Source organism: Bordetella trematum (assembly GCF_900078335.1).
Taxonomy (GTDB): Bacteria; Pseudomonadota; Gammaproteobacteria; order Burkholderiales; family Burkholderiaceae_B; genus Bordetella; species Bordetella trematum.
Window position 1 is genome coordinate 181802 of the sequence record NZ_FKBR01000009.1, and the last position, 55360, is coordinate 237161.

A 55360-nucleotide genomic window follows, 5' to 3' on the forward strand; every position below is an offset into this window, starting at 1 on the left:
GGCAATTTCAGCTTTGGCGACTATTTCAAGGAAGAGGCGATCCGCTACGCCTGGGAACTGCTGACCACGGTCTACAAGCTGCCGGTCGAAAAGCTGTGGGTCACGGTGTACCAGGAAGATGACGAGGCCTACGACATCTGGGCCAAGCAGATCGGCGTGCCGGCCGAGCGCATCATCCGCATCGGCGACAACAAGGGCGCCCGTTATGCTTCCGACAACTTCTGGCAGATGGGTGACACCGGCCCGTGCGGCCCGTGTACCGAGATCTTCTATGATCACGGCCCCGAGATCTGGGGCGGCCCTCCGGGCTCGCCCGAAGAGGACGGCGATCGCTATATCGAGATCTGGAACCTGGTGTTCATGCAGTTCGAGCGGGATGCCGCCGGCAACATGACTCGTCTGCCCAAGCCCTGTGTTGACACCGGTATGGGCCTGGAGCGCATTGCCGCCGTGCTGCAGCAGGTGCACTCGAACTACGAGATCGACCTGTTCCAGCACCTGATCGCCGCGGCTGCGCGCGAAACCGGGGTCAAGGACCTGCACGACAACTCGCTCAAGGTGATCGCCGATCATATCCGCGCCTGCGCGTTCCTGATCGTCGATGGCGTGATTCCGAGCAACGAGGGCCGTGGCTATGTGCTGCGCCGCATTGTGCGTCGTGCGCTGCGTCATGGCTACAAGCTGGGCCAGACCCAGCCGTTCTTCCATCGCCTGGTGCCGGATCTCGTGGCTGAAATGGGCGAGGCCTATCCCGAGCTTGCCAAGACCGCCGAGCGGGTGGGCCAGGTGCTCAAACAGGAAGAGGAGCGCTTTGGCGAAACGCTGGAGCACGGCATGAAGATTCTTGATGTGGCGCTGGCCGGCATCGAGAAGGGCAGCCTGCTCGACGGCACGACCCTGTTCACCTTGTATGACACCTACGGGTTCCCGGTAGATTTGACGGCCGACATCTGTCGCGAGCGCGGCGTCGAGATCGATATGCCGGGCTTCGAGGCCGCCATGGCGCGCCAGCGCGAACAGGCGCGTGCGGCCGGCAAGTTCAAGATGGCCGAAGGCTTGAGCTACGAGGGTGAGCAGACGCGCTTCGAGGGCTATGAGCAGCTCGAACTGAGCGACGTCAAGGTGACTGCCCTGTACGTCGACGGCACCCAGGTGGATGCCGTACAAGCCGGGCAACAGGCGGTGGTGGTGCTCGATGTCACCCCGTTCTATGCCGAGTCGGGTGGCCAGGTCGGTGATACCGGCCTGCTGCTGGGGGACGGTCAGCGTTTCGTCGTGGCGGACACGCTCAAGATTCAGGCCGGTGTATTTGGCCATCACGGGACCCTCGAAGCCGGGGCGCTCAAAGTGGGCGACACCCTGCTGGCCCGTGTGGATGCCGTGCGCCGCGCGCGCACCGTGCGCAACCACTCGGCTACCCACCTGATGCACAAGGCCCTGCGTGAAGTGCTGGGCGGCCATGTGCAGCAACGCGGCTCGCTGGTCGATCCCGACAAGACGCGTTTTGACTTCGCTCACGACGCGCCCATGACGGCCGAACAGATCGGCCGTGTCGAGGCGCTGGTCAATGCCGAAGTGCTGGCCAACCAGTCGACCCAGGCGCGCGTCATGGCCTATGACGACGCCGTCAAGGGTGGGGCCATGGCCCTGTTCGGAGAAAAATACGGCGACACCGTCCGTGTGCTGGACATCGGTTCCTCGCGCGAGCTCTGCGGCGGCACGCACGTCGGCCGCACGGGGGATATCGGCTTGTTCAAGATCGTGTCCGAAGGTGGCGTGGCGGCCGGCGTGCGCCGTGTCGAAGCAATCACCGGCGACAACGCCCTGGCGTGGGTGCAGGATCAGAATGCGCTGCTGCAGCGTGCTGCCAGCGTGCTGCGCACGCCGGTGAGCGAGTTGCCCGAGCGCATCGCGCTGGCCCAGGAGCAGATCAAGGCGCTCGAAAAAGAGCTGGACCAGATGCGCTCCAAGCTGGCGGCCAATGCCGGCAATGATCTGGCCGACAAGGCCGCGATCGAGATCAAGGGCGTGAAGGTGCTGGCCGCCATCGTCGCCGATACCGATCCCAAGGCGTTGCGGGGCATGGTCGACAACCTCAAGGACAAGCTCAAGTCCGGTGTGGTGTTGCTGGCGACCAGCGTCGACGGCAAGATCAGCGTGGTCGGCGGCGTGACGGCCGACCTGACCGGCAAGGTCAAGGCCGGAGACCTGGTGGGCTATGTGGCCGGGCGCATCGGGGGCAAGGGCGGTGGCCGTCCGGACATGGCCATGGGCGGCGGCACGGATGTTGCGGCCCTGGCCGATGCCGTGGCGAGCGTGCAGGGTTGGGTTCATGAGCGTCTTTGATCCTGCCGCGCCGGTCTATGACCTGGAGGTCGACGCCAGTGGCCTGAGTTGCCCCTTGCCGATTCTTCGCGCCAAGAAAGCCCTGGCGCAGATCGAGAGCGGACAGGTATTGCGGGTGATCACCACCGATGCCAAGGCCGAGCGCGATTTCCAGGCCTTTGCCGCCCAGAGCGGCAATGCCTTGCTGGCGCAGGTCAGCCAGCAAGGCAGCGTCGTGCACTATCTGCGTCGTCGCTGAGCGACGTTGCTGGCCGCCCGGGATGCGTCAAAGGGCAAAGTGGGTGTATGCTACGCCCCGGCGAGTCTGATGTGCTGCATCGGCTCGCTGCCAGTGACAGCGCCCGGAGTGTTGTTTGGCAGACAGTATTCGACCCCGCACGGCATTGTCGGCGGGCTATTTCGTCGGGAAAAAGCCAAGCCGTTTGCCATGTGGCCGGTTTAAATGCTAGAATTTCCCGTTTTTCACATCTAATTCAAGGGATTACCTATGGTGGTGATTCGTCTGGCCCGTGGCGGCTCGAAGAAGCGTCCGTTTTACAACCTGGTGGCTGCCGATTCGCGCAATCGTCGCGATGGCCGTTTCGTTGAGCGCGTGGGTTTCTACAATCCCGTGGGCGGCGAAGGCTCGGAAACCCTGCGTATCGCACTGGACCGCGTGAAGTACTGGACCGACAACGGCGCTCAGCTGTCGCCCTCCGTGGCTCGTCTGGTCAAGGAATACTCGGCCAAGGTTTCGGCGGCTGCCTAAGCTGGCTTGATGCCGCCTTTGGCGGCATTGGACCGGTAGCGTGGCCTGGCTTGAGCCGGGTGACCGCGTTGGCAGGCTCCCGCAGATGGCTGCTTGGGTCGAGGCCTGAGTGTGGCCCCGTCAAGCGGGTAGCCTGAGGAAAGATTGGTGTTGTGCCGGCCTGTTTGGCCGGCACTGCCATTTGTGCGGGCGGTTTGTCTGGACGCGCCCGTCGGGTATTGCGCATGGCCTGCCTGTGTGGTGTGGGCTGTCTGGCCTTGCCGGTGCGCTACATGCCCGGGCCGCCTGCTGTTCGCCGGCGGCCGGTATCTGATCGCCGCCTGCGTGTCGGGTGGTCGCATTGATTTCAAACTTCAGGGGCTCTCATGTCTGAACGTGCCGGTATGCCGCCTGCCGATCTGGTGGAACTGGGTCGCGTGGCGGGCGCTTATGGCGTCAAGGGCTGGATCAAGGTGGTGCCGCACTCTGCCCAGGCCGATGTGCTGCGGGCGGCGCGCCAATGGTGGTTGTTGCCTCCGGGGCGAGACCTGCAGACCGCGCGCGCCAGCGTCGTGCAGCAGTGTCGCGCGCATGGTGCGACGGCAGTCGCCCAGCTCGAGGGTGTGCAGGACCGTGACCAGGCCGAGGCGCTCAAGGGCGTTTCGGTTTGGGTGTCACGGGCGGCGTTTCCCAAGGTTGGCGATGATGAGTATTACTGGGTCGACCTGATCGGCTGCGAGCTCTATACCAGCGAGGCGGGCGAGCCTCAGCGGATCGGGGTGGTGCAGGAGGTGCTGGAAAGTCCGGCGCATGCCATTTTGCGGGTGCAGAGGCTCGATGCTGCAGGCGCGGCGGTGCTGGATGCCAAGGGGCGTGCCCGTGAAGTGCTGGTGCCATTCGTGGCGGCGCATATTGGCGCTGTCGATCTGGCGGCCCGCCGTATCGATAGCGATTGGCCGCTGGAAGACTGATGCGCATCGATGTCGTCACCCTGTTTCCGGAGATGTTCGCCGTGGTGCGGGATCTCGGGGTCAGCGGACGCGCGCACGGGCAGGGCCTGTGGTCCCTGCATACCTGGAATCCGCGTGACTTCACGACGGATGTGCACCGTACGGTCGATGATCGCCCGTATGGTGGCGGCCCGGGCATGGTGATGCTGGCGGCTCCGCTGGAGGCGGCGGTGGCGGCGGCGCAGGCGGCCCGGGCGCAGCAGGGGCTGGCGGCGGCGCCGGTGGCGCTGATGGCGCCCGTTGGCCGGCGCTACGATCAGCAGGCCGCGCAAGGTCTGGCGGCCAGTCAGGGGCTGATCCTGATTTGCGGTCGCTACGAAGGGCTGGATCAGCGCTTTATCGACCGCTGCGTGACATTGGAGATTTCGCTGGGCGACTTCGTGCTTTCGGGCGGGGAGATTGCGGCCCTGGCGGTGATCGATGCTGCGGTGCGGCTCTTGCCGGGCGCCCTGGGGGATGGGGATTCGGCCCTGCAGGATTCCTTTCACGAGGCGTCGTCGGGCTTGCTGGACAGCCCCCATTACACCCGGCCGGAGGTCTACGAGGGCGAGCCGGTGCCGGCTGAGCTGATGAGTGGGCATCATGCCCGGATCGCTCGCTGGCGGCGCGATCAATCATTGCGATTGACGCTGGCGCGTCGGCCGGAGTTGATCGTTCAGGCGCGCGAGCGGGGGTGGCTGGATCATAACGACGAATGCCTGCTGGCGCAGGAAGAGGGGCGCGCGCCCCCGCCGGATCCGCGTGCGCGTAAGCGCGCGCGCCGCAAGCCGCCCGAGACGGCCTGATGAAAAAAAACCGCCAGACATAGTCTGGCGGGTTTTTTTCTGGTGGCCTGCCAGGGCAGGCCGATGCCGGATCAGCGGCTGAGCTTGCTGCGCTGTTCGCGCACTTTGGTCAGGGTTTCGTTGAACTGGCCGACGCGAGCCTGCTCCTGCTGGACAACCGCCGCCGGAGCGCGTTCGACGAAGCTGGGATTGGACAGCTTGCCATTGGCTTTGGCGATCTCGCCTTCCAGGCGGGCGATTTCCTTGTCCAGGCGGGCGCACTCGGCCGCCACGTCGATTTCGACGTGCAGCATCAGGCGGGCATCGCCCACCACCTGCACGGGCGCGCCGGCGTCAGGCAGCGTGTCTGCCACGTCCACCTGGCTCAGCTTGGCCAGCGCTGCCAGATAGGGTGCGTTGCGCTTGAGCATGGTCGCATCGCCCTGGGCGATGAGCGGCACGCGCTGTGCGGGCGACAGGTTCATTTCGCCACGCAGGGCGCGAACGGCCTCAACCTGTGCCTTGAGCTCGGCGACGGCAGCCTCGGCCTGCGCGTCCACGGCCTCGGGGTTGGCGCGCGGATAGGGTTGCACGCTGACGCTGCCCGGCTCATCGGCGCGACGCTTGCCGGCCACCACCGAGACTTTCTGCCACAGTTCTTCGGTGATGAACGGGATGATGGGGTGGGCCAGGCGCAGCACCGCCTCCAGCACGCGGATCAGCGTGCGTCGGGTTCCCAGTTGCTGGGCCGGCGTGCCGGTCTGGATCTGCACCTTGGCCAGTTCGACGTACCAGTCGCAATACTCATCCCAGACGTAGCGGTACAGGGCATTGGCGACGTTGTCGAAGCGGTAGTCGGCGAACCCGCGCTCGATATCGCTCTCGAGCGTCTGCAACTGGCTGACGATCCAGCGGTCGGCAAAGGACAGCTCGCCTGTCTCTTCGCCGTGCAGCGCATGGCCTTCGGTGTTCATCAGCACGAAGCGGGTGGCGTTCCAGAGCTTGTTGCAGAAGTTGCGGTAGCCCTCGCAGCGCTTGAGATCGAAGTTCATGTTGCGGCCCAGCGTGGCATAGGCCGCCATGGTGAAGCGCAGCGCATCCGTGCCGAATGCCGGGATGCCGTCAGGGAACTGGCGGCGAGTGGCCTTTTCGATGGCGCCGGCCTGCTTGGGGTTCATCAGGCCATAGGTGCGCTTGGCGACCAGCTTCTCCAGGTCGATGCCGTCGATGAGGTCCACCGGGTCCAGGGTGTTGCCCTTGGACTTGCTCATCTTCTGGCCCTCGGCGTCGAGGATCAGCCCGTGCACATAGACGTGCTTGAAGGGGATCTTGCCGGTCATGTGCATCGTCAGCATGACCATGCGCGCGACCCAGAAGAAGATGATGTCAAAGCCGGTCACCAGAACGCTGGACGGCAGATAGCGCGCCAGATCTTCGGTTTTTTCGGGCCAGCCGAGGGTGGTGAAAGGCACCAGCGCCGAGGAGAACCAGGTGTCGAGCACGTCGGGGTCGCGCTTGAGCGGGCCTTGGACGCCAGCCGCACGGGCCTGCTCCAGGGCTTCCTGCTCGGAGTGGGCCACGAAGCATTGGCCGTCTTCGGCGTACCAGGCGGGAATCTGGTGGCCCCACCAGAGCTGGCGCGAGATGCACCAGTCCTGGATGTTGTTGAGCCACTGGTTGTAGATGGTGGTCCAGTTTTCCGGGTAGAACTGGATGCTGCCGTCGGCCACCGCCTGCAGTGCGACTTCGGTGATGCTCTTGCCCGGATTGCGGGTGCCTTCGGGGGCGGGCTTGCTCATGGCGACGAACCACTGGTCGGTCAGCATGGGTTCGAGCACCACGCCGGTGCGATCTCCCTTGGGCTGCATCATGCGATGCGGCTCGACCTTGACCAGGTAGCCCTCGGCCTCCAGTTGCGCGACCACCGCCTTGCGCGCTTCGTAGCGCTCCAGGCCGCGGAACTGTTCCGGGCCGTTGTCGTTGATGTGCGCGTCGAGCGTGAAGATCACGATGAGCGGCAGGTTGTGCCGCATGGCGCAGGCATAGTCGTTGAAGTCGTGCGCGCCGGTGATCTTGACGCAGCCGGTGCCGAACTCAGGGTCGACGAAATCGTCTGCGATGATGGGGATGTTGCGGTCGCACAGGGGCAGTTCGACCAGCTTGCCGACCAGGTGCTGGTAGCGCGGATCTTCGGGGTGCACGCAAAGCGCGCCGTCGGCCAGCATGGTCTCGGGGCGCGTGGTGGCAATCGTGAGCCCGCGCAGCGTGACGGTGTTGCCGTCCTTGTCCGTGATGGTCTGCGGGCCGTCGACGAAGGGGTAGAGGATGTGCCACATGTGGCCATCCGTTTCTTCGGACTGTACTTCCAGATCCGAGACGGCAGTCAGCAGCTTCGGGTCCCAGTTGACCAGGCGCTTGCCGCGGTAGATCAGCCCTTGGCGGTACAGCTCCACGAACGTCTCGAGCACGCCGCGCGACATGCGTTCGTCCATGGTGAAGTACTCGCGCGGCCAGTCGGCCGAGGCGCCCAGGCGGCGCACCTGGCTGGTGATGGTGTTGCCGGACTGCTCCTTCCAGCTCCACACCTTCTCGATGAAGCGCTCGCGTCCCAGATCGTGGCGCGACAGCTTCTGGGCGTCCAGCTGGCGCTCGACCACGATCTGCGTGGCGATGCCGGCGTGATCGGTGCCGGGAATGAAGACTGTGTCGTCGCCCGACATGCGGCGATAGCGGATCAGTCCATCCATGATGGTCTGGTTAAAGGCGTGCCCCATGTGCAGGGTGCCCGTCACATTGGGAGGCGGGAACTGGATGCAATAAGGCTTTCCTTCCGTCCCTGTTTCTACGTGCCGGCCGGCCTGGAAATAACCGCGTTGGTTCCATACGTCGTACCAGCGGGATTCGATGTCGGAGGGCTCGAAGCTCTTGGAGAGCTCCGGGGAATCGTTCTTGGGATCGGCAGCTTGAGTCATTACGGGTTTCCGGCAGGCATAGGCCTGGGGTGATAAAAAAGACCAGGCAAACAGTTGATTTTAAGGTGTATTAGCTTCTTGTCGCCGTGTTAGAATGCCGGGTTACTGTAAACCTTTTAGAAGTCCCTGTTTTCATTGGATAAATCTGACTGGTTGGCAGTGCCGAATCCGGGAATCGACGAGTCCGGGCGCTTGAGTCGCGCCTGGCGCCTGGTAAACGCAGGCCGCGCCGCGCGCTTTTTGGCCGGGCGATTCCGCTCGTCGAACCTATCAGCAAAACTGTCTCAGCAGACTTTGGAGTTTCCATGTCGATTCAACGTACCCTTTCGATCATCAAGCCCGACGCCGTCGCCAAGAACGTCATCGGCCAGATCGTCGCCCGCTTCGAGCAGGCCGGCCTGAAGGTGATCGCTGCCCGCCTGCAGCAACTGTCGCGCGCCGACGCCGAGCGTTTCTACGCCGTGCACAAAGAGCGCCCCTTCTTCAAGGACCTGGTCGACTTCATGGTCTCGGGCCCGGTGTTCGTGCAGGTGCTGGAAGGCGAGAACGCCATCCAGAAGAACCGTGACCTGATGGGCGCGACCGATCCCAAGAAGGCCGAAGCCGGCACCATCCGCGCCGACTTTGCCGACAGCATCGACGCCAACGCCGTGCACGGCTCGGACGCTCCGGAAACGGCTGCCGTCGAAGTCGCTTTCTTCTTCCCCGAAATCAACATCCACAGCCGTTGATTTCAGGCACGTCGGTCAGGCAAGTCAATCATGGATAGCGTCGAACCAATCAATCTGCTGGGCATGGATGCCAAGGCCCTGGCCGAGCTTGTGGGCCAATGGGGTGGCAAGCCGTTTCGCGCCCGCCAGCTGCAGCGCTGGATTCATCAGCGCGGCGAGGATTCGTTCGACGCCATGAGCGACCTGGCGCGCGAGTTTCGCGCGCAGCTGGCCGGCCAGTGCATGATCCGGGCGCTGCCGGTCACCACCGAGCAGCGCTCGACCGATGGCACGCGCAAATGGCTCTTCGATGTGGGCCAGGGCAACGCCATTGAAACCGTCTTCATTCCCGAAGACGACCGAGGCACGCTGTGCATCTCCAGCCAGGCCGGCTGCGTGGTGAACTGCCGCTTCTGCTCTACCGGGCACCAGGGCTTCAATCGCAATCTCAAGACCAGCGAAATCATCGGTCAGCTGTGGTGGGCCAAGCGCGTGCTGGAGGCCGACATCGGCACCGCGCGTCTGGCAGGCGCCGCCAGCGATGACACGCGGGTCATCAGCAATGTCGTCATGATGGGCATGGGCGAGCCGCTGCTCAACTACGACCAGGTATTGCCGGCGCTGCGTCTGATGCTCGACGACAACGCCTATGGCCTGTCGCGCCGCCGGGTGACGGTTTCCACATCGGGCGTGGTCCCCATGATGGATCGTCTTTCCCAGGACTGTCCGGTGGCGCTGGCCGTCTCGCTGCATGCGCCCAACGATGCGCTGCGCGATGAGCTGGTGCCGCTGAACCGCAAGTACCCCCTGAAAATGCTGCTGGAAGCCTGCGAGCGCTATCTCGCCCATGCTCCGCGCGATTTCATCACTTTCGAATACTGCATGCTGGATGGCATCAACGATACCGACCAGCATGCCAAGGAGCTGGCTCAGCTTGCCCGCCAGGTGCGTTGCAAGCTGAACCTGATTCCGTTCAATCCTTTCCCTGCCTCTGGCCTGAAGCGCTCGCCCGCGCCGAGGGTCAAGGTATTTGCCCAGCGCCTCATGGACATGGGCATCATTACGACCGTTCGCAAGACGCGCGGTGACGACATCGATGCCGCCTGTGGCCAGCTGGCTGGCGAAGTCAAGGATCGCACCCGCATCACCGAACGCAACGCTGCCACTCGATCCATTCCCATCAGACAGGTGCATGCATGACCCAGGATTCCGCAAAGGCTGCTTCCTTCTCCCCCGTCGCGCCCGCGGTAGCTGGCGGCGGCAGTGTAGGGGCGGCCTTGCGGGACTTGCGTGTGGCAAAGGGGTGGTCCCTCGAAGACGTATCCAATCGGATCAAGTTCTCCGTGCGCCAGATCGATGCGCTGGAGCGCGAGCAATGGGACGAGCTGCCTACCGGAGTTTCCCTGCGCGGTCTGATGCGCAACTATGCGCGCCTGCTGGGTGCTGACGGAACGGCCGTGGTGGCCTCGCTCGATGGCGAGGCGCGGGCCGTGGTATCCGCCAATCTGGGCGCCAACCGCAACCTTCACAGCGGTGGCCTGCCTGTCGATGAAGAGCGCAGTTCCAGTTCCTGGGGCTGGATTCTCGTGATCATTGCGCTGGTCGCGGTCGGTGTGGGCTATGCCTTCTGGCAAGGCTGGTTGCCGCAGCAATGGCTGCCGACGCAGTGGTTTTCCAAACTGAATCCGTAAACCGGATTTTCATGAGCCGGACCAACATGCAAGAGTCGTCCCTTCCGTGTCAGGATGTGCCTCCGCCAGAGGCCGGCCCCCTGGCGCGCCGCCTGACGCGCGCCGTCCAGGTCAAGTGGGGTGAGCATATCGTCGCTGTCGGCGGCGGCCATCCGGTCGTGGTGCAGTCCATGACCAATACCGATACCGCGGATGCGGTAGCCACGGCCATCCAGGTCAAGGAGCTGGTGCAGGCGGGTTCCGAGATCGTGCGCATCACGGTCAATACCCCCGAGGCGGCGCGCGAGGTTATTGCCATTCGCGAGCAGCTCGACCGCATGAATGTGCCGGTGCCGCTGGTGGGGGATTTCCATTACAACGGGCACAAGCTGCTGACTCAGTTTCCCGATTGCGCCCAGGCCCTTTCCAAGTACCGCATCAACCCCGGCAACATGGGGGGCGGCAAGCGCCGCGACGATAACTTCGCCCAGATGATCGAAGTTGCCTGCCGCCATGACAAGCCGGTGCGCATCGGCGTGAACTGGGGCAGCCTGGATCACGAGCTGATGGCTCGCAAGATGGACGACAACAGCCGCCGCAGCCAGCCTTGGGAGGCCCGGGCGGTCATGCGCGATGCGCTCGTGGTCTCGGCCATCAGCAATGCGCAGCGCGCCGAAGAGCTCGGGCTGCGCGGGGATGCCATTGTGCTGTCCTGCAAGGTCAGCCATGTCCAGGACCTCATTGCCGTCTATCGCGATCTTTCCGCACGCTGTGACTACCCCTTGCATCTCGGGCTGACCGAGGCCGGCATGGGCAGCAAGGGCATCGTGGCCTCGACGGCAGCGCTGGCGGTGCTGCTGCAGGAAGGCATTGGCGATACCATCCGCATTTCCCTGACGCCCGAGCCAGGCGGCGATCGTGGCCGCGAGGCCATCGTGGCCCAGGAAATCCTTCAAACCATGGGCTTGCGCGCTTTCACGCCCATGGTGGTGGCCTGTCCCGGCTGCGGCCGTACCAGCAGTACCTTCTTCCAGGAACTGGCCGATAGCATTCAGACCTTCCTGCGCCGGCAGATGCCCGTGTGGCGTACCCGTTATCCCGGTGTGGAAAGCATGAATGTGGCGGTCATGGGTTGTGTGGTCAACGGCCCGGGTGAAAGCCGCCATGCCGATATCGGCATCAGCCTGCCCGGCACCGGTGAGGTGCCGTCCGCGCCCGTCTTCATCGATGGCGAGCGCACGGTCACGCTCAAGGGCGATCATATCGCCGCCGAGTTCCAGGCCATAGTCGAAGACTACGTCGCGCGCCGTTATGGCGCCGGCGTTTCCCATTAAGTACAAGGACCAGGCCGGCGCAGCGTGCGCGCCGCCGGCTCGACGACAGAGATGACGCAAGCTTTCCAGAAAGTCTCCGCGATCCGCGGGATGAACGATGTATTGCCGGGCGCCGGCGCCCAGTGGGAGCAGTTCGAGGATATCGTGCGCCAATGGCTGCACGGTTATGGCTATCGCAATGTGCGCACCCCCATCCTGGAGCACACCCGCCTGTTTACGCGCGGCATTGGCGAAGTGACCGATATCGTCGAGAAGGAAATGTATACCTTCACCGACGCGCTCAATGGCGAGTCCCTCACGATGCGCCCGGAAATGACCGCCGGCGTGGTGCGTGCGGCCATCGAGCACAACATGCTCTATGACCGTCCGCAGCGCGTTTATTCGATCGGGCCGGTGTTTCGTCATGAGCGGCCCCAGCGGGGTCGCTATCGCCAGTTTCACCAGATCGACGTCGAAGCGCTCGGCTTCAGCGGCCCGGACATCGATGCCGAACTGATCATCATGCTGGCGCGTCTGTGGAAGACGCTCGGCCTGAGCGATGTGCGCCTGGAACTCAATTCGCTGGGTCAGCCTGCCGAGCGCGCCGCGCATCGCGCGGCGCTCATCGAGTATCTGGAACAGCACGCCGACATTCTCGACGAGGACGGCAAGCGGCGTCTGTACACCAACCCCTTGCGCGTGCTGGACACCAAGAACCCGGCCCTGCAGGACATGGCCAATGGCGCGCCGCGCCTGTTCGATTTCCTGGGCGAGGCGTCGCGCGCCCACTTCGACGGTGTCTGCCAGCGGTTGGATGACGCCGGGATCTCATACAGTCTGAATCCGCGTCTGGTGCGCGGGCTGGACTACTACAACCTGACCGTTTTCGAATGGGTCACCGATCGTCTTGGGGCCCAGGGAACCGTCTGCGGCGGCGGTCGCTACGACGGCCTGATCGAACTGCTGGGGGGCAAGACTGCGCCGGCGGTAGGGTTCGCCATCGGCATGGAGCGTCTGCTTGATCTGTGGGAGCAGTGCGCCACGCAGGCCGCGCCCGCCGAGTGCGAGGTGTATATCGTGCACCAGGGCGAGGCCGCCCAGCGTCTGGCCGCTCAAGTGGGCGAGCGTCTGCGCGATGTCGGCCTGTCGGTCATCGTTCATGCCGGTGCGGGCAGTTTCAAATCCCAGTTCAAGCGCGCCGACGCCAGCGGAGCCCGCGTTGCGGTTATTCTTGGCGACGACGAAGTGGCCAACCAGGTTGCCAGCGTGAAACTCCTGCGTGCCGAACCGGGCGCGGAGGGCGCGCAGCAGACCGTGGCACTGAGCGAGCTGGCGGACGTACTGAAATCCAAGGATTAAGGCATGGCATACGATCTTGAAGAGCAGGAAAAACTCGACGCAATCAAAGCCTGGTGGGCGCGCTACGGCACCTTGTTGCTGTCTATCGTCACGGTGATCGTGGTCGCCTGGGGAAGCTGGAAGGGGTGGAAAACCTACGAGAACTATCGCGCCAATCAGGCCATGGGTTACTTCGAGGCGCTTGAAGATGCGGCCCGGCAGGACGGCGGCGCCGATTCTGCGGCCCGCATCACCGCCGCGGTCAATACGCTGCGTGCCGACTATCCCAAAACCGGCTATGCCGGTCGGGGAGTGCTGATCGCCGCCACGGCGTTGCTCAAGCAGAACGATGTCGCTGGCGCTCGCCAGCAGCTGGAGTGGCTCGCCGCCCAGGACAGCCAGCCAGCCTTGCAGCCGGTTGCGCGTCTGCGTCTGGCAGGCCTGTTGCTGGATCAGAAGCAATACGACGCCGCGCTGGCGCAGCTGAATAATCCGCCGGCCGCGTTTGCCGCCTTGTTCGCCGATCGCCGGGGCGATATCCTGGCCGCCCAGGGCAAGCACGAAGAGGCGCGCCAGGCCTGGCAGCAAGCCATCGATGGCCTGGGGACGGCCAATCCCCTGACCCAGGTCGTGCAACTGAAACTTGATGCCTTGACGGGGGCTTGATCGCGATGCGTATTTCCATTTCCGGCCGTGCCTGGCGCGGCGCTCTGCTCGTCAGCGGCTTGCTGGCGCTGTCCGGTTGCTCCCTGTTTTCCAGTTCAGACAAACGCTATGAACCCGCGCCCCTGACCGAATACACGCCTGGCATGGCGGTGCGTTCGGTGTGGTCGCAATCCATCGGCAGCGGTTCGGGCCTGGGCTTTGCCCCGACGGTGTTGGGCGAGGCGGTCTACGCCGCCACGCCGGATGGGTCGGTGGTCAAGGTGGATCTGCTCAGTGGCCGCATTCTCTGGAAGGGCTCGGCCAACACCAAGCTGTCGGCCGGTGCCGGCAGCGATGGTCAGACCACCGCAGTGGCCTCGCCGACCGGCGAAGTGATCGCCTTTGATGACGAGGGCAAGGTGAAGTGGCGCGCCCAGGCTTCCAGCGATGTGGCGATTCCGCCGGTCGTGGGCTATGGCCTGGTCGTGGTGCGCAGCGGCGACTATCGCATCCAGGCTTTTGATGCCAACAGCGGCGAACGCCTCTGGAGCCTGCAGCGGCCGGGGCCGGCGCTGGCTTTGCGCAGCGTGGCGCAGATGATCATGGCCGAGGGCCTGGTCATCACCGGTCTGCCGGGTGGCAAGCTGATGGCCATCGATGCCGCTTCGGGTAACGTGCAATGGGAAGGCACCGTGGCGACTCCCAAGGGTGCCAGCGATCTCGAGCGGCTTACCGACGTCGTCGGCCAGCCGCGCGTGGTCGGGCCATTGCTGTGCGCGGTGGCCTACCAGGGCCGCATTGTGTGCTTCGATGTCACGCAGGGCGGCCGTGCCGTCTGGGCCAAGGATTTCTCCAGCGCTACCGGCATGAACGTCGATGATCGCTTCGCCTTCGCCAGCGATCAGTCCAGCGTGGTGTACGCCTTCGGCCTCGATAATGGCGTCAACGTCTGGAAGCAGGACGCGCTCAAGAACCGCGGCCTGACGGCTCCGGCCATGATCAGCGGCGCGCTGGCCCTTGGCGATCTCGACGGTTACGTCCATTTCCTGTCGCGCAGCGACGGCCAGTTGCTGGCCCGTCTGTCCGTGGGCGGCGGCGCCATTGTCTCGCCGCCTCAGTCCACGCCGCAGGGCGTGGTGGTCCAGACCGGCAACGGTAATCTGGTCCTGATCGCCAATCACTGAACTATTTAAAGCAAAACCTCATACCGTGTCCTTCAAGCCTGTAGTTGCCCTGGTGGGGCGCCCCAACGTGGGCAAATCCACCCTCTTTAACCGCCTGACGCGCTCGCGTGCCGCGTTGGTGGCCGATTATTCCGGCCTCACGCGCGACCGGCACTACGGCGAGGGGCGGGTCGGAGACATCCCCTTCATCGTGATCGATACGGGGGGGTTCGAGCCCGTTGCCAAGGACGGCATTCTGGCCGAGATGGCGCGACAGACCCGCCAGGCGATCGCCGAGGCCGATGTCGTGGTGTTCCTGGTCGACGCCCGGGCCGGCCTGAACGCCCATGACCACGAAATCGCCCGCTTGTTGCGCAAGTCCGGCCAGCAGCGCGTGCTGCTGGCGGTCAACAAGGCCGAAGGCATGAATGAGGGCAAGGCCACGTCAGAGTTCTACGAGCTGGGCCTGGGCGAGCCGCATCCGATTTCGGCTGCGCATGGCGACGGCATCGTGGATCTCATCGAGACCGCGCTGCATGACCTGGTCGAGCCCGAACTCGAGGAGCCGGCCCAGGAAGAAGGCGAGATCGAGCACCGCATCAAGCTGGCTATCGTGGGGCGCCCCAACGTGGGCAAGTCCACGCTGATCAACACCCTGATGGGTGAGGAGAGGGTGATCGCCTTCGACATGCCGGGCACCACGCGCGATGCCATTGAAATCGATTTCGAGCGCGATGGCCGCAAGTACACCCTGATCGACACGGCGGGTCTGCGCAAGCGCGGCAAGGTGTTCGAAGCCGTGGAAAAATTTTCCGTCATCAAGACCCTGCAGGCCATCGAGGCCAGCAACGTGGTGCTCCTGATGCTGGATGCCCAGACCGAGATTTCCGAACAGGACGCGCATATCGCCGGCTTCGTCCTTGAGACGGGGCGTGCGGTGGTCGTGGGCATCAATAAATGGGACGGCCTGGACGATTATCAGCGCGAGCGCATCGAACGCGAATTCCAGCGCAAGCTGCGTTTTCTGTCGTTTGCCCGCATGCACACCATTTCGGCGCTCAAGGGGCAGGGCATTCGCCCTCTGCTGAAGTCGGTCAATGCCGCACATGCGGCGGCATTCGCCAAGCTCTCCACGCCCAAGCTCACGCGTGAACTGCGCGCTGCGGTCGAGCAGCAGCAGCCACCGCGCAAGGGCATCTTCCGTCCCAAGATGCGCTACGCCCACCAGGGCGGCCAGAATCCGCCGCTGGTGGTGGTGCACGGCAGCGCCCTCGATGGCGTGTCGGACTCCTATCGCCGTTATCTGGAAACGCGCTTCCGCAATGCCTTTGACCTGGCAGGAACGCCGCTGCGGATCGAATTCAAATCGTCGCGCAACCCTTACGTGGACAAGGAATGAGCCAGTACTGGAGCCCGGTGGTTGCGGGCCTGAGCCCCTATGTGCCGGGCGAGCAGCCCAAGCTGCAGAACCTGATCAAACTCAATACCAACGAGAATCCCTATCCGCCGTCGCCGCGGGCCCTGCAGGCCATCCGCGAGGCTGCCGACGAGGCGCTCAAGCGCTATCCGGATCCGGCTTCCGATGCCTTGCGTCAGGCGGTGGCCGCCACCCATGGGGTATCCGTAGGCGAGGTTTTTGTCGGTAATGGCTCAGATGAGGTGCTGGCGCATGCCTTTCAGGCATTCTTCAAGCACGACGGCCGTCCCTTGCTGTTTCCGGATATCAGCTACAGCTTCTATCCGGTCTATTGCGGGCTATACCAGATCGAATTTCACCGGGTCGCCCTCCAGGATGATTTCAGCCTGAGGGTCGACGATTATCTGCCGCAGGCGCAGCGAACGGCCGGCGGGATCATCCTGCCGAATCCGAACGCACCGACCGGTCGCGCCCTGCCGCTGGGCGAAATCGAACGCCTGGTGGCCGGCAACCCGCAATGCGTGGTGCTGATCGACGAGGCCTATGTCGATTTCGGCGCTCAGTCCGCCGCCTCGCTGGTGTCGCGCTACCCCAACCTGCTGGTGGTGCAGACGTTGTCGAAGTCACGCTCGCTGGCGGGCCTGCGGGTCGGTTTCGCTATCGGTCATCCGGCCCTCATCGAGGGGCTGAACCGGGTCAAGGACAGCTTCAACTCCTATCCCATCGACCGGCTGGCGCAGGCCGGGGCCATTGCGGCCCTTCAGGACAGTGCCTATTTCGAGCAAACCTGCCGGGCCGTCATCGCCACGCGGGAACGAATGACCGCCTCGCTGGTCGAACTGGGGTTCGAGGTCCTGCCTTCGGCCGCCAATTTTGTCTTCGCCCGTCATCCTGGTCACGACGCTGCGACGCTGGCCGCGCAATTGCGCGAGCGCAGCATCATCGTGCGCCACTTCCGCCAGCCGCGCATCGATCAGTTCCTGCGCATCAGCATTGGCACCGACGATGAAAGCCAGGCGTTGATCGCGGCCTTGAACACGATTCTGGGCGCCTAGGCGCCCGCAGCAAGCCCTCGGCATTGACGGCCGGGGTTCGGTGGCACCGCCAGGGAAAACCCTGTAGAGTATGTCTTTCGGCGGTTGCCACAACTCAAAACAAACAATGGAGCCTGGCCAATGAGCAATAAAGGGCAAACTTTGCAAGATCCGTTTCTGAACACCCTGCGCAAGGAACACGTGCCGGTGTCGATCTATCTGGTGAACGGCATCAAGCTGCAAGGGCAGATCGAATCGTTTGACCAATACGTGGTGCTGCTGCGCAACACGGTGACGCAAATGGTCTACAAGCATGCCATTTCGACCGTCGTGCCGGCGCGTGCCGTCAACTTCCAGGTGGAAGTCCCTGCTGAATAATCGCCTCGCTCCTGTGTTGCCTTTTTCCGCCCGCCGTGCGTCTCATGCCGGCGGGCATTTTCGCTTCGGCCTCTCTCACATCCTGCTATGCGCGCATTGATCATCAGCGTCGATCTGGGCGATCTGGATCACCCTGCCCATGCGCAGGAATTCGTGATGCTCGCCGAAGGGGCGGGTGCGGAGATCGTCGGCACCCTCACTGCCCGGCGGGATCGTCCCGACGCGAAGTTCTTCATCGGGTCCGGCAAAGTCGAAGAGGGCGTGGCCTTGGCCAAGGCCGTGCTGGCCGACATCGTGCTGTTCGACCAGCCCTTGTCGCCGGCCCAGCAGCGTAACCTGGAGCGCGAGTTCAACCTGCGCGTGGTCGATCGGGTGGCCTTGATCCTGGACATCTTTGCCTTGCGAGCCAAAAGCCACGAAGGCAAGCTGCAGGTCGAGCTGGCTCAGCTGCAGCATCTGTCCACCCGGCTGACCCGGCTCTGGAGTCACCTGGAGCGTCAGCGCGGCGGTATCGGCATGCGCGGCCCCGGCGAATCCCAGCTTGAAATGGACCGCCGCATGATCGGCAGCAAGGTGCGCATGCTGCGCGAGCGCCTGGATCGCGTCGAGCGTCAGCGCATCACGCAGCGCCGTGCCCGGGCTCGCGGAGGCGCCTTGTCGGTCTCGCTGGTGGGCTATACCAACGCCGGCAAGTCGACGCTGTTCAATGCCCTGACGCGTGCCGGCGCCTATGCGGCCGACCAGCTGTTCGCCACCCTGGACACGACCACGCGTCGTATCTGGATCGAGGCTGCGGGTTCGGTGGTGATTTCGGATACGGTGGGGTTCATCCGCGATCTGCCGCCCAACCTGATTGCCGCATTCCGGGCCACGCTGGAAGAAACCGTCCATGCCGACCTGCTTCTGCACGTGGTCGATGCGGCCAGCCCGCAGCGCGACGAGCAGATATTTGAAGTCAATAAAGTCCTTGCGGAAATCGGCGCCGCCGAAATTCCGACCCTCCTGGTGTACAACAAGATCGACCGGGTTGGGCTGGAGCCCCGAATCGAGCGGGATGCGCATGGTACGATTGCGCGAGTATTTGTTAGCGCTACGGAGCGCGCCGGTCTGGACGCGTTGCGCGGGGCAATAGCTGAGATCGGTCAGATTGCGGGAAACAATGCTGCGAATCAAGAAAATCTTCAATCTGAATGACCCCGGTTGGGGTCGCGGAAACAATGGATCCGAGCCGCCCAAGCGGCCCCAGGGCAATGGAGACGGCCCGCCGGATCTCGATGAGGTCTGGCGCGATTTCAATAATCGCCTGGGCTCGCTGTTCGGACGCAAGGGCGGTGGGGGCAATCGCCCCAACGGCCCGCGCGGTTCGATAACGCCTCCCTCTCCCAGAGGGGCCCGCATCGGCCTGGGTCTGATCGCCCTGGTGTTGGTGGCGTTGTGGCTGGCCAGCGGCTTTTTCATCGTCCAGGAAGGCCAGGTGGCCGTCATTACCCAGTTCGGCAAGTACAAGAGTACGGCGCAGGCGGGTTTCCAGTGGCGCATGCCCTATCCGATTCAGAGCCACGAGCTCGTGAACGTCTCGCAGCTGCGCACCTTCGAGGTGGGCTTCCGTGGCGGTTCGCGCAACAAGGTGGCGCCCGAGGCGCTCATGCTCACCACCGACGAGAACATCGTCGACATGCAGTTCGTGGTGCAGTATCGCCTGCGTGCCGATGGCGCTCCCGATTATCTCTTCAAGATGCGCGATCCTGATGACGCCGTGCGTCAGGCGGCCGAGACCGCCATGCGCGAAATCGTCGGCCGCAAGCCGATGGACTTCGTGCTCTACGAGGGTCGTACCGAAGTGGCCGGCGAAGTGCAGGCCCTGATGCAGCAGATTCTTGATCGCTACAGCGCCGGCATCCAGATCAGCACCGTTGCCATCCAGAACGTGCAGCCGCCGGAGCAGGTCCAGGCCGCCTTCGACGACGCCGTGAAGGCCGGTCAGGACCGTGAGCGCCAGATCAACGAAGGCCAGGCCTACGCCAACCAGGTCGTGCCGCTGGCCAGTGGTCAGGCTTCCCGGATGACCGAGCAGGCCGAAGGCTACAAGGCCAAGGTGATCGGGGATGCGCAAGGTAACAGCGCGCGCTTCCTCTCCATCCTGCAAGAGTACGACAAGGCGCCGGAAGTCATGCGCGATCGCCTGTATCTTGAAACGATGCAGGAAGTGTTCTCGCGCTCGAGCAAGGTGCTGCTGGATGCGGGCAACTCGAACAATATGATGTACCTGCCTCTGGACAAGATCATGCAGCAGGCGGCGCAGGATGGCGGTCGTGCGGCGCAGTCGGGCAATTCGCTGGGCCTGCCGGGTGCGGCGCAGCCCACGGTGCCCAATGTGCCGGTGCGCAGCACGCCTGCCCAGAGCTCATCCGGCAGCAACAGCAGCGCAAGCACCAGCAATGCGCTGCCCCGCGACCGTATGTCGCGCTAAACCGGAAGGAGCCCTGAACATGCAACGACTCATGCCTTACCTGGTCGGCCTGCTCATTATTCTGGCCGTCCTTTCTTCCTGCGTCTTCATCGTGCGCGAGCGCGATTCAGCCTTGGTGTTCTCACTGGGCGAAGTGCGCAAGGTCATTAACGAACCCGGCCTGTACTTCAAGGCGCCGCCGCCGTTCCAGAACGTGGTGACGCTGGACAAGCGCATCCTCACCATTGAATCGACCGACGCCGAGCGTATCCAGACTTCCGAGAAGAAGAACCTGCTGATCGACTCCTACGTGAAGTGGCGTATTGCCGATCCGCGTCTGTTCTATGTCACCTTTGGCGGCAATGAGCGTGCTGCCCAGGAGCGTCTGCAGGCACAGATCCGCGATGCCCTGAACGCCTCGGTGAACGTGCGCACGGTGCGTGACGTGGTCTCGACCGAACGCGACAAGATCATGACCGAGATCCTGGCCAACGTCGCCAAGCGCGCCGAGCCGCTGGGCGTGCAGATCGTCGACGTGCGTCTGCGCCGCATCGAGTTCGCGCCCGAGATCTCCGAGTCGGTCTATCGCCGCATGGAGGCCGAGCGTACCCGCGTTGCCAACGAGTTGCGTTCCATCGGCGCGGCCGAGAGCGAGCGCATCCGCGCCGAGGCCGACAGGCAACGCGAGGTGATCGTGGCCGAAGCCTATGCCAAGGCGCAGGGCATCATGGGCGAGGGCGATGCCCAGGCCAGCGCCATCTATGCCGACGCCTATGGCAAGAATCGCGACTTCTACACGTACTACAAGAGCCTGGAAGGCTATCGTGCAGCCTTCTCCAAGCCGAGCGACGTGCTGCTGGTGGATCCGTCCTCGGAGTTCTTCCAGTTCCTCAAGCGCCCGGATGGCGTGGCGCCGGCCAAGTAAACCGGCAGGCCCTCCAAGCAAAAAAGCCGGCCTCGTGCCGGCTTTTTTGCTTTGCGGGGGTGATGAGGGGCATGCGGTTCGAGGGCGTTTGTGGGCATGATGGCCGGCGTAGCAGGGTGGTTCGGAGCAAACGGGCTGCGGCTAGGACGCCAGCCTCGATCCATGTACAATACCTCGTAAGCTAGAAAACATTCCGCACGGCTGAGCGGGCTTACGCCCCTCGGCCGTTTTTCGTTTGGGCGACGCTTTCGCATAGAGGCGGAGCGTTATTCAGAGTGCATATTCATGGGTAACTGGTTGCTGCCCGAGGGGCTGGCAGACGTCTTGCCGGCCGAGGCTCGGCGCATCGAGGAACTGCGTCGCGAACTGCTGGATCTCTACCGTACTTACGGCTTCGAGCTGGTCGCGCCGCCGTTGGTGGAATATATCGAGTCGTTGCTGTCCGGCATGGGCAGCGATCTGGATCTGTATACCTGCAAGCTGGTCGATCAGTTGTCGGGCCGTACCCTCGGGGTGCGCGCCGACATGACCACCCAGGTCAGCCGGATCGATGCGCACTTGCTCAATCGGGCCGGTGTCACGCGGCTGTGCTATTGCGGTTCGGTGCTGCATGTACGCCCGGCCGACCAGCTGTCCAGCCGCGAGCTGTTGCAGATTGGCGCCGAGATCTACGGCCATGCCGGGTTCGAGGCAGATCTTGAAATTCTTCAGTTGGTGCTGGAGACCGTTGCGACGGCCGGCGTGCGTCAGCCGCGTCTGGATCTGAGCCATCCTGGGGTGGTCAAAGCCCTGTTTGACGCCGATCCGGCTGCGGCCGCCATTGCCGGGCGCATCATCATGCTGTTGCGCGAGAAAGACGCCGCCGGCCTGGCCGAGCTGGGCGAGGCCGGTCTGGGATTGCGTGCGGATACCATCAAGGCGCTTGAGCAACTGCCCAGGCTTTACGGCAGTCGCGACGTGATCGCGCTTGCGCGTGAGCGCCTGCCGGCATTGCCCGCCCTGGTGGCGGCCCTCGACGAGCTGGAGCGGCTGGTCCTGGCGGTGCCCGATGTGGCGTTGAGCGTGGATCTGGCCGATGTGGGTGGCTATGGTTATCACTCGGGCATGACCTTCTCGCTGTATGCGGAAGGTTGGCACGATGCATTGGTGCGCGGCGGTCGCTATGACGACGTCAGTCGCGGATTCGGCCGGGTCCGCCCGGCCACCGGTTTCAGCCTGGACCTGCGCAAGCTGGCGGCAGGCCTGACACCGGCCGAACCCGGTCGCGCCATTCGCGCGCCCTGGGGGCAAGACCCCGCCCTGGTTGGTGCCGTGCGTGCGCTGCGCCAAGCGGGCGAAATCGTCGTTCAGGTGTTGCCCGGCCACGAGCATAACTTGGACGAATTCGTTTGCGATCGCGAGCTGGCGCTGCAAGGTGGCGCCTGGACGGTCAGAACGCTGTGACTAACTCCCTCCCTGTCCGGGAGGGCCGCGGGGAGATTTCCGGATTTCCCGAGAAACTCGATATTGATTCGTAAAATGAGCAAGAACGTAGTGGTGATCGGCACCCAATGGGGTGACGAGGGCAAGGGCAAGATCGTTGACTGGCTGGCCGAGTCCGTGCAGGGCGTGGTGCGCTTTCAGGGCGGCCATAATGCCGGCCATACGCTGTGGATCAACGGCAAAAAGACGATCCTGCGTCTGATTCCGTCGGGCATCATGCATGCCGGCGTGACCTGCTATATCGGCAACGGCGTCGTGCTGTCGCCCGAGGCGCTGCTCAAGGAAATCGAAGAGCTGGAGGCCGCGGGCCTGGATGTGCGTTCCCGTCTGAAGATCTCCGAAATCTGCCCGCTGATCCTGCCGTATCACGTGGCGGTGGATCAGGCTCGCGAAGCGCGCAAGGGCGAGGGCAAGATCGGTACGACCGGCCGTGGTATCGGGCCCGCCTACGAGGACAAGGTGGCGCGCCGCGCGCTGCGTGTGCAGGATCTGTTCACGCCGGACATCTTCGACGAGAAGCTGGCCGAGGTGCTGGATTACCACAACTTTGTGCTGACCAAGTATCTGGGTGCCCAGGCTGTGTCGGCCAACGAAGTCCGCGACCAGGCCATGGCGCTGGCGCCGGCCATCCAGCCGATGGTGGGCGATGTGTCGAGCGCCATCTACCTGGCGCAGCAGCAGGGCGCGAACTTCCTGTTCGAGGGTGCCCAGGGTGCGCTGCTCGACGTCGATCACGGCACCTATCCGTACGTCACCAGCAGCAATTGCCTGGCGGGCGCGGCTTCGGCCGGTGCAGGCGTCGGTCCGCAGTCGCTGCATTATGTGCTGGGTATTACCAAGGCTTACACCACGCGTGTGGGCTCGGGCCCGTTCCCGACCGAGCTTCTCGATGATGTTGGCCTGCGTCTGGCCACGGTCGGCAAGGAATTCGGTTCCGTGACCGGCCGTCCGCGCCGTTGCGGCTGGTTTGATGGCGCTGCGCTCAAGCGCTCGGTGCGCCTGAATGGCATTTCCGGCCTGTGCATCACCAAGCTGGACGTGCTGGATGGTCTGGAGACGATCCAGCTGGGAGTCGGCTATCGTGTCAACGGCGAGTTCCGCGACGTGCTGCCTTATGGCGCGCATGCCGTGGCGCAGGCCGAGCCGGTGCTCGAAGAGCTGCCGGGTTGGACGGAGTCGACGGTCGGCATCACCGAGTACGCCAAGCTTCCGGCCAATGCCCGCCGCTATCTGGAGCGCGTGGCCGAAATCTGCGGCGTGCCGGTGGACATGGTCTCCACGGGTCCGGACCGCAACGAAACCATCGTTCTGCGCCACCCCCTGAAAGGCTGAGGCTGATTCAGTCTGCCCGGGCGCTCCCATGCGGGCGCGCGCCGGGTTATGATATGCAAGGCCGCTGCGGCTCCTGTCGCCAGCGGCCTTTTCGTATTTTCCAGCAGGAGTTGAGCGCCTATGAGCTCGCCGAATAATAACGACAGCCATGTTTGGGTCACTTGGGATGACTATCACCGGCTGATCGAAAAACTGTCGCTGCAGGTTTACCAATCGGGTTGGCAGTTTGACCAGATCCTGTGTCTGGCGCGTGGTGGCGTCCGCGTCGGGGATGTGATGTCCCGTATTTACGATGTGCCGCTGGGGATTCTGGCCACCAGCAGCTATCGCGAAGCTGCCGGCACCAAGCAGGGTGAACTCGATATCGCTCAGTTCATCACGATCACGCGGGGCAGCCTGGCTGGCCGGGTGTTGCTTGTGGACGACATGGTCGATACGGGGCTGACCTTCAGCAAGGTGTTCAATCACCTGCAGCAGCAGTTTCCTGCCATCACCGAATTGCGTACCGCAGTGCTGTGGTGGAAGGGCCATTCGCAGGTCACTCCCGATTACTACGTCGACAAACTGCCGACGAATCCATGGATTCACCAGCCTTTCGAAGATTACGACAGCCTGCGTCCGCACCAGCTGGAAGCCTGGATCCGTAAAGGGTCGAGCAGCGAGGGTCGTTGATGGCTGAGGCCGGGCTCTGGTCAAGAGACCCGGTCTCATGCTAGAATCAATGTTTATCGCTAAACCGAACCTGGTTCTGGTTCCCTGCGTGCCGGATGTTTCGCCTATACTTTGGCGCGATTATGCGGCTTCTGATTGGGTGGCAACGCCAGGGGAAACCGCCAGAAAGTGCCAGGGGCTGCCCCGGTGCCATCCGGTGGAGTGGCCCGGCTTGCCGTTGCCGTTTTCGAGCCTTGCGCCGTTTTATGCGGCCCGTGCGCGAAAGGCGGGTGGAAAGCGGGTGTTGCCAGGTTTGTTGATCAATCGCCGTTACCCAAGACACTGAATTTATGCCTATCGTTCGACTGAAGGAAAACGAACCGTTTGAAGCCGCCCTGCGCCGCTTCAAGCGTACGATCGAAAAAACCGGTCTGCTCACCGAGCTGCGTTCGCGCGAGTTCTACGAGAAGCCGACGGCCGAGCGCAAGCGCAAGCATGCCGCCGCCGTGAAGCGTCACTACAAGCGCATCCGTAGCCAGCAACTGCCCCCGCGCATGTATTGATCTGATTCCCGAATCTATTGATTCCCGAATCATTCATACAAGATCTGCTCGCCCGGGTTGATGTCGTAGACATCGTCGGGCGTTACGTGCAGTTGCGAAAGGGTGGGGCCAACTTGCTTGGCCTTTGCCCTTTTCACAACGAAAAAAGTCCCTCGTTCACTGTCAGCCCCACCAAACAGTTCTATCACTGTTTTGGTTGCGGAGCCCATGGCAGCGCCATCACCTTCTTGATGGAGCATACGGGGGCGAGCTTTCCCGAAGCAGTACGCACGCTCGCCGCCTCGGCGGGCATGACCGTACCCGAAGAGCCGCGCAGCCCGCGTTTGCAGGCCGAGGCCGCCCGCCGCAAGGCTGAGGTGTCGCGCCATACTCAGGCCCTGGATGCCGCCCAGGCGCATTATCTGCGGCTGTTGCGCAGTTCGGCGGACGCGATCGCCTATCTCAAGCAGCGCGGCCTGACCGGCCAGATTGCCAAGGAATATGGTCTTGGCTGGTCCGGCACGGATCGGCACGGCCTGTCCAAAGTCTTTGACAATTACGAGGATCCGACCCTGGTCGAAGCCGGGTTGGTGGTCGAGTCTGAAGATGGCAGGCGCTATGACAGGTTCCGAGAGCGTGTCATGTTCCCCATTCGCAACGGGCGTGGCAGCCTGATTGGTTTTGGCGGGCGCATTATCGGCAAGGGCGAACCGAAATACCTCAACTCCCCGGAAACGCCGCTCTTCAACAAGGGGCAGGAGTTGTATGGCCTCTGGGAGGCGCGCCTGCCCATCCGCCAGGAAGGCCAGGTCATCGTGGTCGAAGGCTATATGGATGTGGTGGGCCTGGCGCAGCTTGGTATCGGCAATGCCGTGGCCACGCTGGGCACGGCCACGACGCCCGAGCACGTCAAGAAGTTGCTGCGCGCCAGTGATCGGGTGATTTTCAGCTTCGATGGCGACGGCGCGGGCCGCCGTGCGGCCTGGCGTGCATTGCAGGCTTGTCTGCCCGTGCTGCGTGATGACATCACGATCCGCTTTCTGTTTCTGCCTTCCGAGCATGACCCGGACTCTTATGTCCGCGAGTTCGGCGCCGAGGCCTTTCGCGAGCAGCTGGGTCAGGCCAGCGCCTTGTCACGTTTCCTGCTCGATGAGCTGGCGTCGCGCCACAATCTGGAAGAAGCCGAGGGCCGTGCAAGCTGCCTGCATGAGGCCAAACCATTGTTGGCGGGCATCCCCGAGTGTGGCCTGAAGACCCAGATCGAGCGCGAAATGGCGCGCCTGATCCAGTTGACGCCCGAAGAGCTGGCCCAGTCGTTGGCGCAGCATGCGGCCCAGCAGCAGGCTCAGGCGGCGGCGCGTCAGGCGGCCGTGTCCCAGGGGGCGGCTTCGCCAGCGGCGCCGGCGCCCGGGGCCGGGCAGGAAGGGCCCGTGGATGCAGGGGCGCCGGATTGGGCTTATGAGTCTTTTTCTGATCACGAGCCGGATATCTACTCGGTTGGTGCGGTGCCGGCCGGTGAGGACGGCGGCTGGCAGGCTGGCGCGGCGGGCGGGCGGACGTCGCGCGGCGATGGCTGGAAAGGCAAGAGCGATTGGAAGGGCAAGGGCAAGGGCGATTGGAAGGGTAAGGGGCGGGGGCGAGGCAACGATGTCGGGGGCTACGAAGGCCGCCGTGTGATGCCTTCTTTGGCCCGCCGTCTGCTGTGCCTGTTGCTGGCCCACCCGGAGCTGGTCGACACCATGGGCGACCAGCAGCTTGAAGTTATCGATCATGGCCCCAATCTAGGATTGGTACGGGACCTGATCGTGCTGGCGCAGGCCAGTGGCGCCCGTCATGTCGGCGCCCTGATGGAGGCTGCGGACCCGGATTCGGATCTGTATGTGGTGCTCAAGGGCTTGCGCGCGGATATGATGGCCCAGGAGGACCTGCCCGAGCCGCAAACCGAATGGGATGATGCCTTGCGCCGCATCGAGATCGATGGCCTGAGGGCAGACATGGGGCGTCTTGCGGAAGGGGGGCTGGCCACGGAAGAGGCCCGTAAGCGTTATGCCGAACTTCGACAGCGCCTGCTTGTCTTAACCAGCAGTGGATTGCGCTGAGATATACGGTACACTTTAGGGTTTTCTTTGACGATGCCCCAAAAGCCTTTGACACGCACCCGGGATATAACCGGAAAGTGGCGTGATCGAGGGTTTCATCCGTCATGGAAAGAGAACGAATGCATCGGGCTGGCCATCGGGTTGATGGCGCAGCCGGGAACAGGTTTAGCGGCTTGGCGCGCCTTCGGGCTTGTGCTGGGCCGGGGCGCAACGACGGCATGCCTGCCCTCGTACATGCGGCTTCGCCACGGCGAAGCGCTGATCGGGTCAGGCCCGGATCGGCAGGCATCCTTTGCGCCCTGAAGTAGGCAGTATCGATAGTGAGAAGGTGGGTCGTGCAGTTCGCGGCTACCCGGTGGGCGATACCGAAGTTGGATGTTGAGTCCGTATGGCAAGCGAGGAGGGCAGAGGCCCCCGCTTAGCCCCGCCTGTTGCAGGCAACGACAGCATCCCCGGTCATCAGCCGTCGGTGGCAGCGAATGAATCGCGATCCAGGCAGGCTTCCGGGTCCCAGGACCAGACGGAGCCAGCCTGGGGCAGATGCCTGTCCTGCGGCCAACGCGGGCGCGCGCATTCCGCCGATCCATCCGTTTTACCCGCAGTCCGGCCCGTGCCGGCTGACGGTGCAACCAACCCCGACGGGTTGCGACGACCACGGAAGCGACTATGACCAAATCCACCGGCAAAACCCCCTCTGCAATCGACGAGGCAGAAGTCTTGCCCACTGCGGCCAAGAAGCGTGCTACCTCCATGGCGGCGGAGAAGGCGCCCGCCAAGACGGCGGTAAAGGTCGCCAAGACCGCCACCAAGACGGCGGTGAAAAAGGCGGCCAAGACGGCCAGTGCAACGGGCGAAAAGACGACCAAGACCCGTGCCAAGAAGGCCGAGGACAAGCTGGCCGATCTGGTTGGTGGCGCGCGTGCGCCCAGCGGCCGCCGTCCGGGCCGCCCCGCCAAGAACGCCAACAACGACAGCGATGCTGACGGCTTCGACGATACGATGGATGGCGAAGGCGAAGTCGTGCCTGATTTCAAGCCGCCCAAGCGTGGCGGCAAGCGTGGCAAGAACGATCCCAAGGATCTGATTGCACGCGGCCCGGTGTCGCCGGAAGAATACGAAGCCCGTCGCAATCGCCTCAAGCAGTTGATCAAGCTGGGCAAGGATCGCGGCTATCTCACCTATGGCGAGATCAACGATCATCTGCCCGACGATCTGGTCGATGCCGAAGCCATCGACGGCATCATCAGCACCTTCAGCGACATGGGCATTGCGGTCTACGACCAGGCCCCCGATGCCGAAACGCTGCTGATGAGCGAAAACGCGCCGGTTGCGTCCAACGACGATGACGTCGAGGATGAGGCCGAAGCCGCGCTCACGACCGTGGATTCCGATTTTGGCCGTACCACCGATCCGGTGCGCATGTACATGCGCGAAATGGGTTCGGTCGAACTGCTGACGCGCGAGGGCGAAATCGAAATCGCCAAGCGCATCGAGGAAGGCCTCAAGCACATGGTGATGGCGATCTCGGCGTGTCCGACCACCATCAACGAAATCCTTGCGCATGCAGCCCGTGTGCGTGAAAGCCAGGCCCAGATCGACGAAGTCGTCGACGGCCTGGTGGACCCGGAAGACGGCGAAGAATATGCTGGCGCCGGTGTCAGCGCCGACGATGACGAGGACGATGCGCCCGCTGGCGGCATGTCCAGCAAGCAGCTCGAGGATCTGCGCGTCAAGGCCCTGGCCAAGTTCGACGAGGTGGCGCGCCAGTTCGAGAAGATGCGCCAGTCCTATGAAAAGGGCGGCTATCGCTCCGAAACCTACGTCAAGGCCCAGGAGACCATCCAGACCGAGCTGATGGGCATCCGTTTCACCGCCAAGATGGTCGAGAAGCTTGCCGATACGCTGCGCAGCCAGGTGGAGGAAATCCGCCAGCTGGAGCGCGCCGTGCTGCACACCTGCGTGGACCGCGCCGGCATGCCGCGTTCGCACTTCATCAAGGTGTTCCCTGGCAATGAAACCAACCTTCAGTGGGTGCTGGACGAGGTCGCCGCTGGCCATCCCTACGGCGATACGCTGGAGCGTCAGATCCCTGCTGTCCAGGAACTGCAGCAGAAGCTGCTGGACCTGCAGGCGCGCGTGGTGCTGCCGCTCAAGGACCTGAAGGAAGTCAACAAGCGCATGGCCACCGGCGAAGCTAAGGCCCGCAAGGCTAAGCGCGAAATGACCGAGGCCAACCTGCGCCTGGTGATCTCGATTGCCAAGAAGTACACCAACCGGGGCCTGCAGTTCCTGGACCTGATCCAGGAGGGCAATATCGGCCTGATGAAGGCCGTCGACAAGTTCGAATACCGCCGCGGCTACAAGTTCTCGACCTACGCGACCTGGTGGATCCGTCAGGCCATCACCCGCTCCATCGCTGACCAGGCGCGCACCATCCGGATTCCGGTTCACATGATCGAAACGATCAACAAAATGAACCGCATCAGCCGCCAGATTCTGCAGGAAACCGGCGCCGAGCCGGATCCCGCGACCCTGGCGCAAAAGATGGACATGCCCGAGGACAAGATCCGCAAGATCCTGAAGATCGCCAAGGAGCCGATCTCCATGGAAACGCCGATCGGTGACGATGATGACTCCCACCTAGGTGACTTCATCGAGGACACCTCGACCCTGGCGCCTTCGGATGCCGCCTTGCATGGTTCCATGCGCGATGTCGTCAAAGAAGTGTTAGACTCGCTCACCCCGCGCGAGGCCAAGGTCTTGCGCATGCGTTTCGGTATCGAAATGAGCACCGACCAGACGCTCGAAGAAGTCGGCAAACAGTTTGACGTCACCCGTGAGCGGATCCGTCAAATAGAGGCCAAGGCACTGCGCAAACTGCGCCACCCCAGCCGCGCCGACAAGCTGAAGAGCTTCCTGGAAGGTCAGTAAGTTAACGGGGGCCTCTAGCTCATGCTGGTTAGAGCAGCGGACTCATAATCCGTTGGTGCCGAGTTCGACTCTCGGGGGGCCTACCAATAAAGTCAAAGGGTTGCGTGTGATCACGCAACCCTTTTTCTTTTTCCGGGTCGAGTCGCTGCGGGTCGTGCCGCGAAGGTACAGGCAGTAACTGCCGCTATGGCCTTGTTGCAGCGAAGGGCAATACACTGCGCGCATCTCCTGCTTCGAGTCTTTCAAATGAAGATTTTCTATGCCCTGGCCATGGTGGCGGCCTTGTTGGCTGGCTGTGCGGTCTATACGCCGGACGGCGCTGTGATCATCGATCCGCACGGTGGCGGCGGAGGCGGTGGATTCTGTCCGCCGGGGCAGGCCAAAAAAGGCAACTGCTGATTGCGCTGGGAGAAGCATCCTGCTTCGGGGGCATCCCCATGGCTTGGCGCCCGGCCACGAGTGGGAGGGCGAAGCCAGTCAGTCGCGCGCTTGGATGGCGCCGCAGGCGCAGCAGTCTGCGCCTGCGTGGCCGGGGCCGCTCGGATCAGACAGTGGCCGGCCCGACACGGCGTGTGCTGCGGCGCGGATAGCGCCCTGCCCGGGCGTGAGGGGTGTCCTGGGTGTTGTCCTGGCCGAAGGCTGCACGATGGGCCAATTGTTCTATGACGCCGGGTAACTTGCCGCGGGCCAGCACGGATGCGCCGGCCTGGCGCAGCCAGGCCATCCCATATGCCCCATCTTGGGGCGGTGTGAGGCGATCGCCGCTCTGTTTTGCCGGTGGGCGGCAATGCTGCTCGATCATGGCGGGCAAGCCATAACCTTGGCCTTGCGTGAGGATCGCCGGATCCGCGGGGATCGCAGGAGATTCGAAAACGTCCACGGCGAGGGTCACAAGGCCCGGGCTTTCGAGACGATGGGCATAGATGCTGGCGAGGTAACCGAGCGCCAATTGCTCGCAGCTCGGGAGCGCCAGAGGGTGGTTGCCGCGCAAGATCGGGTCGGCTGAGTCAGTCAGGATCAGGAAGGCGTCGGCGTGAGCCGGGCAGGCAGCAGACAGGGCGAGGAAGCCAAGCGCGATGGCGTTGCGAGTAAACACGGTGTTCTCCTGGCAGGGGCAGCGCTGGGAAGCGCAGTGTTTACTCAAGCAATTCCTGTGCCAGCAAGGGGGGCTGTGGTTTGGCGTTCTCGCGGGCTGACGCAAGAAGACGTGGCGGCGAAGTGCGGCGGCGCGCATCGCCATCTGGCCGATGAGGCGGATCAGCGGATCTTCTGGCGGCCCAGTAGCGCGAGCAGCAGCCTGCGGCCCAGCGCGAGAAGTGGATACAGCCGCTGGGCGACGGCGGGGCGTCCCAGCCAGCTCAGGAGGGCCCCGGTAAAGCCTGGGCGTTGGTGGTTCAGCTGGTTGATGGCGGCGAAGGCTTGCGCCCCGCTCAGCCGCAAGGCGCCCAATTGCAGCACCATGCTGTCGTTGATTTCAATTCCCTCGGCTCGCAAGGCGGCGACCTGCTCAGGCGCTTGGCGAGCATCGATGATCATCAGTTCTGGCCGGATCCGGCGCAGCGCGCTCCAGGCGATGTAGCGGGTGCAGATCGGGCATTCTCCGTCATACAGCAGGTAACTCTGCGGCACGCACGAGGCAGCGTCGCTCGTTTTGGAGGGACCAGGTGGCGAGGCATCAGGGGTGAGGCTGTGGCGGGGCATGGCTATGGGTCAGGACAGGCGCCAAGCGGCTGTCGGCATTCTGCCGTCCTGCATGCGGGTCGGCGCAGGGCGTCCCGAAAAACGGGCTCAGTGCAGAGGTTCGGCCGGTTTGTCGTCGATCCAGCGCAGCGAGTTCTGCAACTGCATCGCGAGGCTTCTGGCCTGTTCGTGGGTGAGCATGAATGATTGCGCGCCGGGTGTCGGGTGGGCGGTATCTGAGGGCGTGTCGCTGCGAGGAGCTGGCTGGATGCGCAGGATCACCACTTCGCTGGGACCGACGAGCGCTCCTACCTGGATGTTCGCGACGTTCTGAGGCGGCTTGCCCTTGGGGGATGTCATGGTGTGGGCACCTTCGCGCCAGGTTGGTCTGCATGGGCCGGAAAACCGGCGTGGCGCTGGCCGCCACCGAAGACAGGCAGCGGCCAGGGGGGCTGGCTCAAAAGCGGGAGTCCGGGGTGAAGGGCGCTTCCTGGGCCGTGGCCGCCCGCAGGTCGGGGGGCTGGCCATTGAGATCGGCGACCTGGATCAGGGCCAGGCGGGTGGCTTCATCGATGGCGGTCTGCGCAGCCGGGTAGTGCTGTTGCACGTCGATGCGTCGTTCTTGCTGGGAGGGGTCGGGAGGCAGCAGAACATAGCTGATCTGCCAATGTCCGTCGCTACCGACGGGGCGTTCGATGCGGAAATCCCATTTTGCTTGACTCATAGTGCCTCCTGATCGATCTCGTCCATCTTAGACCCTAATCAAGGTTTTCGGCAGGTTGATGGGCGCGGGATAGGTATCAGGCAAAATCAAGATGACATATTCAGCTACAATTTGCGACCATTATTTCCAATGAGTCATTCATGCAGTTTGTTGCGCCGAGAGGGGGTAGCCGATATCTCGCCAGGACTGAGTGTCAGCGGGCGGCCTTGATAGATGGGCGTGATCGCTGATGCCGCAGCTACCCTGTGCGTCGCCGATGGATCGGGCGATGCAGGTCGCCGCGCGTATCCAGTCCATTTTGTCGGTGCTCAAGCGTCGTGACGCGCACACAGCCGTGCATGCAGAGCGTACGGCACATGTCGCCATGTTGCTGGGCCAGGTCGCCGGCCTGGAGCAGGATCAGCAGTATGTGCTGGCGACGGCTGCGTTATTGCACGATATTGGCAAATTGTCCGTCCCCATGCGGATCCTGGAGTTCCGCGGCCGTCTGGGGGGTGACGATTGGGTTCGCATGCAGGGGCATTCTGCTGTCGGGGCACGCATCGTACAGGAATTGCATCTGCCGCTGGGCGACGAGGTGGCCCAGGCGGTGCGCCATCATCACGAAAGCGTGGACGGCAGCGGTTATCCGGATCGATTGAAAGGCGATGAGATCGCCTTGCCCGCCCGCATCATCAGCCTGGCCGACGCCTACGATGCGATTTCTTCGGCACGCTCCTATCACCGACAGCGCAGCCACGAAGAAACCATGGATATTCTGGGGGGGGAGGTCGGGCGCAAATGCGATGGCCCGCTGTTCGAGCTGTTCCGGTCTGAGGTGGCGCCCCGGTTGCTAGAACCCGGACGCGAGATCTGCGATCCCACGCAAACGGCCCGGCAGGCGATTGAACGCTACTGCCGGGCCGCGATCACACACTGACTGCAAAGCTCGGGGGCCGCCACGTTGGGTGGGCGGCCCCATCTGCTGGTTTACTTGATGCCGATGAAGGGCAGGGCCGATCCGGGGACCTGGGTCTCCGGCAGTTTGCCGTCCCATTTTTCGACCGCATTCAGGTTGACCAGATTGGTATTGGTGGCCAGCGCGCGAGCCTTGGCTTCGATGGCGGCTGCTTCGGCATCGCCGCGCAGTTTGATGCCGTCCGCTTCAGCCTTGAAGGCGGCAACACGGGCTTTGGCGGAAGCTTCGGCCTGTACCACCTGGATCTCGGCCTGGATTTCCGCCGTCTGCTTCTGTTGGCGCGTGGTTTCAATCTGGACCTGCGCCAGCATGCGTTTCTCGATGCTGTCCTCGTAGGCCTTGGAAAAACCGACTTCCTCGACCTGAACGCTCACCACGTTGATGGGCACTTCCTGCAAGGCGCTGCGCATGGCGGCGTTGGCGTCCATGCCCATTTTCTCGCGTTGCTGGATGGCGCTGGCGGCGGTGTATTTGCCGAAGACGTTCTTGATGACGTCATAGGTACGGCGTTCGATCACGCGTTGCTCGACGTTGGCCAGGGTTTGATACTCCGAGTAAAGCTCGGCGATCTTCTCCGGCGGCACCTGGTAGGTAATCGATACGCGCAGGCTCGCGGGCTGCTGGTCGTAGCTGTAGGCTTCCAGTGGCGCCGAACCGCGGCCGCCGAAGCTGATGGTGTGATCACGCACCGAAATCATGTGCACGGTGTCGATGATGGGCAGTTTGAATCCGAGGCCAGGATCGGCGACGCTGACGATCTTGCCATTGCGCAGCACGACGCCGCGCTCACCCTGGTCCACCTGAAACCACGAGCCGAATACAAGCATCAGGATCAAGGCAAATGCCACGAGTCCCAATATCCCCCATTTGGCCGCACCGCGAGCCTGGGTGGCGACGGTCTGGAGTTGTTCTTTGGTTGCCATTCTGCTGGTTCTCCTACTGATCAGAATCGATTGCGGTTGCGCTCGCCGACATAGGCCTTGATGCCCTTCACCAGGAAAAAGGCGACAACTGCCGCTCCGATCAGTATCAGTGCGATACGCATGGTTTCCCTCTCTGTTTGCTAGCGCGTGCGCATAATAGTCTGCATTGCGCCGGGCTCATTGCCTTAATGAGGTCAGGGATGTATCCGTGCGTCGAAAATAGCGGGCGACTGCGCGCGCGCCTGGCGACGTGCAGCGCCTTGCCAAGCCGCTAAGTCGCTGTCATATAAGGGGGGCAGCGCGTCATGGCCGCGCTGCGGCGGCATACTTGAAATGTCGCCATATGAAGCATTTTGATAATTTTTAGAAGCTCGGCAGCCTCACCGTCCGGCGCGGGGGCGCCGAGGGTGGCGTTCTGGGTTGTCGTCCTTGCGCACCAGCGGCAGAAAGCACAGCCCGCCGACCAGGCAGACCAGGGCGGCGGACCACAGTGTCTGGCTCAGGAAGTGGGCGCCCTGCATGATCCGCACAGCGCCGAAAAGCAGGCCCAGCGCCACCCCGGCGGTTAGCCCGCCCCAGCGCAGCCAGGGTCGTTGCAGAGCCCAGCCCAGGAAGTACAACAGCGCGATGGAATAGCCGGCCGCGGCGTGATTGCTCGGAAGGGCGCGCCCGGCTGCTTGCCCGCCGAAGGCGAACCAGCGATCTGGCCAGTGAAGCTCGCCGCCGAACAGGCTCAGGCGATAGGGGCGCGGCAGGGCCGTGTAGCCCTTGAGCCATTGCACGAGAATGGGCACGGCGATCATGGCCAGCAGCAGCAGAGCGTAAGGCAGCCACTGCCGGCGGGGCGCGTGAGTTCGGCACTGGAATGCCATGATGACTAAGCTGGCCAGGGCCACTCCCAGTGGTAGCGCCAGCAGCAGCTTGTGGCCCAGGAGCTCCAGCCAGGGCTGGTCATTCCAGGGAAAGCGCTGGCTGGTCGCGTCATAGAACAGGCGCGTGCAGGCGATGTCGAGACGGCTTTTCTGCACACCCAGGGCCAGGGTGGCGAGCAGGCCGGGCAGCCCAATGAGGTAAATCAGGCTATAGGGCAGCCGGCCAATGGGAAGCAGGGGGCGGAGCATGGCGAAAGATGACGTGGGGAGGATGCCATCCTAGAAAGGAAGGCATCAAAAAAACGTCAAATTGCCAAAATCGGGTGGGGAGATGCGTTTCGTCCCGCCTGCCGGGCGGGCAGGGCGTCGTCAGCGTGCCGGGGGCGTGTCGCGCGGTGGCGCGTCGCAACTGAAAGTGAGCACGGCTTCCTTGGGCATCAGGCCGGTTGCGTGGTTGGAGCTGACTTCGGGGCGGGCATAGCGGCGATTCTGGGCGGCACAATAGTCTTCGGCCTGCTTGCGTGCCTGATTCTTGATTTCCACCCAGGTCATGGCTTTCATGCCGGCGTTGTAGCGGATCTGATAGCGTTCTTGATCCACACGCTGGATTTCACTGCTGACCCCGCAGGCCGCAAGCAGGGCGGCCGAACAGAGCACGAGGCAAAGGCGAAGGGGCATGACGATTTCCGGCAAGAGGGCAACGCATCATTTTAAGCCAGCCACGGCGGCGGCGGGCCCATGCTAGCATCCGGGCCGTTGGCCGTCGGCAGACGGCATCCTACGGAGAATCATCGCATGGACCTGCAAGAGCAAATCGCTGTCATCGTGCATACGGTGTCGCATCAGGGCGGGCGTATCGACGCCTTGAGCGCCACGCTCGCGGCCACACTGAATCTGGTCAAGACCTCGCCGGGGCTGAAGGAAGCCATCGAAGGGCAGCTGGAAAAGCACTACGCCAATCTGCTGGCCCGTTCCGAAAACCCTCAGTACGTGGCTGGCTTTGAAAGCGTTCGGGATGCGGTAATCAATACCCTCAAGTGAGCAAACCGATGGGCGATGCCCGGAAAGTTACCCACAGGTTTTGTGGATAAGCCTTGGGATAGTGCTCCGATAATTCAATATTTCTCTTTCGTGACAATCGTTTAGCCTGGAGGGTCAGTTCTGGAGCGAGTGCGCAAGGCGTCCCAGCGTCCGCAGGCTGCGATCGACACGCAGGGGATCGGGATCGGCGCAGCTCAGGCGCACGAAATGTCCAAAGCGCGAAGCGTTGGAGAAAATCGCTCCCGGCGCAATGCGTATGCCTTGTCTGAGCGCCGCTTCGAACAAGGCTTCGCCATCGATGTCGTCGGGCAACTCCACCCATAGCAACATCCCGCCGGGCGGCAGGGTCAGGCGGGTGGCCGGCGGGAACTCCCTGGCCACGCCGCGCGCCATGTGTTGGCGCTGCCGCGCCAGTTGCCCGCGCAGGCGGCCCAGGTGGCGGTCGAAGGCTTTGGTCGCCATGTAGGCGGCTGCGGCCAGTTGTCCGGCGGCTTCGTTGGGGCGGCTTTGCGCGTATTTCAGCATGTCGATGCGGGCTTGCCAGCGGCCGCCCAGAACCCACCCCAGACGCATGCCGGGTGCGAGCGTCTTGTGCAACGACGAACAATAGATCACCTGGCCGTCGCGATCCCAGTGTTTGATGGCGCGTTGCGGCCCCGTGTCGATCAGCAGCCCATACGTGTCATCCTCAATCAGCGCGATCTCATGCTTCAGGCAGCATTGCAGCAGTGCCTGTTTGTCGTGATCAGGCATGACGCAGCCGAGCGGGTTCTGCAGATTGGGCACGGCTACGACGGCGCGGATGCCGGGTTGGGTCTGGAGGGCGAGATCAAGCGCTTCGACCGACAGCCCGCGTTGCGGACTGGTCGGGATCTCAAGTGCCCGCAGGCCCAGGCTTTCCAGTACCTGCAGCAGGCCGAAGTAGGCCGGGGATTCGACCGCGATGGTGTCGCCCGGTGATGCCACCGCACGCAATGCCAGGTTCAAGGCTTCGATGCAGCCGTGTGTGACGATGACGTCCTGGGCGGTGGCCCGGATGCCGCTGGCCAGCATGCGCCGCGCCAGAACCTCGCGCAAGGCGGGCGCGCCCTGCGGCGGTACCCGGCTGGTGAGCAGGCCCGGTTGCTGGCGCAGGCAGCGTGTCAGGGCTTGGCGCAGCGCATCCTGCGGGTAGGCCTGTGGTTCGGCGGCGGCCAGCGCAAAGTTCACGCTATCAGGGTACTGCTCGCAACGCGCGATGAAATGCGATACGCGATCATGAATGCCGACATAGGCGGCCGGTTGCTGCGCGGCGCGCATATCGGGCTCGGTGGCGGGAGCCAGGCTGGGGGCGCTGGAGGGCCGCACAAAATAGCCTGAGCGGGGGCGTGCCTCCAGCAGGCCGTCTTCTTCGAGGCGGCGGCAGACTTGCAGCGCGGTGCTCAGGCTGACCTGATGGGTGCGCACCAGATTGCGCACCGAAGGCATGCGTGCCAACGGGGGCAGCACGCCCGAGTGGATGGCGTCGCGGTAGTACTCGGCCAGACGTTGATAGAGAGGCTGTGCAGACATGGCGTCATGATGGCGCCGGCAGGGGCGGCGGCGACAGGTACAGCAAGGCGGAAAAACAACCATAACAGTTGACCCGCAAGCCTGTCTGTTGCGGATCAGAAGCTGCTTTTCTGTGTCTGTTGCGTTCTGGCCGGTCTGTTTACGCTTGAGGCTGTTCATTCACGCTCCATGAGGTGCAGATGGCATCGCCCCGTTCATCATCGATGCATGTGCTTGCGACCGGCCAACAGACCGTGTTTGCCAGCCGTTGCGGCGACCGGATCATCTGTCTCGAGGGCCAGGCACAGGTGCTGGCTATGCCGCCAGACTGGGGGTGGCGGTGGCAGGCATGCCTGCATGCCGGCGAATCGCATGATTGCGATGGGGCGGGGCTGCTGCATCTGCGGGCAGACACCGCCTGCACCGTGATTCATCTGCCTGCAACCTCCTTATGGCATGGCAGGGCGGGCCGCGGCGTGCAGGCTCTTTTAAAATGGTGTATGATTCGTTTCATCAGACGCGGGGTGGAGCAGTCTGGCAGCTCGTCGGGCTCATAACCCGAAGGTCGTAGGTTCAAATCCTGCCCCCGCAACCAAATTCAAAAAGCCCTGGTTTCCGACCAGGGCTTTTTCGTTTCCGAGGCCTTTTCGGGCCTTGTCTTCCATGCCCTCGCGCATGCTATGCCTGTTGTTTCCGATGGGCTATCCTTGTTCCAGCCGTTTCATCCGCGTAATCCGTTGCTGGCTTCTTCGTCTCCGGCGAGGTTGCCGCGCCGCTGCCTGTGGGTTGTCGATCAAGCCAGGCGCAAATACAAGAGGAGCAATATGGGAACCGCCAAGTACGACCATCCTGGCTACATCGCAGACACCGGTATGCATTGCAAGTTTGTTATTGGCGTGTGGTGCCCTCATGGTTATCCGGCACATATTCATATCGGCCGTTTCGTTCCGGGCGGCAAGGCCGAGGCGAGGCTGCGTCTGCGCATCCCCGATGGGGTGTTCCAATCGCTGTCCGACGATATGGAGCGCCTGTGCCGCCGTGCGCTGGGCCAGGCCATAGATGAAAATCTGCTGGCCGACAGCGACGGCAATTTCCAAGAGACCCGTTTCCGGGTCGATGCGGTGCCCTGGGCAGGCCCTTTGCAGCCGGTGGCTTGAGTTGTTCACTCCGATGGTGGATAAGTCTTGGGACAGTTTTTTTGCAACGTCGGAATCCTCATTGATTACAAGGGCTTATCGTTGCTGGTCAGTTAATGAGCGGCACGCCGCATCATCTGCGCTAAGACGGTTGTAATCCAAAGGCATGGATTACGGTATTCTGGCCGTAGCCGCCCGGCGTGGGCGGCTGGCCATGTGGTCTGTCATCTGATCCTCAAGGAGTCCTCATGAAACAACGCCTTTTCATGATTTTCGCATTGACGCTTGCCGTGGCTTCCGCTGGCTGCAATACGGTTTCCGGGGCAGGCAAGGATATCGAGCGCGGCGGCGAGGCGATTCAACGCGCGGCGGATCGCTAGGGCCACGGCCGGCTTGCGCGTCTGCGCAAGCCGGCCGGATCGACCTGTTGCATAATCTGGCTTTTCGCTAACTGGCAACAGAGGGCAGGATCATGCGCCTGTATATGGGTTTGGCCGCGATGGCTATTGCGCTGGCGGGGTGTGCCGGCAAGGGTTTGCTGGAGCCGGATGCCCAGGGAACGAGCGAGGCGTTTGTCGTCAATGCGGACCCCATGGCGGCATTGCGGCGTGCCAGTGAGTATGTGCGCATTTGCCACGAAGAACGTGTCTATCCCTATGGCGCCAGCTATGAGGCCAAACGCCAGCTGGGCGAGCGTGGCCTGCCTCATCAGGTGATGCTCAGCAAGACCAAAGAGCCGGCCAAGATACTGGAGCAGATCCAGGTCCAGGAGGGCGAGCGTGCCAACCAGGCGCAGGTGAAGATCATCGTCCTGGGCGAGGGCATCTGGGATGCCGCAGAAATCGCGGCTGCGCGCGAGTCCATCGAAACGTCCACTCCCGTCTGCCGCAAGCTGGAAAACTAGGGCGTCGCTTGCGATAAGGAGTTGTCGTGGCGGCCATGATTCGGATATGGAGTGCTGCGGCAGGCGTGCTGGCATGGCTCAATGGCGGCGCCAGCCTGTTGCTGGCGGCATTTGCCTTGGGGGTCGTGGGTCCGGATATTGCGCCTCCCGACGATCTTCCTCTTTTCCTGCTGTGTTTCCTGGTCGGGTTGCTGGCGGCGGTGCCTGCCTGGTTGCTTTTGGGGGCGGCCTGTGCCGCCGATGGCGCACAGCGGCAGGCGTTGGCGCGCATGTTCGCGCTGGTGGGGCTGTGCGGGCTGTTGCTGGCCTTGCTGGCGTTTGCCCTGGGTTGCGGCTGGGCAGTGCTGGCAGCCCAGGTCGATGTTGTGCCGGGGACACTGAGCGCCTGGCGATGACGAAAAACGGCTTTACGGGGGCGGCTTTCCTAAAATAATATACGCATTGCGTACATTTCTATCGGGCCGCTTTCATGTCCATCTCCCAGCAAGCCTTTCTGCGCGACGCTATGCGCCGCTTGAATCTGACCCGCGATGTCTTCGCGACCCGTATCGGCGTCAAGCGCCGTGCCCTGGATACGTGGCTGTTGCCCGAGGGATCGCAGGAGTGTCGGGCCATGCCCGAAGTGGTCGAGCGTTTTGTCAGCGAAATCGTACAGAACCGCGATCTTCTTGAGAAATATACGCAAAGCGTACAAAGCGGCCCGCTGCGCGACCGGATCGCGGCCAATGGCAAGCACCAGCTTCTGTCGGTGGATCAGTTCACCCGCGAATCGGTAGAAGACCTGTTTCGCGTCGCCGACATGATGCAGCCGATTGCCCGGCGTCAGAAGGTCTCGCGCGTGCTGGAAGGAGCGGTACTGGGGAATCTGTTTTTCGAAGCGAGCACGCGCACGCGGGTGAGCTTTGGTTCGGCGTTCTGCCGCCTGGGCGGATCGGTGTGTGACACCACCGGCTTTACCTTTTCGTCGATGGCCAAGGGTGAGTCGATCTACGACACCAGCCGGGTGATGAGCGGTTATGTTGATGCCATGGTGATCCGCCATCCGGAAAAAGGGTCGGTGGCCGAGTTTGCGGCCGCCACGAACATTCCGGTGGTCAATGGCGGTGACGGCCCGGGCGAGCACCCCAGCCAGGCCTTGCTGGATCTCTACACCATCCTGACCGAGTTCTCACGCCTGGGCAAGCTGCTGGATGGCGCCCATATCGCCATGGTGGGCGATCTGAAGTACGGCCGCACCGTGCATTCGCTGATCAAGCTGCTGTCGCTTTACAAGGGTTTGAAGTTCACCCTCATCGCGCCGCCGGGGCTGGAGATGCCCGATTATGTGCTGGAGCAGGCCGCGCGCAACGGCAACGTGATCGAACAGAAATCATCGCTGGCCGATGGGCTGTCGGGCGCGGATGTGATCTACGCCACGCGTGTGCAGAAAGAGCGCTTTGCCGGTGGCGAGGAGTCCAGCGAGGGTTACACCGCGGAGTTCCAGGTGAACCGCGCCATCGTGGACACCTTCTGCGGTCCGGACACCATCGTCATGCACCCGCTGCCGCGCGACAGCCGCCCGGGGGCCAATGACCTGAGCGTGGATCTCAATGAGGATCCGCGGCTGGCGATCTTCCGCCAGACGGACAACGGTATTCCGGTGCGCATGGCCATCTTTGCTGTGCTGCTGGGCGTGGAGGATCTGGTCCAACATTCGATGCGCGACGTGACCTGGCGTCATCCTTCGCATATCGGTCCGGACGATTCCGTTTTTCACGGCCTCGAATAAGGCCTGGCGCGCGCTTTCGGCGCCCTGCAATGACAATGGCGGCCCTGGGGCCGCCATTGTTTTTTGTCCAGCGGGTCGGGCAGCGCGGGTTCAGTCGCGCTTTTCGCCGCCCAGCGCTTCGACCAGTTCGGTCATCAGCTTGGCGAGTTCGCCGGTCATCAGGGCCATGTCGGAGTCGAACTTCTCGTCGTCATTGAGCGCGAGGTTGTCCGGATTTTCCTTGAGCACATCCAGCGGCGTGACGCGCTTGACGTCCATGGCTTCGGTAAGCACGAAGGACACCCGGTCGGCCCAGGTCATGGCCAGGCGGGTGCACTGCTTACCGGACTTGATATGGCGGCGCACGTCGTCGGCGTCGATGCTGTGCTTGACGTAGCGGATGGCGGCGCGGCTTTCGCCGGAGGCGCGCAGTTCGGTGTCCTGGTCGATGGAGAAGTTGGCAGGCGCCTCATCGGCGGCCAGCCAGCCCGTCATGGCGGCAGCCGGGGACTGCGCCACGTAGAGGTTCTCCAGCGGCAGGGGATCGACCGTCTTGACCAGCATGCCGATCACTTCGTCTGCCTTGGCCGAGGCGGCCGCGTCGATCACCAGCCAGTGATTGCGGGTGTCGATCCAGACGCGCGTGTCGCGATAGATGCTGAAGGCGCGCGGCATCAGTTCGTCGGTGACGCGCTCCTTGATTTCCTTCATTTGCTTGCGGCCCGGCTTGTAGCCTTGCTGCTCTTCGATTTCCTGGGCGCGGGCGCGGGCCACCTGATTGACGACGGTGGAAGGCAGCAGCTTTTTCTCGGCACGCAGCGACAACAGGATCTGGCCGTTGATGCTGTGCGAAAGGCTGGCGTTCTCGCGCGGCGAGATCCAGCCCAGCGTTTGCATTTCGAGGTTATTGCCCTGCCGGTATGCGTGCTTGGCCAGGCTTTCTTCAAGCTGTTCGCCGGTCAGCGTCCAGGGGGCAGACAGTCGATAAATCTTGAGATTCTTAAACCACATGGCGTCGGGCAAAAGCGTTGATTCTATACGAGAGCGAGTCGGTGCGCCGGACGGGCGGTGCCGGTGGACATGTTTGCGTACATTTCGGCGAACCGCGATGCAGCGTTCGCCGGGCGCCGGTAAAAAAAACGGCCCGGTAAGAACCGGGCCGATACGGGGCACACAATACCGTGTCAAAAAAGGCTCGCGGGGAACACGGTATCGGTGTCAGAGAACTGGCCCTGCAATCCGCGTCCAGGGGATCGTTTGTCCGCGGGTAGACGCAAGGCCGTGATCTGAAGACGCAGTCTAATAGGTCGAGTCTGACGGTGTCCTGAAAGCAGACTTGTCCTGTATGCCGGCACGACGCGCCGGGCAAAAAAAAAGCTCCCGGAGGAGCTTTGAAAAGGCCGGACTGGCGCAGCGGTCCAATCCGGCGGGGGAGGGTTGGATCAGGCGTCGATATCGTTGTTCTTGGTTTCACGCAGCCAGAAGGTGCCGATGACCAGGGTCATCACGGCGATTACGATCGGGTACCACAGGCCGTGGTAGATGTTGCCGGTGGCAGCCACCATGGCGAAGGCCACCGGGGGCAGGAAGCCGCCGAACCATCCGTTGCCGATGTGATACGGCAGGCTCATCGAGGTGTAGCGGATGCGGGTCGGGAACATTTCTACCAGCATGGCGGCGATCGGGCCGTAGACCATGGTCACGTAGAGCACCAGGATGGTCAGCAGCAGCACAACCATGACATTGTTGGTCTGCGCCGGATCGGCCTTGGCGGGATAGCCGTGTTCACGGATGGCTGTGGTGAGGGCCTTGTCCAGTTCGGCGACCTTGGCCTTGAATTCGGCCGGCGGCAGGCCCGCGCCTTCGAAGGAGTCGAACTCGTCATTGCCGACGCGCACTTTGGCCGGCGTGCCGGCGGGGGCGGTCTGGTTGTCATAGTTGACCGAGTTGCGCGCCATGAACGACTTGACGACGTCGCAGGAGCTGGTGAACGAAGCCGTGCCTACCGGGTTGAACTGGAACGAGCAGGTGGCCGGGTCGGCGATCACGGTGACCGGCGCGGTGGCCTGGGCTTGGGCCAGGGCTGGGTTGGCATAGTGCGTGATGGCCTTGAAGATCGGGAAATAGGTCAGCGCGGCCAGCAGGCATCCCGCCATGATGATGGGCTTGCGGCCGATTTTGTCGGACAGCGAACCGAAGATCACGAAGAAGGGCGTCGCAATCAGCAGGGCAATCGCCAGCATGATGTTGGCGGTATTGGCCTCGACCTTGAGGGTCTGCGTCAGGAAGAAGAGCGAGTAGAACTGGCCCGTGTACCAGACCACGGCCTGGCCGGCGGTCAGGCCCAGCAGTGCCAGCAGGACGATCTTCAGGTTGCGCCATTGGCCAAAGGACTCGGCAATGGGGGCTTTGGAACCCTTGCCTTCTTCCTTCATGCGCTGGAAGGTCGGCGACTCATTGAGCTGCATGCGGATCCAGACCGAGATGCCCAGCAGGATCACCGAGATCAGGAAGGGCACGCGCCAGCCCCATTCCTGGAAGGCTTGTTCGCCCAGCGAAGTGCGGATGCCGAGGATGACCAGCAGCGACAGGAACAGGCCGAGCGTGGCCGTGGTCTGGATCCAGCTGGTGTAAAAGCCGCGACGCCCGTGGGGGGCATGTTCGGCCACGTAGGTGGCCGCGCCGCCGTACTCGCCGCCCAATGCCAGGCCCTGCAGCAGGCGCAGCACGATCAGGATGGCAGGAGCCGCGATGCCGATGGTGGAGTAGCTGGGCAGCACGCCGACCAGGAAGGTCGACAGGCCCATGATCACGATGGTGACCAGGAAGGTGTATTTGCGTCCGACCAGGTCGCCCAGACGGCCGAACACCAGAGCGCCGAAGGGGCGAACGGCGAAACCGGCCGCGAAGGCCAGCAGGGCAAAGATGAAAGCAGCGGTGGGGTTCACGCCCGAGAAGAAGTGCTGGGCGATGATCGCGGCCAGTGAGCCGTACAGATAAAAGTCATACCACTCGAAAACCGTACCCAGCGACGACGCAAAGATGACTTTCCGTTCTTGGCGTGTCATTGGCCGGTGTGTCGCCTGGGGGCCTTGCCCCGGCAGAGTTGTCGTGCTCATGGTGTCTCCTCGTTGTTGGCCAGTGGTGTTCCGCCGTGCTCTGTGCCCCTGTGCCTGTGGATGACATGGAGCCTGGATGCCAAATTACGGAGCGAGACTGACGAGGTTCTGACGTAACCCTTACCTGAATCTTAATTTTGAAATAAAACGTAACTTCTCCGTGGGAGGCCTAGGGTAAGTCCTTAGGGCATCCCGTGAGGCGTGTCGCGCACGGCAGCGTAGTGCTTGAAGCGCACGACGAATCGGGCGCCAGGCGGATCCGCCTGGGGGTCCTGCGTGGCGATGCTGACCTCGGCGTGGTGTTTCTGGGCGATTTCCCGCACGATCGCCAGGCCCAGGCCGCTGCCATCGGCGCGTACGCCCAGCACGCGGTAGAAACGGTCGAAAATGCGTTCCTGCTCCTCAGGCGGCACGCCCGGGCCGCTGTCCTCGACCTCCAGGACGGCATGCTGCAGCGTCTGGCGCACCCTTACCGTGATGTGGCCGCCGTGCGGGGTATAGCGCAGGGCGTTGTCGACCAGGTTGTTGATCAGTTCGCCAAGCAGGATTGGGTTGCCCAGAATATTGACGGGGTGATCGCAACCTTCGAAGCCCAGGTCCGTCCTGACTGCCAGGGCTTGCGGTACCCAGTGCGCCGTATGCTCGGAAGCGATGGCGTTCAGGTCCACGCGGGACAGGGCCGTGCTCTCGGGGGTTTCGGCGCGGGCCAGCAGCAGCAACTGGCTGACCAGCCGGGTGGCGCGTTCCGAGCCGGTCACCAGTTGGCGCAGGCTGGACTGCATTTCTTCCGGGCTCGCATCGCGCAGGGCCAGTTCGGCCTGGGTGCGCAGCCCGGCCAGCGGCGTCTTCAGCTGGTGGGCGGCGTCAGCGACGAAACGCCGTTGCGCCTGAACGTTGGCCGACAGGCGGTCGAGCAGTTCGTTCATCGCTCCCACCAGCGGGGCGATTTCGGTAGGCGCGGCATGTTCGTCGATAGGGGAGAGGTCGTCCGGGCGTCTGGCCCGCAGGCGCTGTTGCAGCGCATTGAGCGGCGCCACCCCGCGCGACAAACCGAACCAGACCAGCAGCACGGCTACCGGCAGCACGATGAACTGCGGAATGATCACGCCTTTGATGATGTCATTGGCCAGCTGGGTGCGTTTTTCGCCGGTTTCGGCCACGATCAGCAAGGCCGGCTCGGTGCCGGGCAGTTTCAGATCCACCCAGGTGTAGGCCAGGCGGATGTCAAAACCATGCAGCGTGTCGTCGGCATAAAACACATGGCCCGGGCGGGCCACGGCGGTTCGGGGGGGGAGCGGCAGGCCGCGATCGCCGCCAAGATATTCGCCACGACTGCCCAGGGCCAGCCAGAAGACGCTGTCGGTCTCGTCCGAACGCAAGGCCGCGCGGGCCGGTTCGCTCATGCGCAGAACGGCGCGCCCGTCCTGCGCCTGGACCTGGTTGCTGAGAATGCGCAGGTTGTTGGCCAGCGCGCGGTCATAAGGGGTGTTGGCGATATTCTGGGCGACCACATAGGTGATCGCCACGCTCATGGGCCACAGCAGGAACAACGGCGCCAACATCCAGTCCAGGATTTCGCCCAACAAGGAGCGCTGCGGCGGTGCGAAGCTCGGTCCTTTGGCGCCACCGCGCAGCGCATCCAGCGCCTCCTGATTGACTTTCTCAGGTGGCGTCGGATCAGTTGGCAAGGGAGCAGGCCGTGGCACCCGGATCGCGTTCCAGACAATAGCCCAGCCCGCGCACAGTGATGATCTTGACCCCGCTGGGTTCAAGTTTTTTGCGCAGGCGATGGACGTAGACCTCGATGGCGTTGGTGCTGACCTCCTCGCCCCATTCGCACAGGTGATCGACCAGCTGGGTCTTGCTGACCATGCGCCCGCTGCGGGCAAGCAGGATCTCCAGCAGGCTGACTTCGCGTGCCGAGAGGTCCAGCGTATGGTCATCGACCGACGCCACGCGGCCGGTCTGGTCGAATACCAGGCGACCGTGGCGGATGACGGTCGCGCCGCCGCCGGCGCCCCGGCGCGTGAGCGCACGCACCCGCGCCTCCAGTTCCGACAGGGCGAATGGCTTGGCCATGTAATCGTCGGCGCCCAGATCGAGCCCTTTGACACGCTGCTCCACGCTGTCGGCGGCGGTCAGGATGAGCACAGGCAGCAGGGAGTTGCGCGCGCGCAGGCGGCGTAGCACTTCCAGTCCCGTGAGTTGCGGCAGGCCCAGGTCGAGGATGAGGAGGTCGAAGGCCTGGGCCGCCAGGGCCGAGTCTGCCGACAGGCCATCGCCCACGGCATCCACGGCATAACCATGGTGGCGCAGCGAGCGGGAGAGTCCGTCGGCGAGAATACTGTCGTCTTCGGCGATGAGGATGCGCATGCGGTACGGCTGAAGCGGCAAGGGCCGGCGCAGGGCCGGCAGTGTCTGGCTATGCCCGGCGGCCAGGTTTCCTGGGGAAAGGTAGCGGGCGGGCAAGGCGGGCCCGGCAGATATGCCCGGCATGCGGGGATTCTGGCACAGGGCTCGCGGCTTGCCACTCAGGGAATACGTGGAAAACCTGGGCATACTGGTTGTTTGTACAGTATAATCAGGTGCCATAATCGCACTCGTAGCGAGCAGGCCGCATTCTTGCGGTGCTGCTCAGTGCGGCCGGCAGGGGGTTGCCCCCTCGTGCCGCCAGACCCGAACCCCGTGACCCGCTCGCCCGGCCGTGCCCGGCGTACACAAATAGGACCCTTTATGGACGATAAAACCAGCAAGGCCGCATCGGAAAAAGCCAAGGCTTTGGCCGCTGCCCTGTCGCAGATCGAAAAGCAGTTCGGCAAAGGCTCGATCATGCGCTACGGCGACAATGAGGTCGAGCATGACATCCAGGTCGTTTCCACCGGCTCGCTGGGTCTGGATATCGCCCTGGGCGTCGGCGGCCTGCCGCGCGGGCGCGTGATCGAGATCTACGGCCCCGAGTCCTCCGGCAAGACCACGCTTACCCTGCAGGTCATCGCCGAAATGCAGAAGATCGGCGGCACCTGCGCCTTCGTCGACGCCGAGCATGCCCTGGATGTGCAATATGCTTCCAAGCTGGGTGTCAATCTGGGCGACCTGCTCATTTCCCAGCCCGATACCGGCGAACAGGCGCTTGAGATCACCGATGCGCTGGTGCGTTCCGGTTCGGTCGATCTGATCGTCATCGACTCGGTCGCCGCTCTCGTGCCCAAGGCCGAAATCGAAGGCGACATGGGTGATTCGCTGCCGGGCCTGCAGGCCCGTCTGATGAGCCAGGCGCTGCGCAAGCTGACCGCCACCATCAAGCGCACCAACTGCATGGTCATCTTCATCAACCAGATCCGCATGAAGATCGGCGTGATGTTCGGCAACCCCGAGACCACTACCGGGGGCAACGCCCTGAAGTTCTACTCGTCGGTGCGTCTGGACATCCGTCGCATCGGTTCCATCAAGAAAGGCGACGAAGTCGTCGGCAACGAAACCCGGGTCAAGGTGGTGAAGAACAAGGTCGCCCCGCCGTTCAAGCAGGCCGAGTTCGACATCATGTACGGCGCCGGCATTTCGCGCGAAGGTGAAATCATCGATCTGGGCGTGGCCGCCAACGTGGTGGACAAGTCCGGTGCCTGGTACAGCTATAGCGGCAATCGTATTGGCCAGGGCAAGGACAATGTGCGCGAGTACCTCAAGGAAAACCGCAGCATGGCCATCGAGATCGAAAACCGCATCCGCGAGAACCAGGGCATCGTGAGCCGCGTGGCCGAGTTCGTCCCGACCCCTGAAGAGCGCGCCGAAGACTGAGGCCGGGGTCAGGGAAGGGGGGCGCCATGTCGCGTTGGCAACCGCGGTCTCAGGCCCGTTCTGCGGCTTCGGCACGCCAGCGCCTGGACGATGAGTTCGAAACGCTGGCGCCCGTTGCCGCGCGTTCGCTCGAGAATGAGGTCTGCGCCGATGAGGAGGGGCCGCTGCAGTCGGCGGCCCCCGTGCGCAGCGGCCCCTCCCTGAAAGCCCGGGCGGTGGGTTATCTGTCGCGCCGCGAGCATTCGCGTGCCGAGCTGGCGCGAAAACTGCAGCCCTACGCTCAGGAGGGCGATGATGTCGACGCCATCCTGGATGCTCTGCAAAAAGAGGGTTGGCAGTCCAATACTCGTTTTGCACAAAGTCTGGTGAATCGCCGTGCGGCGCGTCAGGGGACGGCGCGCATCGTCCAGGAGCTGCGTCAAAGCGGCGTGGACGACGGCGACATTGCCGAGTTGCGTGACCAGCTGCGAGAAACCGAGCATGCCCGTGCGCTGGAGGTCTGGCGCCGCCGCTTTGACGACAAGCCGCAAGACCGTCAGGCCTATGCCAAACAGGCGCGTTTTCTGGCGGGCAGAGGTTTTTCCCACGACGTCATCCGGCGCATTCTGGGCGGCAATGACGAAGACTGAGCCCTGGGCATGTCCTAGTGCTTGGCGGTCTTGATGCCGGACAACGTCTTGAAACTGACATCCCGGGCGATCGTCAGAAACTCATCAATATACGAAGCGCCGCGATCTTCACTGCGCACGCCCGCATAGAGCGTGCGCCAGACACCTTGCGACCCCAGCCTGAGCGTCTTCAGGGGAGCTTGGCCGATGTACTCGGTCAGGGCCCAGTTCGGCAGGGCTGCCACGCCCCGGTTGCTGTTGACCAGCTGCACCATCATGGGTGTGAGCTCGGCACGCCGCAAGGCCGCCGGCTCGATGTCGGCCGGGTCAAGAAAGGCCGTGAAGACGTCGAGCCGTTGACGGTCGACCGGGTAAGTAATGAGCGTCTGGCTGGCCAGTTGGGCGGGTTCGACATGGCGCTGACTGGCCAGAGGGTTGTTTTCCGACACGGCCAGCACCAGCTCATAGCGAAACAAAGGAAGAAACTCAACGGCCTCCAGTGTCTGGGGATCGGAAGTGATCACCAGATCGAGGTCGCCGCGCACCAGGGCGGGCAACGGGGCGAAGGAGAATGCTGCCGAAAGATCCAGCGCGACATCGGGCCACTGGGCGCGGAATGCATCCAGCGCCGGCATCAGCCATTGGAAGCAGGAGTGGCAGTCGATCGCGATGTGCAGCCTGCCCGTACGGCCGGCTGCCAGCTTCTGCAGTTCGCGCTCGGTAGCGCGCAAGCGGGGTAGCACCTCGTCGGCCAAGGCCAGCACCCGCAGGCCCGCCGTGGTCAGGCGGGCAGGGCGGGTGCGGCGGTTCAGCAGCGCCGTGCCCAGGCGGGTTTCCAGGTCACGGAGTTGATGCGAGAGCGCTGATTGCGTGAGATGCAGGCGTTCTGCAGCTTCCTGCAGGCTGCCGCCGTCGCGGATGGCGGACAGGGTTTCAAGATGGCGGATTTCTAGCATGGGTCTCTTGCGGGATTCGTTTTGCTGATTCTATGAATTTATCTCAACTAATGGTTGTTGAGTTTGATTTTGACTCAGCAAAATTTGCAATCAGAATGTTTGTTCACATGAATTTAATTTGTCTTGTCCGGATATTCTTATGACTGTAATTCATAATATGGGCTTCCCTCGCATCGGGGCACAGCGAGAATTGAAGCGCGCCGTCGAGGCCTATTGGGCCGGCAAGCAATCGGCTGATGCGCTGCTGGAGACGGGGCGCCAGTTGCGTGCGGCGCATTGGCAGCGCCAGGCAGCCAGCGGCCTGAAGTTCGTTCCCGTGGGTGACTTCGCCTGGTATGACCACATTCTGGAATGGAGCACGTTGCTGGGCGCCGTGCCCGCGCGTTTCGGACAGCCAGAGTCCCAGGCCGTGAGCCTGGATACCTTGTTCCGAATGGGGCGTGGCCGCGCCCCGAGCGGTACGCCGGCGGCGGCCTGCGAAATGACCAAATGGTTCGATACCAATTACCACTACATCGTGCCTGAACTGGTGCCGGGCCAGAGCTACCGCATTGCGCGCGAGTACCTCTTCGAGCAGGTGCGTGAAGCCCAGGCGCTGGGCCACGCCGTCAAGCCCGTGATCCCGGGTCCGCTGACGTGGCTGTACCTGGGTAAGGGCGATGCCTTCCAGGGCGGGCCGGCCGATGAGCGCAAGCTGGCGTTGCTGGACAATCTGCTGCCGGTGTATCAGGAAGTGCTGCAACGCCTGGCGGGGCTGGGTGTCGAATGGGTACAGATCGATGAGCCGATCCTAGTGATGGATTTGCCCCAGGCCTGGCGCGATGCGTATCGCAACACCTATGAAGCCCTGGCGGCAAGCCCGGTGAAGCTGTTGCTGGCCACCTACTTCGGCGGCCTCGATGACAACCTGGCCACGGTCCAGGCATTGCCGGTGGCGGGCCTGCACGTCGATCTGGTGCGCGCGCCGCAGCAGTTGTCGCAGGTGCTCCAGGGGCTGCGCGAGGGTCAGGTGCTGTCGGCAGGCGTGATCAACGGCCGCAATATATGGCGCAGCGATCTGGATGCGGTAATCAAAGCCGCCCAGCCCCTGGCCCGCGAGTTGGGCGACCGTCTTTGGCTGGCGCCATCGTGCTCCTTGCTTCATGTGCCGGTGGATCTGGCCGGAGAAACGGAGCTGGATGCTGAACTCAAGAGCTGGCTGTCGTTCGCCGTCCAGAAACTCGACGAACTCAGCCTGCTGGGCCGCGCCTTGAATGGCGATGTGTCGGCCGACCTGCAGGCGGGGCTGGCGGCGCAACGCGCGGCGCTGCAGGCACGCAGGGCGTCGCCTCGTATTCATCATCCGGCGGTGGCTCGCCGCATGCTCGAGGCGGCCGGCATCTCGCGTGATCGCGCGCCTTTTGTTGAGCGGATCCGCGCCCAGCAAGCGCACTTGGGGCTGCCGCCCTATCCGACTACGACGATCGGCTCTTTTCCCCAGACCGCCGAGATCCGTGCGTTGCGGCGCGACTGGAAAGCCGGCGCCCTGAACGACGCGGCCTACGAAGACGCCATTCGCAAGGAAATCGAAGCTGTCATCCGTTTCCAGGAAAAGGTGGGGCTGGACGTGTTGGTGCATGGCGAGCCCGAGCGCAACGATATGGTCGAGTACTTTGGCGAGTTGCTGGCCGGTTTTGCGTTCACCCGAAACGGCTGGGTGCAGAGCTACGGCTCGCGTTGCGTGAAGCCGCCCATCATCTTTGGCGATGTCGCCCGTCCGGCACCCATGACCGTGGGGTGGTCTTCCTATGCGCAGTCTTTGACGGACAAACCTGTCAAGGGAATGCTCACGGGCCCGGTCACCATTTTGCAGTGGTCGTTTGTCCGTGACGACCAGCCGCGCGAAGCCACGTGCCGTCAGCTGGCCCTGGCGCTGCGCGATGAGGTGATCGATCTGGAGCGGGCTGGCATCAAGGTGATCCAGATCGACGAGCCGGCCATCCGCGAAGGGTTGCCGCTGCGCCGGGCCCAATGGCAGGCTTATCTGGACTGGGCCGTGGATTGCTTCCGCCTGAGCACGGCGGGCGTGGCGGACGATACCCAGATCCATACCCACATGTGCTATTCGGAGTTCAACGACATCATCGAGTCCATCGCCGCGATGGATGCCGACGTCATCACCATCGAAACCTCGCGCTCCAACATGGAGCTGCTCAAGGCTTTCGAAGATTTCCATTATCCGAATGATATTGGGCCGGGGGTCTATGACATCCATTCGCCCAACGTGCCGGAGGTCGGCTGGATGGTGGGCCTGATGCAGAAGGCGGCTTCGCGCCTGCCCAGGGAACGGCTGTGGGTCAATCCCGATTGCGGCCTGAAGACCCGTGCCTGGCCGGAAACCGAGGCCGCGCTCATCAGCATGGTCGCTGCGGCCCGCGCCCTGCGACAGTCGGCCTGAGGCGCCGCCCGTGACGAAAATCCGCGCCCCTGTGGCGCGGATTTTCTTTTTCCAGCGGGGCTTTCAGGGAAAATCGCCGGCCAGGGCGGCGCGCACGCAGAGGGCAAAACTGCGGCTGCACTGGGTAGTGGCATTAAGCCTGCGGTATCCGGTACTCTTGATCCGCAGGTCGCGCTGCTTTATCCCGTATGGCGCAAGGGGTTTTTGCAGTGTGGAATGCCGTCGCGCCATCCGGGGGCGCTGCGTTATACTTTGACAGTTTTGCCGCCTTGCGCCCCAGTCGATTTCGCAGGCCCTCTGCCATGCCCTTGCCCTCATCCGAAGTCCCTCGCCAGCCTTTGCACACACGTTCCATCCGTGTGCAGAGCTATGCGCGCGACGACGGCCTGTTCGACATCGAAGCCGAGCTTGTCGACGTCAAGGGCTATGACTTTCCCAAGCGCAACGGTGAGACGTTCAAGGCTGGCGACCCCATCCATCACATGCATCTGCGCATCACCATCGATGAGGAGTACAACATCAAGGCAGCCGAGGCTGTCTATGATGCGGCTCCCTATGGCGATGCCTGTATGGCGATCGAGGAGGCGTATGGCGGCCTGGTTGGGCTGAATCTCCTGAAAGGATTCCGCAACCGGGTCAAAGAACGCTTCGGTCGTGTGGATGGGTGCACCCACATGACCGAATTGTCTTTGGTTTTACCCACGGCTGCGGTTCAGACCATGGCCGGCCGCCGACGCAAAACCCTCAGCGAGGATCAGCGCCCGTTTCAACTGGATGGCTGCCATGCCCTGAGTACGAACGGTACTGTCGTCCAGGAGCATTACCCCCGGTGGTATACCGGACAAGCCGTGGCAGACGAGGCTGGCGCAACATCCGGGTCACCTTCTTTTTCTCATTCGTCCTGACAGGTAACACATGAAAATCCACGAGTATCAAGGCAAGGAACTGCTGAAGCAATTTGGCGTCCCCGTGCCCCGCGGTATTTCCGCTTTTTCCGTCGAAGAGGCCGTGGCGGCTGCCGAGAAGCTGGGCGGCCCGGTCTGGGTCGTCAAGGCGCAGATTCACGCCGGCGGCCGCGGCAAGGGCGGCGGCGTCAAACTGGCCCGCTCGTTGGATGAAGTCCGTCAGCTGGCTTCCGAGATCCTCGGCATGCAGCTGATCACGCACCAGACCGGCCCCCAGGGTCAGCCGGTCAAGCGCCTGTACATCGAAGAAGGCGCCGACATCCAGAAGGAATACTACGTGTCGCTGGTGACCGACCGTGGTACGCAGACCGTGGCCCTGATCGCCTCCAGCGAAGGCGGCATGGACATCGAGGAAGTGGCTCACTCCTCGCCCGAGAAGATCATCACCGAATACATCGACCCGATCGTCGGCCTGACCGACGCGCAGGCCAAGAAGGTGGCTGACGCCATCGGCATGCCGGCCGATTCCACCGCCCAGGCCGTGGACGTGTTCAAGAAGCTCTACCAGTGCTACATGGACACCGATGCCTCGCTGGTCGAAATCAATCCGCTGAACCGCGACGGCAAGGGCAATGTGATTGCGCTGGACGCCAAGTTCAACTTCGATTCCAACGCCCTGTTCCGTCACCCGGAAATCGTTGCTTACCGCGACCTGGACGAAGAAGACCCGGCTGAAATCGAAGCCTCCAAGTTTGATCTGGCCTACATCCAGCTCGACGGCAACATCGGCTGCCTGGTCAACGGCGCCGGCCTGGCCATGGCCACCATGGACACCATCAAGCTGTTCGGCGGCGAGCCGGCCAACTTCCTGGACGTCGGCGGTGGCGCCACGGCCGAGAAGGTCACCGAAGCCTTCAAGATCATGCTCAAAAACAAGGGCGTCAAGGCTATTCTGGTCAACATCTTCGGCGGCATCATGCGCTGCGACGTGATCGCCGAAGGCGTGATCACCGCTTGCAAGGCCGTCAACCTCAATGTGCCGCTGGTCGTGCGCATGAAGGGCACCAACGAAGAGCTCGGCAAGAAGATGCTGGCCGAATCGGGTCTGCCCATCATCAGCGCTGACACCATGGCCGAAGCCGCGACCAAAGTCGTCGCCGCCGCCAAGTAAAAAATTGCCAAGGATTCACAAATGTCGATTCTGATCAACAAGGACACCAAAGTCATCACGCAGGGCATCACGGGCAAAACGGGGCAGTTCCATACCCGCATGTGCCGTGACTATGCCAATGGCAAGGCCGCTTTCGTGGCTGGCGTGAACCCCAAGCGTGCTGGTGAAGACTTCGAAGGCATCCCCATCTACGCCTCGGTCAAGGACGCGAAGGACTCCACCGGCGCGACCGTGTCGGTGATCTACGTGCCGCCCGCCGGCGCTGCCGCCGCCATCTGGGAAGCCGTCGAGGCCGAACTGGAACTGGTGGTCTGCATCACCGAAGGCATCCCGGTGCGCGATATGCTGGAACTGAAGAACCGCATGCGCGAAAAGGGTTCCAAGACCCTGCTGCTGGGCCCCAACTGCCCGGGCCTGATCACGCCTGACGAAATCAAGATCGGCATCATGCCGGGCCATATTCACCGCAAGGGCCGCATCGGCGTGGTCAGCCGCTCCGGCACCCTGACCTACGAAGCTGTGGCCCAGGTGACCGAGCTCGGTCTGGGTCAGTCCAGCGCCGTCGGCATCGGTGGTGACCCCATCAATGGCCTGAAGCACGTTGACGTGCTCAAGCTCTTCAATGACGATCCCGATACCGATGCTGTCATCATGATCGGCGAAATCGGCGGTCCGGACGAAGTCGCCGCTGCCGAGTGGGCCAAGGACAACATGAAGAAGCCGGTGGTTGGCTTCATCGCGGGCGTGACCGCCCCTCCGGGAAAGCGCATGGGCCACGCCGGCGCGCTGATCTCCGGTGGCGCCGACACGGCCGACGCCAAGCTGGAAGTCATGGAAGCCTGCGGCATCAAGACCACGCGCAACCCCTCCGAAATGGGCAAGCTGCTGAAGTCGGTGCTGTAATCGGCCGGCATTCCTGATGCACAAAAAAACCCGCCTTCGTGGCGGGTTTTTTT

The 55360-nt window shown here is 63.2% G+C and carries 51 protein-coding genes, 2 tRNA genes and 1 pseudogene (1 of these 54 only partly in view); 40 read left to right on the forward strand and 14 right to left on the reverse strand.

Features of this window, described 5'->3' with window-relative positions; genetic code table 11:
• The 5 genes from alaS to trmD all read left to right on the forward strand — a co-directional run.
• Positions 1-2346: the 3' portion of an alanine--tRNA ligase gene (gene alaS, locus A7V84_RS03540; RefSeq protein WP_025512595.1), read on the forward strand. The gene continues 276 nt to the left of window position 1, outside the view; the window shows 2346 of its 2622 coding nt (coding positions 277-2622); the start codon falls outside the window, past its left edge; it ends in the stop codon at positions 2344-2346.
• The gene (locus A7V84_RS03545; protein ID WP_025512594.1) at positions 2333-2584 is read left to right on the forward strand and encodes a sulfurtransferase TusA family protein; all 252 of its coding nucleotides are present in this window, start codon (positions 2333-2335) and stop codon (positions 2582-2584) included. Before alaS ends, A7V84_RS03545 begins: the two co-directional genes overlap by 14 nt.
• 249 nt (positions 2585-2833) lie before the next feature.
• Complete coding sequence (gene rpsP, locus A7V84_RS03550; RefSeq protein ID WP_025512593.1) at positions 2834-3094, forward strand: 30S ribosomal protein S16; 261 nt, start codon at positions 2834-2836, stop codon at positions 3092-3094.
• Positions 3095-3459: 365 nt separating this feature from the next.
• The gene (rimM, locus tag A7V84_RS03555) at positions 3460-4044 is read left to right on the forward strand and encodes a ribosome maturation factor RimM (RefSeq protein ID WP_063492479.1); all 585 of its coding nucleotides are present in this window, start codon (positions 3460-3462) and stop codon (positions 4042-4044) included.
• The gene (trmD, locus tag A7V84_RS03560) at positions 4044-4868 is read left to right on the forward strand and encodes a tRNA (guanosine(37)-N1)-methyltransferase TrmD (protein WP_063492478.1); all 825 of its coding nucleotides are present in this window, start codon (positions 4044-4046) and stop codon (positions 4866-4868) included. Before rimM ends, trmD begins: the two co-directional genes overlap by 1 nt.
• Before the next feature lie 71 nt (positions 4869-4939).
• Here trmD and A7V84_RS03565 read toward each other — a convergent pair whose 3' ends face one another.
• Complete coding sequence (locus A7V84_RS03565; protein WP_025512590.1) at positions 4940-7819, reverse strand: valine--tRNA ligase; 2880 nt, start codon at positions 7817-7819, stop codon at positions 4940-4942.
• 305 nt (positions 7820-8124) lie between these two features.
• Between A7V84_RS03565 and ndk the strand changes: the two genes are divergently transcribed.
• The 21 genes and pseudogenes from ndk to A7V84_RS21405 all read left to right on the forward strand — a co-directional run bounded on the left by ndk (position 8125) and on the right by A7V84_RS21405 (position 30297).
• Positions 8125-8550 carry a nucleoside-diphosphate kinase gene (ndk, locus tag A7V84_RS03570; protein ID WP_025512589.1) on the forward strand — a complete coding sequence of 142 codons (426 nt, stop codon included), beginning with the start codon at positions 8125-8127 and terminating at the stop codon, positions 8548-8550.
• Positions 8551-8580: 30 nt separating this feature from the next.
• Positions 8581-9729 (forward strand): dual-specificity RNA methyltransferase RlmN, encoded by a 1149-nt coding sequence (gene rlmN, locus A7V84_RS03575; RefSeq protein ID WP_025512588.1) that lies wholly within the window; start codon positions 8581-8583, stop codon positions 9727-9729.
• On the forward strand, positions 9726-10220 hold the full coding sequence (locus tag A7V84_RS03580) for a helix-turn-helix domain-containing protein (RefSeq protein WP_025512587.1): 495 nt from the start codon (positions 9726-9728) through the stop codon (positions 10218-10220). The genes rlmN and A7V84_RS03580 overlap by 4 nt, the downstream gene beginning before the upstream one ends.
• A 26-nt stretch (positions 10221-10246) precedes the next feature.
• A complete protein-coding gene (gene ispG, locus A7V84_RS03585; RefSeq protein ID WP_025512586.1) occupies positions 10247-11533 on the forward strand; it encodes a flavodoxin-dependent (E)-4-hydroxy-3-methylbut-2-enyl-diphosphate synthase in 1287 nt (428 codons plus the stop codon).
• Between the two features lie 51 nt (positions 11534-11584).
• Positions 11585-12871 carry a histidine--tRNA ligase gene (gene hisS / locus A7V84_RS03590; RefSeq protein WP_025512585.1) on the forward strand — a complete coding sequence of 429 codons (1287 nt, stop codon included), beginning with the start codon at positions 11585-11587 and terminating at the stop codon, positions 12869-12871.
• Between the two features lie 3 nt (positions 12872-12874).
• On the forward strand, positions 12875-13516 hold the full coding sequence (locus tag A7V84_RS03595; protein ID WP_025512584.1) for a YfgM family protein: 642 nt from the start codon (positions 12875-12877) through the stop codon (positions 13514-13516).
• A gap of 5 nt (positions 13517-13521) precedes the next feature.
• Complete coding sequence (bamB, locus tag A7V84_RS03600) at positions 13522-14679, forward strand: outer membrane protein assembly factor BamB (RefSeq protein ID WP_025512583.1); 1158 nt, start codon at positions 13522-13524, stop codon at positions 14677-14679.
• 25 nt (positions 14680-14704) lie between these two features.
• Positions 14705-16057, forward strand: a complete 1353-nt coding sequence (der, locus tag A7V84_RS03605) for a ribosome biogenesis GTPase Der (RefSeq protein WP_025512582.1) — start codon at positions 14705-14707, stop codon at positions 16055-16057.
• A complete protein-coding gene (gene hisC / locus A7V84_RS03610; protein WP_025512581.1) occupies positions 16054-17130 on the forward strand; it encodes a histidinol-phosphate transaminase in 1077 nt (358 codons plus the stop codon). The genes der and hisC overlap by 4 nt, the downstream gene beginning before the upstream one ends.
• 120 nt (positions 17131-17250) lie before the next feature.
• Positions 17251-17487 (forward strand): RNA chaperone Hfq, encoded by a 237-nt coding sequence (gene hfq / locus A7V84_RS03615; RefSeq protein ID WP_003810707.1) that lies wholly within the window; start codon positions 17251-17253, stop codon positions 17485-17487.
• 87 nt (positions 17488-17574) lie between these two features.
• Positions 17575-18681 carry a GTPase HflX gene (gene hflX / locus A7V84_RS03620; protein WP_025512554.1) on the forward strand — a complete coding sequence of 369 codons (1107 nt, stop codon included), beginning with the start codon at positions 17575-17577 and terminating at the stop codon, positions 18679-18681.
• Positions 18647-19705: pseudogene (hflK, locus tag A7V84_RS03625) on the forward strand (FtsH protease activity modulator HflK); the annotation flags it as partial. The gene hflX and the pseudogene hflK, both read left to right, overlap by 35 nt.
• A gap of 271 nt (positions 19706-19976) precedes the next feature.
• Positions 19977-20861, forward strand: a complete 885-nt coding sequence (hflC, locus tag A7V84_RS03630) for a protease modulator HflC (RefSeq protein ID WP_025512551.1) — start codon at positions 19977-19979, stop codon at positions 20859-20861.
• 285 nt (positions 20862-21146) lie between these two features.
• A complete protein-coding gene (locus A7V84_RS03635) occupies positions 21147-22304 on the forward strand; it encodes an ATP phosphoribosyltransferase regulatory subunit (protein ID WP_025512550.1) in 1158 nt (385 codons plus the stop codon).
• A gap of 75 nt (positions 22305-22379) precedes the next feature.
• Positions 22380-23675 carry an adenylosuccinate synthase gene (locus A7V84_RS03640; RefSeq protein WP_025512549.1) on the forward strand — a complete coding sequence of 432 codons (1296 nt, stop codon included), beginning with the start codon at positions 22380-22382 and terminating at the stop codon, positions 23673-23675.
• Between the two features lie 120 nt (positions 23676-23795).
• Complete coding sequence (locus A7V84_RS03645; RefSeq protein ID WP_025512548.1) at positions 23796-24347, forward strand: phosphoribosyltransferase; 552 nt, start codon at positions 23796-23798, stop codon at positions 24345-24347.
• Positions 24348-24676: 329 nt separating this feature from the next.
• The gene (gene rpsU, locus A7V84_RS03650) at positions 24677-24889 is read left to right on the forward strand and encodes a 30S ribosomal protein S21 (RefSeq protein ID WP_012417992.1); all 213 of its coding nucleotides are present in this window, start codon (positions 24677-24679) and stop codon (positions 24887-24889) included.
• Between the two features lie 17 nt (positions 24890-24906).
• The gene (gene dnaG, locus A7V84_RS03655; RefSeq protein ID WP_063492476.1) at positions 24907-26967 is read left to right on the forward strand and encodes a DNA primase; all 2061 of its coding nucleotides are present in this window, start codon (positions 24907-24909) and stop codon (positions 26965-26967) included.
• 666 nt (positions 26968-27633) lie between these two features.
• The gene (rpoD, locus tag A7V84_RS03660; RefSeq protein ID WP_025512542.1) at positions 27634-29898 is read left to right on the forward strand and encodes an RNA polymerase sigma factor RpoD; all 2265 of its coding nucleotides are present in this window, start codon (positions 27634-27636) and stop codon (positions 29896-29898) included.
• 8 nt (positions 29899-29906) lie between these two features.
• Positions 29907-29984 (forward strand) — tRNA-Ile (locus A7V84_RS03665).
• A 160-nt stretch (positions 29985-30144) separates the two neighbouring features.
• Entirely contained in the window at positions 30145-30297 is a 153-nt protein-coding gene (locus tag A7V84_RS21405) for a hypothetical protein (RefSeq protein ID WP_115638868.1), read from the forward strand.
• Between the two features lie 145 nt (positions 30298-30442).
• Here the strand turns inward: A7V84_RS21405 and A7V84_RS03670 are convergent, their stop codons facing one another.
• The 4 genes from A7V84_RS03670 to A7V84_RS03685 all read right to left on the reverse strand — a co-directional run bounded on the left by A7V84_RS03670 (position 30443) and on the right by A7V84_RS03685 (position 32302).
• Complete coding sequence (locus A7V84_RS03670; RefSeq protein ID WP_033534455.1) at positions 30443-30994, reverse strand: hypothetical protein; 552 nt, start codon at positions 30992-30994, stop codon at positions 30443-30445.
• 161 nt (positions 30995-31155) lie between these two features.
• Positions 31156-31599, reverse strand: coding sequence for a DCC1-like thiol-disulfide oxidoreductase family protein (locus tag A7V84_RS03675; RefSeq protein WP_082833049.1), 444 nt, complete (start codon positions 31597-31599; stop codon positions 31156-31158).
• Between the two features lie 87 nt (positions 31600-31686).
• Positions 31687-31938, reverse strand: coding sequence for a hypothetical protein (locus tag A7V84_RS03680; protein WP_025512538.1), 252 nt, complete (start codon positions 31936-31938; stop codon positions 31687-31689).
• 97 nt (positions 31939-32035) lie between these two features.
• A complete protein-coding gene (locus tag A7V84_RS03685; RefSeq protein WP_025512537.1) occupies positions 32036-32302 on the reverse strand; it encodes a hypothetical protein in 267 nt (88 codons plus the stop codon).
• Between the two features lie 268 nt (positions 32303-32570).
• Here A7V84_RS03685 and A7V84_RS03690 point away from each other — a divergent pair, with 268 nt between their 5' ends.
• The gene (locus A7V84_RS03690; RefSeq protein ID WP_063492474.1) at positions 32571-33221 is read left to right on the forward strand and encodes an HD-GYP domain-containing protein; all 651 of its coding nucleotides are present in this window, start codon (positions 32571-32573) and stop codon (positions 33219-33221) included.
• A gap of 50 nt (positions 33222-33271) precedes the next feature.
• On the opposite strand, the gene A7V84_RS03695 is transcribed toward A7V84_RS03690, so the two are convergent.
• From A7V84_RS03695 to A7V84_RS03705, 3 genes are all read right to left on the reverse strand, one after another.
• Positions 33272-34087: a prohibitin family protein gene (locus A7V84_RS03695; protein WP_376765121.1), complete on the reverse strand. Its 816-nt coding sequence runs from the start codon at positions 34085-34087 to the stop codon at positions 33272-33274.
• Positions 34088-34563: 476 nt separating this feature from the next.
• Entirely contained in the window at positions 34564-35304 is a 741-nt protein-coding gene (locus A7V84_RS03700) for a phosphatase PAP2 family protein (protein ID WP_052125669.1), read from the reverse strand.
• Positions 35305-35424: 120 nt separating this feature from the next.
• Positions 35425-35733 (reverse strand): hypothetical protein, encoded by a 309-nt coding sequence (locus tag A7V84_RS03705; RefSeq protein WP_025512531.1) that lies wholly within the window; start codon positions 35731-35733, stop codon positions 35425-35427.
• Positions 35734-35850: 117 nt separating this feature from the next.
• Here A7V84_RS03705 and A7V84_RS03710 point away from each other — a divergent pair, with 117 nt between their 5' ends.
• Positions 35851-36096 carry a hypothetical protein gene (locus A7V84_RS03710; protein ID WP_025512530.1) on the forward strand — a complete coding sequence of 82 codons (246 nt, stop codon included), beginning with the start codon at positions 35851-35853 and terminating at the stop codon, positions 36094-36096.
• Between the two features lie 114 nt (positions 36097-36210).
• Here the strand turns inward: A7V84_RS03710 and A7V84_RS03715 are convergent, their stop codons facing one another.
• The gene (locus A7V84_RS03715; protein WP_025512528.1) at positions 36211-37647 is read right to left on the reverse strand and encodes an aminotransferase-like domain-containing protein; all 1437 of its coding nucleotides are present in this window, start codon (positions 37645-37647) and stop codon (positions 36211-36213) included.
• A gap of 497 nt (positions 37648-38144) precedes the next feature.
• Between A7V84_RS03715 and A7V84_RS03720 the strand changes: the two genes are divergently transcribed.
• The 6 genes from A7V84_RS03720 to A7V84_RS03745 all read left to right on the forward strand — a co-directional run bounded on the left by A7V84_RS03720 (position 38145) and on the right by A7V84_RS03745 (position 41434).
• Positions 38145-38221, forward strand: a tRNA-Met gene (locus A7V84_RS03720).
• 229 nt (positions 38222-38450) lie between these two features.
• Positions 38451-38783, forward strand: a complete 333-nt coding sequence (locus A7V84_RS03725) for a hypothetical protein (protein ID WP_063492473.1) — start codon at positions 38451-38453, stop codon at positions 38781-38783.
• 245 nt (positions 38784-39028) lie between these two features.
• Positions 39029-39142: an entericidin A/B family lipoprotein gene (locus A7V84_RS03730; RefSeq protein ID WP_376765122.1), complete on the forward strand. Its 114-nt coding sequence runs from the start codon at positions 39029-39031 to the stop codon at positions 39140-39142.
• Positions 39143-39234: 92 nt separating this feature from the next.
• The gene (locus tag A7V84_RS03735) at positions 39235-39666 is read left to right on the forward strand and encodes a BPTD_2524 family lipoprotein (RefSeq protein ID WP_063492472.1); all 432 of its coding nucleotides are present in this window, start codon (positions 39235-39237) and stop codon (positions 39664-39666) included.
• A 35-nt stretch (positions 39667-39701) separates the two neighbouring features.
• Positions 39702-40061, forward strand: a complete 360-nt coding sequence (locus A7V84_RS03740) for a hypothetical protein (RefSeq protein WP_063492652.1) — start codon at positions 39702-39704, stop codon at positions 40059-40061.
• A gap of 74 nt (positions 40062-40135) precedes the next feature.
• The gene (locus A7V84_RS03745) at positions 40136-41434 is read left to right on the forward strand and encodes an aspartate carbamoyltransferase (RefSeq protein ID WP_033534450.1); all 1299 of its coding nucleotides are present in this window, start codon (positions 40136-40138) and stop codon (positions 41432-41434) included.
• A gap of 90 nt (positions 41435-41524) precedes the next feature.
• Here the strand turns inward: A7V84_RS03745 and A7V84_RS03750 are convergent, their stop codons facing one another.
• The 4 genes from A7V84_RS03750 to A7V84_RS03765 form a co-directional block, all read right to left on the reverse strand.
• The gene (locus A7V84_RS03750; RefSeq protein ID WP_063492651.1) at positions 41525-42424 is read right to left on the reverse strand and encodes a recombination-associated protein RdgC; all 900 of its coding nucleotides are present in this window, start codon (positions 42422-42424) and stop codon (positions 41525-41527) included.
• 431 nt (positions 42425-42855) lie between these two features.
• Entirely contained in the window at positions 42856-44532 is a 1677-nt protein-coding gene (locus A7V84_RS03755) for an MFS transporter (protein ID WP_025512518.1), read from the reverse strand.
• Positions 44533-44714: 182 nt separating this feature from the next.
• Positions 44715-46094, reverse strand: coding sequence for a sensor histidine kinase (locus A7V84_RS03760; protein ID WP_101605289.1), 1380 nt, complete (start codon positions 46092-46094; stop codon positions 44715-44717).
• Between the two features lie 115 nt (positions 46095-46209).
• A complete protein-coding gene (locus A7V84_RS03765; RefSeq protein ID WP_025512515.1) occupies positions 46210-46905 on the reverse strand; it encodes a response regulator transcription factor in 696 nt (231 codons plus the stop codon).
• 360 nt (positions 46906-47265) lie between these two features.
• Here A7V84_RS03765 and recA point away from each other — a divergent pair, with 360 nt between their 5' ends.
• Complete coding sequence (gene recA / locus A7V84_RS03770) at positions 47266-48327, forward strand: recombinase RecA (protein ID WP_025512514.1); 1062 nt, start codon at positions 47266-47268, stop codon at positions 48325-48327.
• A 26-nt stretch (positions 48328-48353) separates the two neighbouring features.
• A complete protein-coding gene (gene recX / locus A7V84_RS03775; protein ID WP_063492471.1) occupies positions 48354-48956 on the forward strand; it encodes a recombination regulator RecX in 603 nt (200 codons plus the stop codon).
• Between the two features lie 14 nt (positions 48957-48970).
• Here recX and A7V84_RS03780 read toward each other — a convergent pair whose 3' ends face one another.
• Positions 48971-49891 carry a LysR family transcriptional regulator gene (locus A7V84_RS03780; RefSeq protein ID WP_025512511.1) on the reverse strand — a complete coding sequence of 307 codons (921 nt, stop codon included), beginning with the start codon at positions 49889-49891 and terminating at the stop codon, positions 48971-48973.
• Between the two features lie 139 nt (positions 49892-50030).
• Here A7V84_RS03780 and metE point away from each other — a divergent pair, with 139 nt between their 5' ends.
• From metE to sucD, 4 genes are all read left to right on the forward strand, one after another.
• The gene (metE, locus tag A7V84_RS03785; RefSeq protein WP_063492470.1) at positions 50031-52328 is read left to right on the forward strand and encodes a 5-methyltetrahydropteroyltriglutamate--homocysteine S-methyltransferase; all 2298 of its coding nucleotides are present in this window, start codon (positions 50031-50033) and stop codon (positions 52326-52328) included.
• Positions 52329-52630: 302 nt separating this feature from the next.
• On the forward strand, positions 52631-53233 hold the full coding sequence (locus A7V84_RS03790) for a DUF2889 domain-containing protein (protein ID WP_025512509.1): 603 nt from the start codon (positions 52631-52633) through the stop codon (positions 53231-53233).
• 10 nt (positions 53234-53243) lie between these two features.
• Positions 53244-54404 (forward strand): ADP-forming succinate--CoA ligase subunit beta, encoded by a 1161-nt coding sequence (gene sucC, locus A7V84_RS03795; RefSeq protein WP_025512508.1) that lies wholly within the window; start codon positions 53244-53246, stop codon positions 54402-54404.
• A 21-nt stretch (positions 54405-54425) separates the two neighbouring features.
• Entirely contained in the window at positions 54426-55307 is an 882-nt protein-coding gene (gene sucD, locus A7V84_RS03800; protein ID WP_025512507.1) for a succinate--CoA ligase subunit alpha, read from the forward strand.
• Positions 55308-55360: the final 53 nt, after the last annotated feature.

Bases quoted from the DNA above. Each gene is read 5' to 3' on its own strand.
- A7V84_RS03760 (WP_101605289.1), bottom strand. From the start codon at position 46,094: ATGTTGGCGCCGTTGTTCCTGCTGTGGCCCATGAGCGTGGCGATCACC.
- ispG (WP_025512586.1), top strand. From the start codon at position 10,247: ATGCAAGAGTCGTCCCTTCCGTGTCAGGATGTGCCTCCGCCAGAGGCC.
- trmD (WP_063492478.1), top strand. From the start codon at position 4,044: ATGCGCATCGATGTCGTCACCCTGTTTCCGGAGATGTTCGCCGTGGTG.
- A7V84_RS03565 (WP_025512590.1), bottom strand. From the start codon at position 7,819: ATGACTCAAGCTGCCGATCCCAAGAACGATTCCCCGGAGCTCTCCAAG.
- recA (WP_025512514.1), top strand. From the start codon at position 47,266: ATGGACGATAAAACCAGCAAGGCCGCATCGGAAAAAGCCAAGGCTTTG.
- A7V84_RS03640 (WP_025512549.1), top strand. From the start codon at position 22,380: ATGAGCAAGAACGTAGTGGTGATCGGCACCCAATGGGGTGACGAGGGC.
- ndk (WP_025512589.1), top strand. From the start codon at position 8,125: ATGTCGATTCAACGTACCCTTTCGATCATCAAGCCCGACGCCGTCGCC.
- hflX (WP_025512554.1), top strand. From the start codon at position 17,575: ATGCGCGCATTGATCATCAGCGTCGATCTGGGCGATCTGGATCACCCT.
- hisC (WP_025512581.1), top strand. From the start codon at position 16,054: ATGAGCCAGTACTGGAGCCCGGTGGTTGCGGGCCTGAGCCCCTATGTG.
- A7V84_RS03740 (WP_063492652.1), top strand. From the start codon at position 39,702: ATGATTCGGATATGGAGTGCTGCGGCAGGCGTGCTGGCATGGCTCAAT.
- sucC (WP_025512508.1), top strand. From the start codon at position 53,244: ATGAAAATCCACGAGTATCAAGGCAAGGAACTGCTGAAGCAATTTGGC.
- A7V84_RS03695 (WP_376765121.1), bottom strand. From the start codon at position 34,087: ATGCTTGTATTCGGCTCGTGGTTTCAGGTGGACCAGGGTGAGCGCGGC.
- rimM (WP_063492479.1), top strand. From the start codon at position 3,460: ATGTCTGAACGTGCCGGTATGCCGCCTGCCGATCTGGTGGAACTGGGT.
- sucD (WP_025512507.1), top strand. From the start codon at position 54,426: ATGTCGATTCTGATCAACAAGGACACCAAAGTCATCACGCAGGGCATC.
- A7V84_RS21405 (WP_115638868.1), top strand. From the start codon at position 30,145: ATGAAGATTTTCTATGCCCTGGCCATGGTGGCGGCCTTGTTGGCTGGC.
- bamB (WP_025512583.1), top strand. From the start codon at position 13,522: ATGCGTATTTCCATTTCCGGCCGTGCCTGGCGCGGCGCTCTGCTCGTC.
- rpsU (WP_012417992.1), top strand. From the start codon at position 24,677: ATGCCTATCGTTCGACTGAAGGAAAACGAACCGTTTGAAGCCGCCCTG.
- hisS (WP_025512585.1), top strand. From the start codon at position 11,585: ATGACGCAAGCTTTCCAGAAAGTCTCCGCGATCCGCGGGATGAACGAT.
- A7V84_RS03790 (WP_025512509.1), top strand. From the start codon at position 52,631: ATGCCCTTGCCCTCATCCGAAGTCCCTCGCCAGCCTTTGCACACACGT.
- A7V84_RS03735 (WP_063492472.1), top strand. From the start codon at position 39,235: ATGCGCCTGTATATGGGTTTGGCCGCGATGGCTATTGCGCTGGCGGGG.
- A7V84_RS03710 (WP_025512530.1), top strand. From the start codon at position 35,851: ATGGACCTGCAAGAGCAAATCGCTGTCATCGTGCATACGGTGTCGCAT.
- A7V84_RS03715 (WP_025512528.1), bottom strand. From the start codon at position 37,647: ATGTCTGCACAGCCTCTCTATCAACGTCTGGCCGAGTACTACCGCGAC.
- hfq (WP_003810707.1), top strand. From the start codon at position 17,251: ATGAGCAATAAAGGGCAAACTTTGCAAGATCCGTTTCTGAACACCCTG.
- A7V84_RS03690 (WP_063492474.1), top strand. From the start codon at position 32,571: ATGCAGGTCGCCGCGCGTATCCAGTCCATTTTGTCGGTGCTCAAGCGT.
- A7V84_RS03675 (WP_082833049.1), bottom strand. From the start codon at position 31,599: ATGCCCCGCCACAGCCTCACCCCTGATGCCTCGCCACCTGGTCCCTCC.
- A7V84_RS03765 (WP_025512515.1), bottom strand. From the start codon at position 46,905: ATGCGCATCCTCATCGCCGAAGACGACAGTATTCTCGCCGACGGACTC.
- A7V84_RS03595 (WP_025512584.1), top strand. From the start codon at position 12,875: ATGGCATACGATCTTGAAGAGCAGGAAAAACTCGACGCAATCAAAGCC.
- A7V84_RS03680 (WP_025512538.1), bottom strand. From the start codon at position 31,938: ATGACATCCCCCAAGGGCAAGCCGCCTCAGAACGTCGCGAACATCCAG.
- A7V84_RS03705 (WP_025512531.1), bottom strand. From the start codon at position 35,733: ATGCCCCTTCGCCTTTGCCTCGTGCTCTGTTCGGCCGCCCTGCTTGCG.
- A7V84_RS03635 (WP_025512550.1), top strand. From the start codon at position 21,147: ATGGGTAACTGGTTGCTGCCCGAGGGGCTGGCAGACGTCTTGCCGGCC.
- A7V84_RS03725 (WP_063492473.1), top strand. From the start codon at position 38,451: ATGGGAACCGCCAAGTACGACCATCCTGGCTACATCGCAGACACCGGT.
- A7V84_RS03700 (WP_052125669.1), bottom strand. From the start codon at position 35,304: ATGCTCCGCCCCCTGCTTCCCATTGGCCGGCTGCCCTATAGCCTGATT.
- A7V84_RS03780 (WP_025512511.1), bottom strand. From the start codon at position 49,891: ATGCTAGAAATCCGCCATCTTGAAACCCTGTCCGCCATCCGCGACGGC.
- rpsP (WP_025512593.1), top strand. From the start codon at position 2,834: ATGGTGGTGATTCGTCTGGCCCGTGGCGGCTCGAAGAAGCGTCCGTTT.
- A7V84_RS03730 (WP_376765122.1), top strand. From the start codon at position 39,029: ATGATTTTCGCATTGACGCTTGCCGTGGCTTCCGCTGGCTGCAATACG.
- metE (WP_063492470.1), top strand. From the start codon at position 50,031: ATGACTGTAATTCATAATATGGGCTTCCCTCGCATCGGGGCACAGCGA.
- A7V84_RS03755 (WP_025512518.1), bottom strand. From the start codon at position 44,532: ATGAGCACGACAACTCTGCCGGGGCAAGGCCCCCAGGCGACACACCGG.
- recX (WP_063492471.1), top strand. From the start codon at position 48,354: ATGTCGCGTTGGCAACCGCGGTCTCAGGCCCGTTCTGCGGCTTCGGCA.
- hflC (WP_025512551.1), top strand. From the start codon at position 19,977: ATGCAACGACTCATGCCTTACCTGGTCGGCCTGCTCATTATTCTGGCC.
- A7V84_RS03745 (WP_033534450.1), top strand. From the start codon at position 40,136: ATGTCCATCTCCCAGCAAGCCTTTCTGCGCGACGCTATGCGCCGCTTG.
- rlmN (WP_025512588.1), top strand. From the start codon at position 8,581: ATGGATAGCGTCGAACCAATCAATCTGCTGGGCATGGATGCCAAGGCC.
- A7V84_RS03580 (WP_025512587.1), top strand. From the start codon at position 9,726: ATGACCCAGGATTCCGCAAAGGCTGCTTCCTTCTCCCCCGTCGCGCCC.
- A7V84_RS03545 (WP_025512594.1), top strand. From the start codon at position 2,333: ATGAGCGTCTTTGATCCTGCCGCGCCGGTCTATGACCTGGAGGTCGAC.
- A7V84_RS03685 (WP_025512537.1), bottom strand. From the start codon at position 32,302: ATGAGTCAAGCAAAATGGGATTTCCGCATCGAACGCCCCGTCGGTAGC.
- A7V84_RS03645 (WP_025512548.1), top strand. From the start codon at position 23,796: ATGAGCTCGCCGAATAATAACGACAGCCATGTTTGGGTCACTTGGGAT.
- A7V84_RS03750 (WP_063492651.1), bottom strand. From the start codon at position 42,424: ATGTGGTTTAAGAATCTCAAGATTTATCGACTGTCTGCCCCCTGGACG.
- rpoD (WP_025512542.1), top strand. From the start codon at position 27,634: ATGACCAAATCCACCGGCAAAACCCCCTCTGCAATCGACGAGGCAGAA.